Source organism: Castellaniella sp. (assembly GCF_041675725.1).
GTDB lineage: Bacteria > Pseudomonadota > Gammaproteobacteria > Burkholderiales > Burkholderiaceae_B > Castellaniella.
Genome location: NZ_JBAYTI010000020.1, coordinates 1 through 49,078, shown reverse-complemented (window position 1 = coordinate 49,078; position 49,078 = coordinate 1). Strand labels below are relative to the sequence as shown.

At 65.2% G+C, this 49,078-nt stretch carries 48 protein-coding genes, 3 tRNA genes and 1 pseudogene; 38 read left to right on the top strand and 14 right to left on the bottom strand.

Going from position 1 to position 49,078, the window contains the following annotated elements:
* Together WCZ84_RS06075 and WCZ84_RS06070 are read right to left on the bottom strand one after the other, a co-directional pair.
* Nucleotides 1-314: Rrf2 family transcriptional regulator (locus tag WCZ84_RS06075; RefSeq protein ID WP_372685361.1), on the bottom strand; the 314-nt coding region annotated here is incomplete at its 3' end.
* 23 nt (nucleotides 315-337) lie between these two features.
* Entirely contained in the window at nucleotides 338-1,663 is a 1,326-nt protein-coding gene (locus tag WCZ84_RS06070) for an NnrS family protein (protein ID WP_372685360.1), read from the bottom strand.
* Between the two features lie 118 nt (nucleotides 1,664-1,781).
* On the opposite strand from WCZ84_RS06070, the gene WCZ84_RS06065 reads away from it, so the two are divergent.
* Both WCZ84_RS06065 and WCZ84_RS06060 read left to right on the top strand, forming a co-directional pair.
* Nucleotides 1,782-2,903: a glycosyltransferase family 2 protein gene (locus WCZ84_RS06065; protein ID WP_372685359.1), complete on the top strand. Its 1,122-nt coding sequence runs from the start codon at nucleotides 1,782-1,784 to the stop codon at nucleotides 2,901-2,903.
* Nucleotides 2,900-4,546 (top strand): ArnT family glycosyltransferase, encoded by a 1,647-nt coding sequence (locus WCZ84_RS06060; RefSeq protein ID WP_372685358.1) that lies wholly within the window; start codon nucleotides 2,900-2,902, stop codon nucleotides 4,544-4,546. Before WCZ84_RS06065 ends, WCZ84_RS06060 begins: the two co-directional genes overlap by 4 nt.
* On the opposite strand, the gene WCZ84_RS06055 is transcribed toward WCZ84_RS06060, so the two are convergent.
* On the bottom strand, nucleotides 4,506-4,898 hold the full coding sequence (locus tag WCZ84_RS06055; RefSeq protein WP_372685357.1) for a GtrA family protein: 393 nt from the start codon (nucleotides 4,896-4,898) through the stop codon (nucleotides 4,506-4,508). The genes WCZ84_RS06060 and WCZ84_RS06055 overlap by 41 nt on opposite strands.
* On the opposite strand from WCZ84_RS06055, the gene WCZ84_RS06050 reads away from it, so the two are divergent.
* The 5 genes from WCZ84_RS06050 to WCZ84_RS06030 all read left to right on the top strand — a co-directional run bounded on the left by WCZ84_RS06050 (nucleotide 4,897) and on the right by WCZ84_RS06030 (nucleotide 8,416).
* Complete coding sequence (locus tag WCZ84_RS06050) at nucleotides 4,897-5,757, top strand: ChbG/HpnK family deacetylase (protein ID WP_372685356.1); 861 nt, start codon at nucleotides 4,897-4,899, stop codon at nucleotides 5,755-5,757. The two genes, WCZ84_RS06055 and WCZ84_RS06050, sit on opposite strands and share 2 nt — an antisense overlap.
* The gene (locus WCZ84_RS06045; RefSeq protein ID WP_372685355.1) at nucleotides 5,747-6,091 is read left to right on the top strand and encodes a TIGR01244 family sulfur transferase; all 345 of its coding nucleotides are present in this window, start codon (nucleotides 5,747-5,749) and stop codon (nucleotides 6,089-6,091) included. Before WCZ84_RS06050 ends, WCZ84_RS06045 begins: the two co-directional genes overlap by 11 nt.
* 165 nt (nucleotides 6,092-6,256) lie before the next feature.
* On the top strand, nucleotides 6,257-6,718 hold the full coding sequence (locus WCZ84_RS06040) for a universal stress protein (protein WP_372685367.1): 462 nt from the start codon (nucleotides 6,257-6,259) through the stop codon (nucleotides 6,716-6,718).
* 5 nt (nucleotides 6,719-6,723) lie between these two features.
* Nucleotides 6,724-7,806 (top strand): GTP 3',8-cyclase MoaA, encoded by a 1,083-nt coding sequence (gene moaA / locus WCZ84_RS06035; protein ID WP_372685354.1) that lies wholly within the window; start codon nucleotides 6,724-6,726, stop codon nucleotides 7,804-7,806.
* 16 nt (nucleotides 7,807-7,822) lie between these two features.
* Nucleotides 7,823-8,416 carry a molybdenum cofactor guanylyltransferase gene (locus WCZ84_RS06030; RefSeq protein WP_372685353.1) on the top strand — a complete coding sequence of 198 codons (594 nt, stop codon included), beginning with the start codon at nucleotides 7,823-7,825 and terminating at the stop codon, nucleotides 8,414-8,416.
* Between the two features lie 14 nt (nucleotides 8,417-8,430).
* Here WCZ84_RS06030 and glp read toward each other — a convergent pair whose 3' ends face one another.
* Genes glp through moaC form a run of 4 tightly spaced genes read right to left on the bottom strand, consistent with a single transcriptional unit; the run spans nucleotide 8,431 to nucleotide 10,891 of the window.
* Nucleotides 8,431-9,642: a gephyrin-like molybdotransferase Glp gene (glp, locus tag WCZ84_RS06025; protein WP_372685366.1), complete on the bottom strand. Its 1,212-nt coding sequence runs from the start codon at nucleotides 9,640-9,642 to the stop codon at nucleotides 8,431-8,433.
* Nucleotides 9,635-10,162 carry a molybdenum cofactor biosynthesis protein MoaE gene (locus WCZ84_RS06020; RefSeq protein ID WP_372685365.1) on the bottom strand — a complete coding sequence of 176 codons (528 nt, stop codon included), beginning with the start codon at nucleotides 10,160-10,162 and terminating at the stop codon, nucleotides 9,635-9,637. Before WCZ84_RS06020 ends, glp begins: the two co-directional genes overlap by 8 nt.
* Nucleotides 10,159-10,353 carry a MoaD/ThiS family protein gene (locus WCZ84_RS06015; protein ID WP_372685364.1) on the bottom strand — a complete coding sequence of 65 codons (195 nt, stop codon included), beginning with the start codon at nucleotides 10,351-10,353 and terminating at the stop codon, nucleotides 10,159-10,161. The genes WCZ84_RS06020 and WCZ84_RS06015 overlap by 4 nt, the downstream gene beginning before the upstream one ends.
* Nucleotides 10,354-10,390: 37 nt before the next feature.
* A complete protein-coding gene (moaC, locus tag WCZ84_RS06010; RefSeq protein ID WP_372685352.1) occupies nucleotides 10,391-10,891 on the bottom strand; it encodes a cyclic pyranopterin monophosphate synthase MoaC in 501 nt (166 codons plus the stop codon).
* Between the two features lie 106 nt (nucleotides 10,892-10,997).
* Between moaC and WCZ84_RS06005 the strand changes: the two genes are divergently transcribed.
* The gene (locus tag WCZ84_RS06005; protein WP_372685351.1) at nucleotides 10,998-12,419 is read left to right on the top strand and encodes an MFS transporter; all 1,422 of its coding nucleotides are present in this window, start codon (nucleotides 10,998-11,000) and stop codon (nucleotides 12,417-12,419) included.
* On the opposite strand, the gene WCZ84_RS06000 is transcribed toward WCZ84_RS06005, so the two are convergent.
* Nucleotides 12,309-13,256: an EamA/RhaT family transporter gene (locus WCZ84_RS06000; RefSeq protein ID WP_372685350.1), complete on the bottom strand. Its 948-nt coding sequence runs from the start codon at nucleotides 13,254-13,256 to the stop codon at nucleotides 12,309-12,311. The genes WCZ84_RS06005 and WCZ84_RS06000 overlap by 111 nt on opposite strands.
* Before the next feature lie 357 nt (nucleotides 13,257-13,613).
* Here WCZ84_RS06000 and WCZ84_RS05995 point away from each other — a divergent pair.
* From WCZ84_RS05995 to WCZ84_RS05985, 3 genes are all read left to right on the top strand, one after another.
* Nucleotides 13,614-13,689, top strand: a tRNA-Ala gene (locus WCZ84_RS05995).
* A gap of 17 nt (nucleotides 13,690-13,706) precedes the next feature.
* Nucleotides 13,707-13,782, top strand: a tRNA-Glu gene (locus tag WCZ84_RS05990).
* Between the two features lie 16 nt (nucleotides 13,783-13,798).
* Nucleotides 13,799-13,875, top strand: a tRNA-Asp gene (locus WCZ84_RS05985).
* 82 nt (nucleotides 13,876-13,957) lie between these two features.
* Here WCZ84_RS05985 and WCZ84_RS05980 read toward each other — a convergent pair.
* Together WCZ84_RS05980 and WCZ84_RS05975 are read right to left on the bottom strand one after the other, a co-directional pair.
* A complete protein-coding gene (locus WCZ84_RS05980; RefSeq protein ID WP_372685349.1) occupies nucleotides 13,958-14,602 on the bottom strand; it encodes a flavodoxin family protein in 645 nt (214 codons plus the stop codon).
* Between the two features lie 122 nt (nucleotides 14,603-14,724).
* Nucleotides 14,725-15,900 carry an MFS transporter gene (locus tag WCZ84_RS05975; RefSeq protein WP_372685348.1) on the bottom strand — a complete coding sequence of 392 codons (1,176 nt, stop codon included), beginning with the start codon at nucleotides 15,898-15,900 and terminating at the stop codon, nucleotides 14,725-14,727.
* 137 nt (nucleotides 15,901-16,037) lie between these two features.
* Between WCZ84_RS05975 and WCZ84_RS05970 the strand changes: the two genes are divergently transcribed.
* The 3 genes from WCZ84_RS05970 (at nucleotide 16,038) to WCZ84_RS05960 (ending at nucleotide 19,251) form a co-directional block, all read left to right on the top strand.
* Nucleotides 16,038-16,727: a hypothetical protein gene (locus WCZ84_RS05970; protein ID WP_372685347.1), complete on the top strand. Its 690-nt coding sequence runs from the start codon at nucleotides 16,038-16,040 to the stop codon at nucleotides 16,725-16,727.
* A gap of 41 nt (nucleotides 16,728-16,768) precedes the next feature.
* Nucleotides 16,769-17,704 (top strand): dTDP-4-dehydrorhamnose reductase, encoded by a 936-nt coding sequence (rfbD, locus tag WCZ84_RS05965; protein WP_372685346.1) that lies wholly within the window; start codon nucleotides 16,769-16,771, stop codon nucleotides 17,702-17,704.
* A 164-nt stretch (nucleotides 17,705-17,868) separates the two neighbouring features.
* Nucleotides 17,869-19,251, top strand: a complete 1,383-nt coding sequence (locus WCZ84_RS05960; protein ID WP_372685345.1) for an aminotransferase — start codon at nucleotides 17,869-17,871, stop codon at nucleotides 19,249-19,251.
* 52 nt (nucleotides 19,252-19,303) lie between these two features.
* Here the strand turns inward: WCZ84_RS05960 and WCZ84_RS05955 are convergent.
* Nucleotides 19,304-19,651 (bottom strand): annotated as a pseudogene (locus WCZ84_RS05955) (Lrp/AsnC family transcriptional regulator); the annotation flags it as partial.
* Nucleotides 19,652-19,923: 272 nt separating this feature from the next.
* Here WCZ84_RS05955 and WCZ84_RS05950 point away from each other — a divergent pair.
* The 16 genes from WCZ84_RS05950 (at nucleotide 19,924) to WCZ84_RS05875 (ending at nucleotide 34,781) form a co-directional block, all read left to right on the top strand.
* A complete protein-coding gene (locus WCZ84_RS05950; RefSeq protein WP_372685344.1) occupies nucleotides 19,924-20,286 on the top strand; it encodes a two pore domain potassium channel family protein in 363 nt (120 codons plus the stop codon).
* The gene (queA, locus tag WCZ84_RS05945) at nucleotides 20,286-21,329 is read left to right on the top strand and encodes a tRNA preQ1(34) S-adenosylmethionine ribosyltransferase-isomerase QueA (protein WP_372685363.1); all 1,044 of its coding nucleotides are present in this window, start codon (nucleotides 20,286-20,288) and stop codon (nucleotides 21,327-21,329) included. The genes WCZ84_RS05950 and queA overlap by 1 nt, the downstream gene beginning before the upstream one ends.
* Nucleotides 21,326-22,462: a tRNA guanosine(34) transglycosylase Tgt gene (gene tgt / locus WCZ84_RS05940; protein WP_372685343.1), complete on the top strand. Its 1,137-nt coding sequence runs from the start codon at nucleotides 21,326-21,328 to the stop codon at nucleotides 22,460-22,462. The genes queA and tgt overlap by 4 nt, the downstream gene beginning before the upstream one ends.
* Before the next feature lie 96 nt (nucleotides 22,463-22,558).
* The gene (yajC, locus tag WCZ84_RS05935) at nucleotides 22,559-22,900 is read left to right on the top strand and encodes a preprotein translocase subunit YajC (protein ID WP_372685342.1); all 342 of its coding nucleotides are present in this window, start codon (nucleotides 22,559-22,561) and stop codon (nucleotides 22,898-22,900) included.
* Between the two features lie 20 nt (nucleotides 22,901-22,920).
* The gene (gene secD / locus WCZ84_RS05930) at nucleotides 22,921-24,792 is read left to right on the top strand and encodes a protein translocase subunit SecD (RefSeq protein ID WP_372685341.1); all 1,872 of its coding nucleotides are present in this window, start codon (nucleotides 22,921-22,923) and stop codon (nucleotides 24,790-24,792) included.
* A gap of 13 nt (nucleotides 24,793-24,805) precedes the next feature.
* Nucleotides 24,806-25,741 carry a protein translocase subunit SecF gene (gene secF, locus WCZ84_RS05925; protein ID WP_372685340.1) on the top strand — a complete coding sequence of 312 codons (936 nt, stop codon included), beginning with the start codon at nucleotides 24,806-24,808 and terminating at the stop codon, nucleotides 25,739-25,741.
* A 3-nt stretch (nucleotides 25,742-25,744) separates the two neighbouring features.
* Nucleotides 25,745-27,232: a tRNA (N6-isopentenyl adenosine(37)-C2)-methylthiotransferase MiaB gene (gene miaB, locus WCZ84_RS05920; protein ID WP_372685339.1), complete on the top strand. Its 1,488-nt coding sequence runs from the start codon at nucleotides 25,745-25,747 to the stop codon at nucleotides 27,230-27,232.
* Nucleotides 27,229-28,209 (top strand): PhoH family protein, encoded by a 981-nt coding sequence (locus tag WCZ84_RS05915; protein WP_372685338.1) that lies wholly within the window; start codon nucleotides 27,229-27,231, stop codon nucleotides 28,207-28,209. The genes miaB and WCZ84_RS05915 overlap by 4 nt, the downstream gene beginning before the upstream one ends.
* A complete protein-coding gene (gene ybeY / locus WCZ84_RS05910; RefSeq protein WP_372685337.1) occupies nucleotides 28,199-28,684 on the top strand; it encodes an rRNA maturation RNase YbeY in 486 nt (161 codons plus the stop codon). The genes WCZ84_RS05915 and ybeY overlap by 11 nt, the downstream gene beginning before the upstream one ends.
* A gap of 47 nt (nucleotides 28,685-28,731) precedes the next feature.
* Nucleotides 28,732-29,613 (top strand): HlyC/CorC family transporter, encoded by an 882-nt coding sequence (locus WCZ84_RS05905; RefSeq protein ID WP_372685336.1) that lies wholly within the window; start codon nucleotides 28,732-28,734, stop codon nucleotides 29,611-29,613.
* A complete protein-coding gene (gene lnt / locus WCZ84_RS05900; protein ID WP_372685335.1) occupies nucleotides 29,603-31,339 on the top strand; it encodes an apolipoprotein N-acyltransferase in 1,737 nt (578 codons plus the stop codon). The genes WCZ84_RS05905 and lnt overlap by 11 nt, the downstream gene beginning before the upstream one ends.
* Before the next feature lie 48 nt (nucleotides 31,340-31,387).
* On the top strand, nucleotides 31,388-32,806 hold the full coding sequence (gene dacB / locus WCZ84_RS05895; protein WP_372685334.1) for a D-alanyl-D-alanine carboxypeptidase/D-alanyl-D-alanine-endopeptidase: 1,419 nt from the start codon (nucleotides 31,388-31,390) through the stop codon (nucleotides 32,804-32,806).
* Between the two features lie 125 nt (nucleotides 32,807-32,931).
* On the top strand, nucleotides 32,932-33,570 hold the full coding sequence (upp, locus tag WCZ84_RS05890) for a uracil phosphoribosyltransferase (RefSeq protein ID WP_372685333.1): 639 nt from the start codon (nucleotides 32,932-32,934) through the stop codon (nucleotides 33,568-33,570).
* An 82-nt stretch (nucleotides 33,571-33,652) separates the two neighbouring features.
* Entirely contained in the window at nucleotides 33,653-33,976 is a 324-nt protein-coding gene (locus tag WCZ84_RS05885) for a YqjD family protein (protein ID WP_372685332.1), read from the top strand.
* Between the two features lie 5 nt (nucleotides 33,977-33,981).
* Nucleotides 33,982-34,407 (top strand): phage holin family protein, encoded by a 426-nt coding sequence (locus WCZ84_RS05880; protein WP_372685331.1) that lies wholly within the window; start codon nucleotides 33,982-33,984, stop codon nucleotides 34,405-34,407.
* Nucleotides 34,404-34,781: a hypothetical protein gene (locus WCZ84_RS05875; RefSeq protein ID WP_372685330.1), complete on the top strand. Its 378-nt coding sequence runs from the start codon at nucleotides 34,404-34,406 to the stop codon at nucleotides 34,779-34,781. The genes WCZ84_RS05880 and WCZ84_RS05875 overlap by 4 nt, the downstream gene beginning before the upstream one ends.
* 31 nt (nucleotides 34,782-34,812) lie before the next feature.
* On the opposite strand, the gene WCZ84_RS05870 is transcribed toward WCZ84_RS05875, so the two are convergent.
* Entirely contained in the window at nucleotides 34,813-36,360 is a 1,548-nt protein-coding gene (locus tag WCZ84_RS05870; RefSeq protein ID WP_372685329.1) for a UbiD family decarboxylase, read from the bottom strand.
* 86 nt (nucleotides 36,361-36,446) lie between these two features.
* On the opposite strand from WCZ84_RS05870, the gene WCZ84_RS05865 reads away from it, so the two are divergent.
* On the top strand, nucleotides 36,447-37,364 hold the full coding sequence (locus WCZ84_RS05865; RefSeq protein WP_372685328.1) for a transglycosylase SLT domain-containing protein: 918 nt from the start codon (nucleotides 36,447-36,449) through the stop codon (nucleotides 37,362-37,364).
* Nucleotides 37,365-37,368: 4 nt separating this feature from the next.
* Here WCZ84_RS05865 and WCZ84_RS05860 read toward each other — a convergent pair whose 3' ends face one another.
* The gene (locus WCZ84_RS05860) at nucleotides 37,369-38,577 is read right to left on the bottom strand and encodes a pyridoxal phosphate-dependent aminotransferase (protein ID WP_372685327.1); all 1,209 of its coding nucleotides are present in this window, start codon (nucleotides 38,575-38,577) and stop codon (nucleotides 37,369-37,371) included.
* Between the two features lie 63 nt (nucleotides 38,578-38,640).
* Here WCZ84_RS05860 and WCZ84_RS05855 point away from each other — a divergent pair, with 63 nt between their 5' ends.
* The 4 genes from WCZ84_RS05855 to WCZ84_RS05840 all read left to right on the top strand — a co-directional run bounded on the left by WCZ84_RS05855 (nucleotide 38,641) and on the right by WCZ84_RS05840 (nucleotide 43,636).
* Entirely contained in the window at nucleotides 38,641-39,555 is a 915-nt protein-coding gene (locus WCZ84_RS05855) for a hypothetical protein (RefSeq protein WP_372685326.1), read from the top strand.
* Between the two features lie 124 nt (nucleotides 39,556-39,679).
* Nucleotides 39,680-41,974: an NADP-dependent malic enzyme gene (locus tag WCZ84_RS05850; protein WP_372685325.1), complete on the top strand. Its 2,295-nt coding sequence runs from the start codon at nucleotides 39,680-39,682 to the stop codon at nucleotides 41,972-41,974.
* On the top strand, nucleotides 41,949-43,181 hold the full coding sequence (locus WCZ84_RS05845; RefSeq protein WP_372685324.1) for a patatin-like phospholipase family protein: 1,233 nt from the start codon (nucleotides 41,949-41,951) through the stop codon (nucleotides 43,179-43,181). Before WCZ84_RS05850 ends, WCZ84_RS05845 begins: the two co-directional genes overlap by 26 nt.
* Nucleotides 43,182-43,207: 26 nt before the next feature.
* A complete protein-coding gene (locus WCZ84_RS05840) occupies nucleotides 43,208-43,636 on the top strand; it encodes a barstar family protein (protein ID WP_372685362.1) in 429 nt (142 codons plus the stop codon).
* A gap of 64 nt (nucleotides 43,637-43,700) precedes the next feature.
* On the opposite strand, the gene WCZ84_RS05835 is transcribed toward WCZ84_RS05840, so the two are convergent.
* Nucleotides 43,701-44,423 carry a 16S rRNA (uracil(1498)-N(3))-methyltransferase gene (locus WCZ84_RS05835; RefSeq protein ID WP_372685323.1) on the bottom strand — a complete coding sequence of 241 codons (723 nt, stop codon included), beginning with the start codon at nucleotides 44,421-44,423 and terminating at the stop codon, nucleotides 43,701-43,703.
* Nucleotides 44,424-44,545: 122 nt separating this feature from the next.
* Here WCZ84_RS05835 and tkt point away from each other — a divergent pair, with 122 nt between their 5' ends.
* From tkt to WCZ84_RS05820, 3 genes are all read left to right on the top strand, one after another.
* Nucleotides 44,546-46,606: a transketolase gene (gene tkt / locus WCZ84_RS05830; RefSeq protein ID WP_372685322.1), complete on the top strand. Its 2,061-nt coding sequence runs from the start codon at nucleotides 44,546-44,548 to the stop codon at nucleotides 46,604-46,606.
* Nucleotides 46,603-47,613, top strand: a complete 1,011-nt coding sequence (gene gap, locus WCZ84_RS05825; protein WP_372685321.1) for a type I glyceraldehyde-3-phosphate dehydrogenase — start codon at nucleotides 46,603-46,605, stop codon at nucleotides 47,611-47,613. The genes tkt and gap overlap by 4 nt, the downstream gene beginning before the upstream one ends.
* Nucleotides 47,614-47,691: 78 nt before the next feature.
* Nucleotides 47,692-48,870, top strand: a complete 1,179-nt coding sequence (locus WCZ84_RS05820; RefSeq protein WP_372685320.1) for a phosphoglycerate kinase — start codon at nucleotides 47,692-47,694, stop codon at nucleotides 48,868-48,870.
* Nucleotides 48,871-49,078: the final 208 nt, after the last annotated feature.

Sequence of the window (49,078 nt, the reverse complement as noted above, 5' to 3'; positions counted from 1 at the left end):
CCACAACGATCGCTCAGCATGCAGCGATTTTCAGGGCCCATGCATTCGACCAGCGCCCAATCGTTTTCCATGTCGCGCAATAGCGCCCCCAGGCGGATGTCCTGGGGTTCGTGGGCGAGTTCCATACCGCCATTCTTGCCGCGCACCGTGCGTATCCAGCCGTGGCGCGCCAGGCGCTGCGTGATTTTCATCAGGTGCGGTTCCGAAAGGCGGTAGGCGCCGGCGACCTCGGCGATGGTGCACAGGCGCTCGCGATGCGTGCCCAGGTAAATCAACAGGCGGACCGCGTAATCGCTCATGTGGGTCAGGCGCATGGCTGGGGGCGGGCTGTCCGCTGCTACTGAGCCTGGGCAGGCTGCTGCTGAACGTTCTTGGGCTGGACGACGGGCACCGGTTGCTTGTCCGGGCGCGGCCGGATCAGCATCGGCACGAAACGCCATAGGTACAGGCCCAGGCACAGCACCCAGGCTGCGGCGGCCAGGTCGAGCAGCGTTGCGGTCGCGGCAGATGGCCACAGCGCCGCCAGGCGCAGGGCCACCGCCAGGATCATCAGCCAGTAGCTGGCCACCATGCTGCCGTCCAGGGCCAGCGGGCGACCCAGGTGGCCCAGCGCCGTGCGCGTGATCATGCCGATGATGAGGATGCAGAAGCCCGCCATGCCGATCAGGTGCACGTGGGTGGCGCTGCGTGCCAGCAGGCCGCGCAGCAGTGCGGGATCGAACAGGCCGCTGATCTGGATGGCAGCCGCCAGCAGGCCGATGGCAATGAACGCATAGCCCAGGTACAGGATCCAGAGCATGGGTTTGTGCAGCACCGCCCGCGGCTTCCAATACCACAGCTGGCCCAGGCTGATCAGCCCGGCGATGGCCAGACTGGCGGCCATCAGCCACGCCAGGGCGGCCTGCGGCTGGCTACCGGGCGTACCGCCCGGGGTTGCCAGCACCTGCAGCAGTACGCCCAGGCTCAGCGCCAGCACGCTGAAAACCATCTGTATGTGACCCGAACGCGTCAGCATCGGGATCTGCAGGCCGGACACCATGCGCATGGAAAAAAAGGGGATCACCCGGCGGGCAATCAGCAAGGCCACGATGGCCATGCCAATCAGCCCGAGGTCGAAGCGCTGCATGAGCAGCAGGTAATTGCCGTCGCGCGCGGCCAGCAGGTAGAGCAGGTCGGCCAGGCCCAGCGCCAGCAGCAGCAGGGGCAGGCCATAGTTGCGCCGGCTGTGGCCTTTGAGCACCACGCGCGCCAGGCTGCCCGCCGCCAGCAGGAAGAACAGCATTTCGGCCAGGCTGGCGAACCAGAACCCGACGTCTCCACCCAGCAGGAAACCGATCCGTGCGATCACCCAGAACAGGCACAGCCAGCCCAGCGGACGCCCGTGCAGCGGGTTGAACCCCGTCCAGGTGGCACTGGCCGTGAGCAGGAAGCCCACGGCGATGGTGATGATGAAGCCCCACAGCATTTCGTGGGCGTGCCAGTATACGCCCGCCAGCGGGCCGTCGAGGACCTGCGGGGCGTAAATCCACAGCGCGATCGAGACCAGCGCCCAGCCGGCCCCCATGAAGTACAAGGGGCGAAATCCAAGGGCCAGGAAGGCGCCCCAGGAGGGAGAGCGGGAAGCGGGTCGGGCCGGTTCCTGAATAGAGGTCAGCGGAGGCATAAGGCAGTGGATTCCGGACGAAAGGGCAGACGGATTTTGAAGATGCATATTATAGGTATCTTTATGGGGCCGGGCAAAAAAGCCCCCTGTCGACATGTGGCTCAGTTATCATGCCTGCATGCGAGAATCCCCGACCCTGTCCTGTGTCGTCCCCTGTCTGAACGAACAGGCCAATTTGGCTATTTTGCTGCCTGAACTGCTGGCCGTGCTGGCCGCCCAGGATGGCGTATCCGAGATCATCGTGGTGGATGACGGCAGCACCGACGGCACCCCTGAACTCATGCGCCATTGGGTTTGCCTGCACCCCGAAATCGTCTATCTGCGCTTGTCGCGCAATTTTGGCAAAGAAGCGGCCCTCACGGCGGGGATCGAAGCGGCCCGGGGCGACGCCGTGATCTGCCTGGACGCCGACATGCAGCATCCGCCCGACATGATTCCAGCCATGCTGGCGCGCTGGCGCGACGGTGTGCAGATGGTCTACGCCGTGCGGGCCAGCCGTCACGACGAAACCCGGCTCAAGCGCCTCGGAACCCGTGTTTTCTACGCCCTGATGCACGGTGCGGGGGGGTTGCGGGTGCCCGCCAACGCGGGCGACTTCCGTCTGATGGACCGCGCCGTGGTCGACGCCCTCAAGCAGCTGCCCGAACGGGACCGCTTCATGAAAGGCCTGTTCGCCTGGGTGGGTTTCGAGTCGGAGGCGATCTCCTACATGCCCCCCGAGCGCCTGCATGGGGTGAGCCGGTTTCGCCCCCTCAAGCTGCTGGGCTTCGCGATCGATGGCCTGACGGCCTTCACCACCTGGCCCCTGCGGCTGATCAGCCTGGTCGGGGCCTGCCTGTCTCTGGTGGCTTTCCTGTACGGCCTGTTCATCATCATCACCCACCTTCTGTTCGGTGATCCCGTGCGCGGCTGGGCCACCCTGATCAGCGTGATCCTGTTCTTCTCGGGGGTGAATCTCATGTCGCTGGGGGTGGTGGGGGAATACGTCTCGCGCATTTTCACCGAGGTCAAGGCGCGGCCCATTTATCTGGTCCGTGAAACGGTGGGGCAGGGGTTGGCGCTTGCCGGCGGCCCGACCCGGCCTGCGGCGCCGCCCATGCCGGATGGTGTGGCCGGCCACGCGTCTGGTCCTGCGCCAAACGACGCGTCCGATCAGGGCGATGCCCACGCGCAGGCCGGCCGTCCGGCGTCGGGCGACCTCCCTGGCCACGCTCCCGGCATCGGCGGGGGGCCGCCATGAGCTACCCGCTGCCGGCCAGCCGCCTGGTCGATGGGGCCCTGCAGCTCTGGATGTGGATGCGGCCGCGGCGTCATCCAGGCTGGGTGGCTTTGTTCACCTTCATGTGGCTGGCGGCCACTACCTGGATGTATCCCCTGCTGCTGCCCGACGAGGGCCGCTACGTAGGCGTCGCCTGGGAAATGCTGCAGACTGGCGATTTCCTGGTGCCCCGCTTGGACGGCCTGCCGTTCTTTCACAAGCCGCCCTTGTTCTACTGGCTGACCGCCGCGTCGCTGGCCCTGTTCGGCGACCACGCCTGGGCCGGGCGGCTGGTGTCCGTGCTGGCCGCCACGGTGCTGGTGACCGTGCTCTACCTGTTCCTGCGCCGCTATGCCCGCAGCCGTGCGGCCGGCCAGACCGCCCTGATCCTGGCCGTTCAGCCGTTTCTGTTCGGGGCTGCCCACTATGCCAATCTGGACATGCTGGTGGCGGCGCTGATGAGCTTGACCATTCTCGCCGGGGCCGATGCGGTATTTCGCCACGAACAATTGCGCCCCGACACCTGGGCGCGCCTTGCCTTGTACGCGGCCGCGGCGGGGGGGTTCATGGCCAAGGGGCTGATCGGTGTCGTCCTGCCGGGTGGGGTGCTGTTTTTCTGGCTGGCCGGGCGACGCCGCTGGCAGGCCTTGTGGCGTCTGTTCTGGTGGCCGGGCCTCTTGCTGTTCCTGGCCCTGGTGCTGCCCTGGATGGTCGCCATGCAGCTGCACTATCCCGGGTTCTTCGACTACTACATTGTGCACCAGCATTTTCAGCGGTTTCTCGAGCCGGGTTTCAACAATCCTCAGCCTTTTTGGTTTTACGTTCCAGTGCTCCTGGTGCTCATGCTGCCCTGGTCGATTCAGCTATGGCGCTGGCTGCGCCTGCAGGGTCCCATCCAGACGGCGTTCGTGCCGCCCGCGCGGCGTGTCGAGCAAGTCGACAGAAACGTGCTGCGTGGGCTGATGTTGTCGTGGCTGCTGGTGGTGGTGCTGTTTTTTTCTATTCCGGCATCCAAGTTGGTGGGCTATGTGATTGCGGCCTTACCGCCGTTGGCCTGGTTCATCCAGGAAACCTTCGAGCAGCGCGAAGAACTGACCGACCCGGGTGTCGCGCGCAGCTTCGTGCGCCATGCGCTGGTGGCCGCGGGTCTGTGCTTGCTGGCGGTGCTGGCCGTGGTGTTGTTTCCGCCGCGCAGTACGCAGGACCTGGCCCAGGTACTGGCCCGGTCGGCCGCCCCGCAGGATCAGCTGGTGATGGTCGATCATTATGCGTACGACGTGCCGCTGTATGCAGGCTGGGGGGGGCCGGTGCGGGTGGTTGCGCAGTGGCAGGGGCCCGATGCGCTGCGCAGCGACAACTGGCGTCGCGAGCTGGCCGAGGCCGGCGGGTTCGAGCCCGAGCAGGCTGCGCTGCGCTTATGGTCGCCAGAGCGTTTCCAGGCCGAGCTGTGCAGTCCGGCGCATCCGGCCACCTGGGTGCTGGCCTGGCTGGACGAGGCGCACGCCTGGCCCGCCCTGGCCGACCGCGCCCCCATGGCACAGGCGCACAAGATGGGCCTGTGGCTGATACCGGCCATCGAGACCGTCAGCGGCTGTGCCGGAACGCCCACCAACGCCCCAGAATGAAGGTCATGCCCGCCATGCCGGCCAGCACGATGGCCAGCAGGATGTCGTAGGGCAGGGGGGTGGTATGCAGCAGCAGCGCATAGGCGGCCTCGTTCACGGCAAAGCCCAGGGCCGACACCAGAAAAAAACGGCGCGCGGCACGCCACAGCGGGGCCTGCTGGGAGCGGAACGTCAGGCCATAATGGCCTGCGAAGGACACCACGAACGCCACCAGCCAACCGACGACGTTGGCCAGCAGGGGGGCCAGGCCCGTCCAGGACACGCAGGCAATGGCCACCAGCCAGTGCGTGGCGGCCGCTGCGCAGCCTACAATGACGAACCAGCCGATCTGGGTAGCGAGCTTTCTGAACATGGATGCTAAAAGTATCGGGGTGGGGGCGCTCCCCGGGCGCATTGTAATGTGCGCCGACGACTTCGGCATGAATCCGGCCATCAATGCCGGGGTCCTGGCTCTGGCGCGCCAGGGCCGGCTGTCCGGTACCAGTGTGCTGGTCGATGGGCCGGCGCTGAATGCCGCGGATCTGGCCGCCTTGTCGCAGGCGGGGCTGCAGGTGGGCCTGCATCTCAATTTCACCGAACCCCTGGGGCAGGCGGGCTTGTGCATGCCGCTGGGGGCATTCATACGGGCCGCCTTTCTGGGCCGGCTGCCGGCCGAGCGCCTGCGCCATGGCGTACTGGCTCAGTGGCAGCGCTTCCAGGCGCTCTTTGGGCGCCTGCCCGATTACATCGATGGGCATCAGCACGTGCACCAGCTGCCCATGGTGCGGGATGCTCTGCTGCGGGTCTTGCCGCCGGCCGGGCGGGGCCGTCCCTGGATCCGCGATACGGGTCGGCCGCGCACCCGGGGGTTGCCATGGCGCAGCCAGGCCAAGGCATGGGTGATTGCGGCCCTGGGGGCGGGCGGCTTGCGCCATCGGGCCCGGCTGCTTGGCATTCAACAGAACCCGGGCTTTCTGGGGGTGTATGATTTCGACGGTGGCGTAGCGGCTTACGAACGCTGCATGGTTGCCTGGCTGGCTCAGGCTCAGGATGGCGACGTCCTCATGTGCCATCCGGCGCTGGGCGATCACCCGGGCGATGGCCTGTCGGCCCAGCGCCAGGCCGAGTATCAGGTCCTGTCGGGCGCGGGCATGCAGCACTGGCTCGATACGCACCAATTGATGATTGATCGGGCTGTGTCCCGTACCCCGGAGCATCCGCATGAACCCTGAATACCACCGCATCACCCCTGAATTCTCCGTGGCGCCCCAGTTGGGCCCCGACGACATGCCAGCCCTGGCCCGGGCGGGTTTCAAGTCGGTCATCATCAATCGTCCGGATGGCGAGGGCGGCGCCGCGCAGCCCCGTTCTGACGACGTGATCGCCGCCGCCGTGGCGGCCGGTCTGAAGGTCCACTACCAGCCCGTCGACGGCCGCGCCATCACGCCTGAAAACGTGGCCGAATTCGCTCGGCTGCTGCAGGAATTGCCGGGCCCTGTGCTGGCCTACTGCCGTTCCGGTGCCCGTTGCACGAAATTGTACGAACGCGCGCATCGGGGCGGGTGACCCGAACGCGGCGGCGCCTTGGCCGAATGCCGCGCCACCGCGTCGAAACAAGCACTTACCGATGCGTTTTCTGTGATAGATCAAATCAGGGCCAGATCGGATTGTGTTTTTTCTTGTATACCGGGTATGCTCGAAGTTCCCATCACGTATTCGGACGAGTTGCACATGTTCAAGAAAATCCTGATCCCCACTGATGGTTCCAAGCTGTCCTCGCAAGCCGCCAACAAAGGCGTATGCTTTGCCCGGTCCATTGGCGCAGAGATCGTGGCTCTGCATGTCACCCAGCCCTTTGCGGCCACCGTGGGTTTCGATGGCATGGCCGCCGCGTATGCCATCACAGACGAAGACTACGACCGCACGGCCGCCGAGCAGGCCAAGAAATACCTGCAGGCTGTGCTCGATCGCGCGGCCACGGCGGGCGTGAAGGCCTCGTCGCTGGCCGTATCCAATTTCAACGTGGCCGACGGCATCGTCCAGGCGGCCCAGTCAGAAGGCTGCGATCTCATCTTCATCGGCAGTCATGGGCGCAGCGGCCTGTCACGCCTGCTCCTGGGCAGCGTCACGGTCAAGGTACTGGGTCTGGCCAAGGTGGCCACTCTGGTCTACCGGGTCAAGGAAAACGACTGACTCCAATGCCTCGTGTCATTCCCCGCGGGCCTGCTGGCGCGCCCATGGCACCTGCCATGGGCACCCCCGCCGGTACCTTGCTCGATACGCTGGGGCGTCCGCTGCGCGATTTGCGGATCTCAGTCACAGATCGTTGCAATTTTCGCTGCACCTACTGCATGCCGCGTGAGCTCTTCGGGGCAGACCACGCATTTTTGCCGCAAAGCGCGCTGCTCACCTTCGAAGAAATCACCCGCCTGGCCCGCATTGCCGTCGCCCAGGGCGTGCGCAAGATCCGTCTGACGGGTGGCGAACCGCTGTTGCGCAAGCAGATCGAGCGGCTGGTCGGCATGCTGGCCGAACTGCGCATGCCCGATGGCCAGGCCCCCGAAATCACCCTGACCACCAACGGCACGTTGCTTGCGCGCAAGGCCAGAGCCCTGGCGCAGGCGGGGCTGAGCCGTGTGACGGTCAGCCTCGATGCGCTGGATGATGTCCTGTTCCAGCGCATGAGCGACAGCGGCGTGCCGGTGGCGACCATTTTGTCCGGCATCGAAGCCGCCGCCGCGGCGGGTCTGGCACCGGTCAAGGTCAACATGGTGGTGCGCCGGGGCATGAACGATGCCCAGATCCTGCCCATGGCGCGGCATTTCCGCCATACGGGCCACATCCTGCGCTATATCGAGTACATGGACGTGGGCAACACCAATGGCTGGCGCATGGAAGAAGTCGTCACTGGCGCCGAAGTCGTGCAACGCATTGCGGCCGAATTCCCGCTGGAGCCCGTACAGCCACGTTATCGGGGCGAGGTCGCCGCCCGTTGGGCCTATGCCGATAGCGGCGGAGAAATCGGCCTCATCACCAGCGTGTCACAGCCATTTTGCGGCGATTGCACACGCCTGCGGCTGTCGCCGGAAGGTCGGCTGTTCACCTGCCTGTTCGCCGAACAGGGCCACGACATGCGGGGTCTGCTGCGCATGGGCGCCGATGACCATGCGCTGGCCATGCGTCTGGCAGGCGTCTGGCAGACCCGGGCAGACCGTTATTCCGAAATCCGCGGCGAGGCCCATCGCGAACACAAGATCGAGATGAGCTACATCGGGGGCTGAATCGGTGGCGGCAGGTGTGGCCGGGTCGTATGTCCCTGTAGCCCGGGTGCAGGGCCTCATTCTCGCGGGTGGCCAGTCCACACGCATGCGCAGTGTCCAGCGGCCTGGGGCCGACAAAGGCCTCATGATCTGGCAGGGCCGTCCACTGGTCGCGCAGGCAGGGGGCTACATGCGCTCGCAAGGGGTGTCCAGCCTGTTCATCAGCGCCAACCGGCATCTGCTCGATTACGCCCGGCACGGCCCGGTGCTGACCGACCCTTCGGGCCTGCTCGGCAGCGGGCCGCTGGCAGGCGTCCTGGCGGGTCTGCTGCACGCCCCCGCGGATTGGCTGTTCGTCGTACCGGTCGACGTCCCCGGCCTGCCAGGTGATTTGCTGCAACGTCTGGCCGCACGGGCCAGCCCGCAGCATCCTGCCCATGCCCGCACCCCCGCAGGCCCGCATCCCTTGTGTCTGCTGGTGCATGCCAGCCAGGCCCCGGCCCTGGAGGCTTTCCTGCGTACCGGCCAGCGGCGGGTACAGGCCTGGTTGGGTCATGTACAGGCCCGGGCAGTGGATTTTCAGCCTGAATCGGAATGGCGCAACCTGAATGCGCCGGCTGATTGGCGGTAGGCGTCTTTGGGCGATCAGGCCAGCCAGTCTGAAAACGCGTACCAGTCGACCTCGGCGCCCGACTGCAGCCGGGCGCCGGCCGGGATGCGTGCCAGCCCGTGGGCCCAGGCCAGACTCGCCTGGGCGCCCGAACTCTGCTGCGGGTGGGGCTCCAGTTGGGGTACCCCCTGCGCCTGCGGGTGGGCCTGCACGCGCAGGAAGTCGTCGCGTTCCCCCCCCAGCGTGCCCGCCTGTGCGATCATGCCCCGGCGCGTTGGCGGGTACACCGTATGGCGCCCCTGCATGCCACGAATCAGCGGGCTGACCAGCAGGGTGAAGACCACGAACGCCGAGACCGGATTGCCCGGCAGGCCCACCAGGGGCTTGCCCTGAAGGTGGGCCAGCGCCACGGGCTTGCCGGGCTTCATGCGGACACGCCAGAGATCGAGCGCCCCCCCCATGGATTCGATGACGGGCTTGATCAGGTCTTTTTCGCCGACCGACACCCCGCCGACACTGAGCACCAGATCGCAGGCGCTGCAAAGCGCTTCGAGGGCGCTGGCGATTGCCCCGGTATCGTCGGGCGCGTGGCACAGCAAGGTGGGTTCGGCGCCCAGGCGGCGGCACAGCGCGGCCAGCATGGGTGTATTCGAGTTGTAGATGCCAGCCGGCGGCAGAGGCTGACCCGGCGCCACGAGCTCGTCTCCGGTGCTGAGCACGCCCACCCGCACGCGGGGCGTGACGGCGGCCTGGGTAAAACCCTGGGCGGCCAGCATGGCAATGGCGCCTGCTTCGACCAGGCTGCCGCGTGCCAGGATGACGCGACCTTTTTGCATGTCTTCGCCCTGGCGGCGGATATGCGTACCCGCGGCCTTGGGGATCCGCAGAAAGGTGACGCCGCGTTCGTCTTCGTGCGTGTCTTCCTGCATGATCACGGTGTCGGCGCCGTCTGGAATCAGGCTGCCGGTGAACAGGCGGATGGCCTGGCCGGGTTGCAACGGTTCGGGTGCATGGCCGGCAAAGCAGCGCTGTTGGATGGGCAGCGGGGTGTCGCTGCCCGGGATGTCGGCGCGTCGCACCGCATAACCGTCCATGGCGCTGTTGTCTGCGGGGGGAAGGTCGCGCGCGGCAATGATGTCGCGAGCCAGCACGCGCCCGGCGAGTTGATCGAGCGGCAGGGTGTCGTGGGCCGCGGGGCGTGGTGCACAGGCTGCCAGGCGTGCCTGGGCGGTGTCGAAATCAAGCAGGCTCATCGTTTTCTGCGTCGTTGTTTGCTGTGCCGAGCGCACCATGGTGGATGGGTTCGAGACCCCATTGTGCCGTTTTTTCGGCATCGGACTGGCGCTGGGCCACCCAGAATGCCCGACCGTCGTCGAGTGTCTCGCGCTTCCAGAAGGGCGCGCGGGTCTTGAGGGCGTCGATCAGGAATTCACACGCTCGGAAGGCCATGCCACGGTGCCGGCTGGCCACGCCGACGAATACGATCGGCTCCGTGAGCGGCAGCTCGCCGACCCGATGCACCACCAGGCTGTCGAGAATGTCCCAGCGGGCGTGGGCTTGCTGGCACAGCTGACGAATTTCGCGTTCGCACATGCCTGGATAGTGCTCGAGATACAGGCTGCGCGATGCCTGATCCGGGCTGTAGTCACGCACCATGCCCAGAAAATGCACGATGGCCCCGGCTTGACCTGCCGTACGCCGCTGCAGCTCGCCCGCCAGCTGCGCGGCGTCGAAAGGGTGCGTCTGGATGCGCACGTCCATGGTCAGCCTCCGGTGACGGGGTCGAAGACAGCGATTTCGTCGCCCGGGCGGATTAGATCGCTGGCCCGTGCGTGTTCCTGATTGATCGCCAGCTTCAGGTGGCTGGCAGGCGCGAGGGTGGGAAACCGCTCGACCAGCGCCTGCAGCCATTCGCCGGCCGGCGTGGGCGCGGCCAGCGGCACGGTTTCGCGACGCATGCCCGTGTGTTCGGCGACGCGGGCAAAATACAGGACTTCAATCAGCGTGCCAGTCTCCACTTTTGCCTCCGGATTTGTGCAACAGGCGCACCTGCTCGATGACCAGGCCCTTGTCGGCCGCCTTGCACATGTCGTACACCGTGAGGGCGGCGACGGAACACGCTGTCAGGGCTTCCATTTCGACCCCCGTGGTGTGCTCGCTGCGGCACGTGCTGCGAATGGTCAGGGTGTGGCTGGTTTCATCGGCGGTGAATTCGACCCCCACGAAACTGAGTGGCAGACTGTGGCACAAGGGAATGAGGCTGTCGCAGCGTTTGGCGGCCAATATGCCGGCGATGCGCGCCGTATTGAGCACTTCGCCCTTGGCGTTGGCCTGGGCCGAGAGCAAACCCCAGGCCTTGGGGCCGATGCGTATGCGGGCCTCGGCCATCGCGCTGCGGTGGGTGCGGGCCTTGTGGCCGACATCGACCATGCGCACACGGCCGTCCTCATCCAGGTGACTGAGGCGCGCTTGCGGTTCTGAGGGAGTCATCGCCACATCATAATCAAAAAAGTTGACTCGTTCGAATCAGGAAGGGGCTGCTATCATACTGCTTTGACGCCACAGGGTCGTGGGCGTCCGTCCCCTCCCTCCTGTGCACGGCATGGCCAAAACGATAGGCGCCTTCTTCTCCCTGTACCTGGCAACGCTTATCCTGCTGCTCAGTTCGGGCCTCTTCAATACCTATCTGGGCTTGCGTCTCACGGCCGCCTCCGAGTCCGAAGTCTGGGTGGGCGCCATCATTGCCGCCTACTATGTCGGGTTGGTGCTGGGGGCGCGGGTAGGCCATTATCTCATCATTCAGGTGGGGCACATCCGGGCCTATGCGGCGTGTGCCGCCGTGGTCACGGCGGATTTCCTAGTGATGGCGCTGTTTTACGACCTCTGGTTCTGGCTCGTGCTGCGCTTCATTGCAGGGGTCGCCATGGTCTGCCTGTTCATCGCCATCGAGAGCTGGTTGCATGAACAGACGGAAAACGCCGTCCGCGGCACGGTGTTTGCCTTCTATATGGTGGCCTCCAGCCTGGGCACGGTGCTCGGGCAGCTGTCGTTGGGGCTGTTTCCCGATCTGGGCAACCGGCCGCTGATCTTCGTGGCGATCTGCAGCGTCCTCAGCCTGGTCCCGATCGCACTGACGCGCCGCGTGCATCCCGCCCTGCAAGTGCCGGCGCCGCTGGCGCTGCGCTATTACCTGTCCCGGGTGCCGCTCTCGCTGACGACTCTGCTGATTGCGGGCATACTGGGCGGGGCGTTTTATGGCCTGGCGCCCGTCTATGGCTTGCAGCAGCATATGGACCACGACCAGGTCGGGGTGTTCCTGGCGGTATCGGTGGCTGCCGGCCTGATCGTCCAGTGGCCATTGGGCTGGCTGGCAGATCGCATCAGCCGGGTCCGCCTGATCCGGGCCGGCGCCGTGTTGCTGTTTTTGCTGGGGGTACCGCTGTGGGGCTGGCTGCAGTTCCCCTATTGGGCGCTGGTGGGCTTCTCAGCCGTACTGGGGATCGTGCAGTTCACCCTGTATCCGGTCGGTGCCGCCTTTGCCAACGACAATGTCGATCCCGAGCGCCGCGTGGGCCTGAGCGCGCTGTTGTACATGGTATACGGGCTGGGGGCCTGCATGGGCCCGCTGGTGGCCGGCGTGCTGATGCGGATGTTCGGGCCGGATGTCTATTTCATGTTCGTTTCGGTGTGTGCCGTGCTGCTGTTGGGCCTGGTACGCGAGAAGCGTGTCAAGGGTACGCACGTGAGTGAAGACGCGCCCACCCAGTTCGTACCAATGTCCGATACCCTGCAAAGCTCGCACGTCATGGCGGTGCTCGACCCGCGGGTCGACATACAGCGCGATATCTCGCACGATCCGGTGATCGACGATCCGCTGGTGGACGGTATCCACGCGGATCCGGCCACCGAAACGTCAGCGGGGCAGCAACAGGAAGACGGCGATCAGGGCCAGGGCGATGCCCAGCAGGTTCAGGCGACTGGGCCGTTCGCCAAACAACCCGGCGCCGACCAGGGTGCCCACTGAGATGACGCCGATGTTCATGGCGGCAAACACCAGGGTGGGGTTTTCGGGAAAGCTCTGGTGCGCGCGGATGTAGAAATAAATGTTGGAAAAGTTCATCGCGCCCAGCAACAAGCCGCTGGCCAGGCTGCGGGCGTGCCAGCGGGTGCGGCGCAGAAAAAGCCAGGCGAAGATCAGCAGGGCTGCCAGGGTGAAGCTGAGCAGAAGACTGCTGGTGAACTGGCTGCCCAGGCGGGCCATCTGCTTGAACAGCACGTCGATGGTGCCATAACCCGCCCAGACCCCGAGCAGAATCCAGGCGCCGTGCCGATGGCCATGGGTGGCCGTGTTTCCGGGGCGGTGTGGATCGCGGTGTGGATCGTTTAAGGCGTGGATCTCGGAGGCGTGGATCTCGGAGGCGTGGATCTCGGAGCCGGCGGGGGCGAGGGCGGCTTTGCGCCAGACCAGGCACACCAGCGCACCGAAGGCGACGAGAATGCCGGTTGCCTTGGCGCCCGAGAGACTTTCGCCAAACATCAGGAAGGCCGCAAGAATGGGTACCAGCAGCGAGAGGCGCTGCGCGGTGTCGCTGAGCACGATGCCGACCTGCCGCACGGCGGCCGCCATCACCAGGAAGATGCTGGGCAGCAGAATGCCCAGCAGGATCAGAATCGCCCAGCTGCCGGCCGGTTGATCGAACAGGCTGCCCAGCGGCGGACGCAGGAGCCACAGGCAGAGCCCGATGGCCATGAGATAGTTCACGGCCACGGCCTGGTCTACGCGGATAGCGTGGCGCTTGGCCAGTTTCAGGAAAATCGAGACGGCGACGCTGAAAGAAATACTCAGAATCAGGGTATGCATGAAATACGATCCTGTCGATGTGGGCACGCCGCTGGACCGGCACGGAGCAGATCGGCCGTTCGTGATGGCCCAGGCGCAAAAAACAGTGTGGATCGTAGAGAGCCCGGCGTGGGTTGGCAAGCCTCGAAAAACTGCATCTGACTGTTAAATCACGCTATGTTCTTCTATCTATAGTTTAATTTGTCGCATTCATGCTACTTCATGTCCATGCCGACGGCATGGGTGCTGCAAGAAAAACATGGTAAGCAAATATTTCTAATGCGGGCATTGCAGCGGCCTGTAGGGGGGTCTTGGCGTACTTGCACCACTACGGGAATTCGTGCATAATCTCGTTTCTTCGCAAACGAAGGTTTGTTTGGGGGTATAGCTCAGCTGGGAGAGCGCTTGCATGGCATGCAAGAGGTCAGCGGTTCGATCCCGCTTACCTCCACCAAACGTGTTGAATGTCCTGTCCCCTTCGTCTAGAGGCCTAGGACACCACCCTTTCACGGTGGGTACAGGGGTTCGAATCCCCTAGGGGACGCCAGGGCTTTCAGCATTCCGGAGCGGTAGTTCAGTTGGTTAGAATACCGGCCTGTCACGCCGGGGGTCGCGGGTTCGAGCCCCGTCCGCTCCGCCAACATTCCAAAAGCCCGATGATCAAACCCATCATCGGGCTTTTTCAATACCTGTTTCAGCCGGTTGCGTATCCTGCGATGCCTTCAGGCCGACCACACCCCCGCACTGCGCTCGGTATCGATGCAGTAGTCTGAGTACTTGCGCAGGAAAAATTCCTGCCCCAGCCGCTCGGCCGCTTGTACCGGCTCGTTGGGATCCTGGCGAACCTCGCCGTGCCGGTTGCCAAACCCGCGCACGACGCCGACCAGCTCTGAGCGCGTATAGCGCGCGTATTCCTGGATTTCCTGGATCACGCCCAGCCCCGCGCTGGGGTACGTTTCTTCGGAGGCGATGACGAGGCCGAGGCGCTTGTGCGACATGCGCTGGATCGTTTGGGCGTGGTCGGGGCTGGAGGCTGACTGGTAACAGAACATGCGATCAAAGAACGCTTTCGTCTGCGCCGATACGCCATACCAATAGAGGGGGGTGCAGAACACCACCCCGCTGGCTGGCAGGAAATCATCGACGAACAGCGTTCTGAATTGATCTGGAATGGCGCACGAGCCGTCTTCCTGCCGGCATGTTCGGCAGTTGCGCAGGAACCCGCTGACGTAGTCGTCGATGAAACGAACGACGGCACGATGCCCTGCTGCGGCGGCGCCGCGGCGAACCCCTTCTGCCAGCGTGGCCGTGTTGCCCGTGCGTCGTGGGCTGCCGACCAGGATCAACAATGTCTGGGAGTGCTCCATGGCTGGAAATTCCGTGAAAATGTTTCAAAACGCATTGATCCTGCATCATGAAATCGTTTTTGTCCATCCCCGCACGGTTTGTACAGCAGGCTCGATGCGCGCCTTTTTGCGGCCCATGCCGGTCATGGCCGGGTCAGGGCCTGGCCATTTTGCCGCCACAGCCACAGCAGCGCCACCATCACCAGCACCAGCGCGGGCAGTGAGCCGACGTTCAGCCAGGCCCAGCCCCCCGTGGTGGCCACCGCGCCCGAGGTAAACGAGGTGATTGCCATGGTTACGAATACCCAGAAATTGATGGCGGCCTGGGCGCGGTCTTTTTCTTCGGGCCGGTAGGCGCCCAGCGCCAACGTAGTACTGCCCGTAAACAGGAAGTTCCAGCCCACCCCCAGGAAAGTCAGGGCAATCAGGAAATCGGTGAAGCCGGTCCCCGACAAGGCAATGAGCGCACACAATACGAGCAGCACGGTCCCGATGCCCATGATCTGCAGCACGCCGAAGCGCCGGATCAAGTGTCCAGTGATGAAGCCTGGCGCATACATGCCGATCACGTGCCATTGCAGGACCATGGCGATGTCCGCGAACTCAAACCGGTGCATGTCCATCACCAAAGGGGTGGCGGCCATCAGCAGGTTCATGACGCCATAGCTGATGGCCGCACTGAACGTGGCCACGAAAAACACCGGCTGACGCATGATCTCTGCGACGGGGCGTCCTTGTGGGGCATCGGCATGGCGCGGTGCTTCGGGCGGGAAATGGATCAGCGCCATCAGCCCCATGGCCACTACGGCGACCACGGCCAGAGCCAGGTAGGCGCCGACGAACGGGACTGGCAGGATGACACGCGTCCAGCCGGCCAGGCTGGGGCCGATCACGGCGCCGAGCAGACCGCCGGCCAACACCAGCGAGACCGCTTTTTCGTGCCAGGCGGGGTGGGTGAGTTCTGCCGCGGCAAAACGGTACAGCTGCCCGTTGGCGTTGTAGTAGCCAGCGATGACGGTCGCCAGCAGCAGGAGCCAGAACAACTGGAACTGGGCGGCCACTGCCGCCAGCAGCGCCGAACCCAAAGCGACGAGCAGACCTGTCTGGAAGGAGCCTCGCCGCCCGTGGCGTTCCTGGGTGCGGGCCACCAGCGGCGCGGCCAGCGCGCCGCCCACCACATAGCCCATGATGGGCAAGGTCGCCATCCAGGGGTAGGGGGCCAGGTCCAGCCCCACCAGCCCGTTGATCGTGATGAACGTGATGTTGTTCACCAGAAACAGGCCCTGGCAGATGGTGAGCAGAAAAAGGTTCCGGTTCATCCCGTACCAAGCCGTGGCGCCACGGCCGCCCCTGGTTGTTTGCAAGCCTGGATTTTACACGGTGGCACGAAGGCCCTGCCATGCAGGGACCACTCTGGTACCATTTCGCGATGTGCAATCATGCGAGAGGCCATACCATGTCCGTGCTGCGAAAACCGTTTCTTTACCTGGGCGCCCTGTGGATCGCGCTGGTTCCGTTGGCGGCCGTGGCGGCCGGAACGGCCACCGTGGTGGATCGTACATCGGGCTCGGGCGAAACCATGAAGCTGGCCTGGCAGGATGATGGCAGTCTGCGTATCAATGTCGATGCCGAGAATCCGGATGAGTTCATGTTGATCCGTGATGGCAAGGTCTATGCCGTTGCATTCGAGGACGGCGCGCCGTTGGTGATGGAGGTCAGCGGCATGCTCAAGGCCATGGGGGGCATGCTCCAGAACGGCCTGGGCGCCGATCAGCCCTTGCCGGCCGATATCGCGTCGGTCGAGCCCACCGGCCAGACGGAAACCGTGGCCGGCCTGCCGGGGCGTGTGTACCGGATCACCGCGGTGGATGCCGATGGTGAGCGCACGTCGGTCGAGGCCGTTCTCACCGATGACGCGCGGGCCGCCGAAATGACCCGGGTGTTCATGACCGGGATTCTGTCTTTGTTCGGGCAGGGCCAGGCCGACGACTTCCTGGCCGCTTTGCCGGCCGATGGCAAGGGCATGCTGCGCTATGGCAGCGATTACGCCCTGGGGTCCATTTCCGGGCAGGCCCCGCATGCGGATCAGTTCGAATTGCCTGCGCCGCCCGTCGATCTGGCCGAGATGCTCAAGCGCGCGCAGTAGGTCGATCGAGCCGCTTGCCTGATGGGCGCCCGGAGCATCCTGTGAGGTTTCTGCTGTTGGGCAAGGATGGGCAGGTCGGCCGTGCGCTGCAAGAGACATTGCCCCCTCTGGGGGCGGTGCATGCAGTCGGGCGCGCACAGCTGGATCTGGCCGCCGGCCTGGCGTCGGCGGCAGCGGAGCCGCCCGAAGGCGGGCTGGGCGGTCTCGAGCGCCTGCTGCAGCAGGTCCGGCCGCAGGTCATCGTCAACGCCGCCGCCTATACCGCAGTGGATGAAGCGCAACGCGACCGGGATCGGGCCTGGCAGGTCAACGCGCGGGCGCCGGCCCTCATGGCGGCCTGGGCGCGGCAGGCGGGTGCGCTTCTGGTGCATTACTCCAGCGATTATGTATTCGATGGCCGGAAGGCGCTGCCCTATCTGGAAGCGGACGCGACCGCGCCGCTGAACGTCTATGGGCAGACTAAGCAGGCCGCCGAGCGGGCCATTCTGGGCAGTGGCTGCCAGTGCCTGATCTTCAGGACCAGCTGGGTATTTTCGGCACATCCTGGAAATTTCGTGCATACCCTGGTCATGCGCGCGCTGACGTGTGATGCCCTGTCGGTCGTTGCCGATCAGGTGGGGGCGCCCACGTCTGCACGCCTGCTCGCGCAGGTGACGGCCCGGGCCATCGAGGCGTGCAGCCGTGGAGGGCTGGCGCCCGGCCTGTATCATCTGACCGCGGCCGGTGCGGTGAGCCGTTACGCGCTGGCCTGCCATATCGTGCGGCATATCCAGGCGCTTGGGTTTGCCACGCGATTGCAGCCCGAGCGCATCCACGCCGTTGCCAGTGTGGATTACCCGGCCCAGGCCGTCCGGCCGGCCAATTCTCGTCTGGATAGCGGTGCCTTGCAGCAGGCGCTTGCGTTGGCCTTGCCGCATTGGTCCGGGCCAGTCGACCAGGCGGTTGGTCAGATTCTTCGAAATCATCAAATTGCCTGAATACTGCGTGCAATTCAGATGAAAACACATCCATCTGCGTCTGAAAACGGATATTTGACGTCAGTGGCGCTTCTACAATAATGGTCGATGGCGGCCATGGCCGCCGTCGACCCCTGCGTGCCTGGCCTGGTCGAGCAGGGGGCCCATGATTCAAGGAGCTGCCAATGAAGAAATCCGCTGAAGAATTGCTGGAGATCGATCGCAAGTATTTCATGCATCCCTCCACCCATGCGCATGATCATGAAACCGGCGCACTGCCTGGGCGCCTCGTCACCGGGGCGCAGGGCATACGCATACAGGATCATCGGGGAGAGACTTTCATCGATGGTTTCGCAGGCCTGTATTGCGTGAATATCGGGTATGGCCGAATCGAAGTGGCTGAAGCCATGTACGAGCAAGCCAAACGTTTAGCGTACTACCATACTTATGTCGGGCATTCGACCGACGTGGTGGCCGAGCTGTCGGCACGTATCATCGATTGGGCGCCCGAGGGCATGAAAAAGGTGTATTACGGGCTGTCAGGTTCGGATGCCAATGAAACCCAGATCAAGATCGTCTGGTATTACAACAATATTCTAGGGCGCAAGCACAAGAAAAAAATCATCTCCAGAGTCGGTGGTTACCATGGCTCCAGCATCGCATCGGGCAGCCTGACCGGGCTGACTTCGTTTCACCGCCACTTCGATCTGCCGCTCGAACGTATGAAACATACCGTGCGCCCTCATTGGTACCGCAATGCACCGGATGGCATGGATGAAGCGGCGTTCAGCCGCTACTGTGCCGAACAGCTCGAAGCGTTGATTTTGGCCGAGGGGTCCGAGACGATTGCCGCTTTCATTGGTGAGCCGGTTCTGGGCACGGGGGGGATCGTACCGCCCCCAGCGGGTTATTGGCAGGCTATCCAGGACGTGCTGGCCAAGTATGACATCTTGCTGATTGCCGATGAGGTCGTCTGTGGCTTCGGCCGTCTGGGCACACCGATGGGGTCGCAAAAATATGGCATCCGTCCCGACCTGATCACGATTGCCAAAGGGCTGACTAGCGCCTATGCGCCCCTGTCTGGGGTCATCGTGGGCGAGAAAGTATGGGACGTCATCGTCAGTGGTTCGCGCAAAGACGGGGCCATGGGCCATGGCTGGACCTATTCAGGGCATCCGGTCAGTGCTGCCGCAGCATTGGCGAATCTGGGCATTCTCGAGACGGAAAACATTACGGCCCGGGCGGCCGATGTGGGCGCTTACCTGCAGGCTTCGCTGAAGGCGGCTTTTGCCGATCATCCCCTGGTGGGCGAGGTGCGTGGCGTGGGTATGCTGGCCGCCCTCGAGTTCATGGCCGATCCCGCTGCCCGCGTGCCATTCGACAAGAGCCAGCAAGTCGGGCCACGCATCGCCGCGGCCTGCATGCAGCGTCACTTGATTGCCCGGGCCATGCCCGACTACGACGTGCTCGGCTTCGCGCCGCCATTGGTCACGACCCGCGAGGATGTTGACGAGATCGTGCGTATTGCGCGCGATGCGGTCGATGCGGTGGCTGCCGAGATCAGCTAGATGAACAGGGCCTTCAGAGATGAACGCGTCAGGGATGGGGCTTTCGGGGAAGGTCGATGTCGCGTGCCCATACCTGCAGGATGTAGTCCACGCCACCCCCTGTGGCGTGGCATTGCACGACTTCCGGTATCTCGAGCATGCGTTGTTCGAAGCGTTGCATGTCGTGAGCGGTATGGCGATCGAGGCTGACCTCGACCATGACGGTGCAGCCCCCGAAGATTTTGTCCCAATCAATGTCGGCCTGATAGCCACGAATCAGCCCCTGATCTTCGAGCCGCTTGATTCGCTCCCAGGTCGGCGAGGCGGACAGGCACACTTGCCGGGCGAGCTCGGATTTCGTGATGCGTCCATGCTTGGACAGGATGTTGAGGATGCTCAGGTCGTATCGGTCCAGTTTGATCATGGGCGAGCGGTTCGGTGGGGGCGGTGGTTTTTATGATGTCTGGGCAATGACTGCCATGCGGACAACGGCCGCCAGCGTGTCCGCCGCCTTGGGCAGGCCCGGGAAGCGGCAGGCGCCAGCATGCCGTCGCGCCTCGCATGGGCGCCAAGGCATCCTAGCACCTTTCATGGGCATGCCGGCAGCCGGGGCGATCCCCCGCATCGGTGGAACTTGGGTAACATGGCGGTATCGAGTTGCCACCCGAAGCCCTGTTCTGAAGCCCCGCCGCCATGTACGAGTCCCGCAATGCGCCTTTACTGCATCCGCGCCATTTTCGGCGCCGCCTGCTGCTGCACTGCCTGTATGCCATATTGCTGATCCTGGCGACCCTGTTGCTGGGGGTTTTTGGCCTGTGGCTGCTCAATGACTTCACCTGGCACGATGCCTTCATGAACGCGGTTTTCATCGTCGGCGGGATCGGCACCTACATGATGCCCACCACGACCCTGGGCCGGCTGTTCTTTGCCGCCTACGGGTTTTTCGTGGCGCTGGTCGTCATGGCCACGCTGGGGGTCATATTGGCGCCGCTGGCCCATCGCATCATGCACAAATTTCATCTGGATGACGTCGATACCGGCGAAGACGCATCGTGATGGATCCAAACCTGACGTTGGATCTGTTCGATTACGACCTGCCGGCTGAACTGATCGCCCAGCGCCCATCTGCGCGGCGCGATGCCAGCCGCCTGCTGCATCTGGACGCGGGCGGTGCCGTGCACGATCGCCAATTCACAGACCTGCCCGGCCTGCTGCGTGCCGGCGACCTGCTCGTTTTCAACGATACGCGCGTGATCAAGGCGCGCCTGCGGGGGCACAAAGCCACGGGTGGCCAGGTCGAGGTGCTGGTCGAGCGCCTTCTCGAACCCCGGCGGGCGCTGGCCCACGTGCGCGCGAGCAAGGTGCCCCGGCCGGGCGGGCGCTTGCTGCTGGGCGGCGGCGCCCTCGAGGTGACGGTACTGGGTCGGCAGGGCGAGTGTTTCGAGCTCCAGTTTCCCGCCCCGGTGCTCGACGCGCTGGAACAATACGGCCGTGTGCCGCTGCCGCCCTACATCACCCACGCGGCCGACGCCCAGGATGAAGCCCGTTATCAGACCGTCTATGCGCGCCAGCCAGGTGCTGTGGCGGCGCCCACGGCCGGCCTGCATTTCGACCAGCCCATGCTTGATCGGCTCCAGGCGATGGGGGTCGGGCAGGCCTTCGTGACGCTGCATGTGGGCGCAGGCACATTCCAGCCCGTGCGTACACCGCACCTGGCTGAACACGTCATGCACGCCGAACGCTATGTCGTGCCGGCCGAGACGCAGCAGAAGATTCGTGCCGCGCGGGCGCGGGGCGGCCGGGTCGTGGCGGTGGGGACCACCAGCGTGCGCTCGCTCGAGGCTGCTGCACTCGAGGGCGATGGCGAACACGCGTGCGAAGGCGATACCCGGCTGTTCATCACGCCCGGGTTCCAGTTCAGGCAGGTCGATGCCCTAGTGACCAATTTTCATCTGCCGCGCTCGACGCTGATGATGCTGGTAGCCGCATTGGCGGGCCTGGAGCCGGTGCGCCGGGCCTACGCCCACGCCGTACAATCCCGCTATCGTTTCTTCAGCTATGGGGATGCCATGTTCATCGAGGCAGCCCGCACACCATGACGCGACTGCAATTCGAATGCCTGCACACGCAGGGCCAGGCCCGCCGTGGGCGTCTGCGCCTGAATCATGGGGTCGTCGAGACGCCCATGTTCATGCCGGTCGGCACGTACGGCAGCGTCAAGGCCATGTTGCCCCACGAGCTCGACGACATCGGGGCGCGCATCGTGCTGGGCAACACGTTTCACCTGTGGCTGCGCCCGGGCACCGACATCATCGACCGGCACGGCGGGCTGCACGGCTTCATGCAATGGCAGGGGCCTATCCTGACGGATTCGGGCGGCTTCCAGGTGTTCAGTCTCGATGGCATGCGCAAAATCACCGAAGAAGGGGTGCGTTTCGCTTCGCCCATCGATGGGGCGAGGCTGTTTCTGTCGCCTGAAGAGTCCATGCGCATCCAGCGCAGCCTGAATTCCGACATCGTCATGGTGCTCGATGAATGCACCCCGTACCGGATCGAGGGCCGGCCGGCCACGCACGAAGAGGCGGCTGCTTCGATGCGCATGTCGCTGCGCTGGGCGCGCCGTTCGCGCGCGGCATTCGATGCGCTGGCCAATCCGAATGCCCTGTTTGGCATCGTGCAGGGCGGCATGTATGAAGACCTGCGCGACGAATCGCTCGCCGGGCTGATCGACGTCGGTTTCGAAGGCTATGCGATCGGCGGCCTGTCGGTGGGTGAACCCAAGCCCGACATGTTGCGCGTTCTGGCCCACGTGGCACCTCGCATGCCGGCGGGTGCGCCGCGCTACCTGATGGGCGTGGGCACGCCCGAGGATCTGGTCGAAGGGGTGCGCTGCGGCGTGGATCTCTTCGATTGCGTCATGCCAACGCGCAACGCCCGCAATGGCTGGCTGTTCACGCGCCATGGCGATGTCAAGATCCGCAATGCCCGTTATCGTGACGACGTCGGGCCCTTGGATCCCACTTGCAGTTGCCACACCTGCCGCCATTTTTCGCGCGCCTACCTGCATCACCTGCAGCGCTGCGGGGAAATCACCGGGGCACGCCTGAATACCTTGCACAACCTGCATTTCTATCTTCAGCTCATGGCCGAGATGCGCGCCGCAATCGAAGAGGGCCGTTTCGAGACCTGGCGTACGGATTTTCTTTACGCCCGGGCGCAGGGCGTCCAGTAGGGCGTATTTGGCGATCATGCGTCATATACCGCTACAATCAAGAGTTATTTTCTGCAACCCAACCGATAGGGGCGTGACCCCGTCTCAGGAGCTTTCATGTCTTTCGTCGACACCCTGACCCTGATCCCGGCCCAGGCCGCCGGCGAGCCGAATGCGCTGATGAGCATGTTGCCCATCATCCTGATGTTCGTCATCCTGTACTTTCTCATGATCCGGCCGCAGATGAAGCGTCAGAAGGATCACAAAAAGATGGTCCAGGCGCTGGCCAAGGGCGATGAAGTCATTCTGTCGGGCGGCTTGCTGGGCAAGATCATCAAGGTCAGCGACAGCTACCTGACGCTCGAGATCGCCCAGCTGGCCGACAAACCCGTCGAGACCATCGTGCAGCGCAGCGCCGTCACGGCCGTCTTGCCCAAGGGCACCATCAAGTCGCTCTGACACCTTCAGGCTGTTCGACCATGAACCGATACCCCCTCTGGAAATACCTCATCGTACTGGCGGCCGTGATCATCGGCGTGCTGTACACCTTGCCGAATTTCTATGGCGAATCACCCGCCGTGCAGATCGCAGGGGCAAAGACATCGGTCAAGGTCGAGCATGACACCCTGCTGCGCGCCGAGCAGGTGCTCGAGCAGAACGGCATTCAGCCGATGGCGGGTACGTTCGAAATGAACGGCCCGGTCGGGGCCGTACGCTTGCGGTTCGAAAGCACCGATATCCAGCTTGCCGCCAAGGACCTGCTCGAAAAAGCACTCAACCCCGACCCGGCGAACCCCGACTACACGGTGGCGCTGAACCTAATGTCGGCGACGCCAGGCTGGCTGACGGCGCTCGGGGCGCACCCCATGTACCTGGGGCTGGACTTGCGGGGCGGGGTGCATTTCCTGCTGCAGGTCGACATGCAGGGCGCACTGGTCAGCCGCTACGATTCGGTGGCCAGTGAAACCCGCAGCACCCTGCGCGATGCCAAGATCAAGTTCGACGACGTCGAGCGGGCCGGCCAGGCTGTGCGCGCAAGCTTCGTGACCGAGGCCGAGCGCGATGCGGCAGCGGATCTCCTGCGCCGCATGATGCCCGAAATGCAGTTCGTGACGGCGCGCTCGGGCGACCAGTGGCAACTGACCGGCACACTGACGCCTTCGGCCATCACGCAAGTGCAGGACAACGCGCTCAAGCAGAACATCCAGACGCTGCACAATCGCATCAACGAGCTCGGGGTGGCCGAGCCCATCATCCAGCAGCAGGGTGGGGATCGTATCGTGGTGCAGCTGCCGGGGGTCCAGGACGTCGCCAAGGCGAAGGAAATCCTGGGCCGTACGGCCACCCTCGAAATCCACATGGTCGACGAGTCGCCCGCGGCGCAGGCGGCCTTGGCATCCGGCAAGGTGCCCTTCGGGCTGGTGCGCTACAACGACCGCGAGGGGCGTCCGCTGCTGTTGCGCCGCCAGGTCATCCTGACCGGCGAGAACCTCCAGGATGCCCAGCCGGGGCGTGATCAGCAGACTCAGCAACCGACGGTCAACCTGACGCTGGATGCCAAGGGTTCGCGCATTTTCCGCGACGTCACCCGCGACAACATCGGCCGGCGCATGGCCATCGTGCTGTTCGAGAACAACCAGGGCGAGATCGTGACCGCGCCGGTGATCCGCTCTGAAATCCCCGGCGGGCACGTGCAGATCTCCGGCAGCATGACTGCCCAGGAAGCAGCCGACGTCTCCCTGCTGCTGCGCGCCGGGTCGCTGGCGGCGCCCATGCAGATCATCGAAGAACGCACCATCGGGCCCAGCCTGGGGGCGGCCAACATCAAGCAGGGTTTCGACTCCACCTTGTGGGGCTTCACCGCCATTGCCATCTTCATCATTGCGTACTACCACCTGTTCGGGCTGTTCTCCACGCTGGGGCTGAGCTTCAACGTGCTGCTGCTGCTGGCGGTGCTCTCTATGCTGCAGGCCACGCTCACTCTGCCCGGTATCGCGGCCATTGCGCTGACGCTGGGCATGGCCATCGATGCCAACGTACTCATCAACGAGCGCATCCGCGAAGAACTGCGGGCAGGCCTGCCACCTCAGCAGGCCATCCATCTGGGGTTCGACCGGGCCTGGGCCACCATCTTCGACTCCAACCTCACCAGCCTCATCGTGGGGATTGCGCTACTGGCGTTTGGCACGGGCCCGGTACGCGGGTTTGCAGTGGTCCACTGCATCGGCATACTCACCTCCATGTTCTCTTCGGTGGTGGGGGTGCGGGCGCTGGCCAATCTCTGGTATGGGCGCAAGCGCAAGCTCAAGTCCATATCGATTGGGCAGGTCTGGAAACCCAAGCAAGACTGAACAGAGGCACGCCATGGAATTCTTCCGTATCCACCGCACCATTCCGTTCATGCGGCATGCGTTGATCCTGAACATCATCAGCCTGGTCACGTTTCTGCTCGCTGTCCTGTTCATCGCCACGCGGGGCTTTCACCTGTCCATCGAATTCACGGGCGGCACCGTGATGGAGGTGCACTACAGCCAATCGGCACCCGTGGGGGAAATCCGCCAGGCCATCGACGCGCTGGGCTATACCGATTTCCAGGTGCAGAATTTCGGCACGTCGCAAGATGTGATGATCCGCCTGCCCGTGCGTCCGGGCGAAGACACGGCCACCCAGAGCCGGACGGTGCTCTCCGCCCTGCAGGTGCAGAGCCCCGACGTGCAGCTGCGCCGGGTCGAGTTCGTGGGCCCGCAAGTGGGCCAGGAACTGCTCCATAACGGGCTCATGGCGCTGCTGTTCGTGGTGGTCGGCATCATGATCTACCTGGCCATCCGCTTCGAGTGGAAGCTGGCCGCGTCGTGTGCCATCGCGAACCTGCACGACGTGGTCATCATTCTGGGCTTTTTCGCATTCTTTCAATGGGAGTTCTCGCTCTCGGTGTTGGCCGGGGTATTGGCCGTGTTGGGCTATTCGGTCAACGAGTCCGTCGTGGTGATGGACCGGATCCGAGAGAACTTCCGCAAGCAGCGCAAGGCATCGGTGCGCGAGATCATCAATGCCTCGATCACGCAGAACATCTCGCGTACGGTCATCACCCATGGTTCCACCCAGATGATGGTGCTCTCGATGTTCTTCTTTGGCGGGCCGACCTTGCACAATTTCTCGCTGGCCCTCACCATAGGGATCTGGTTCGGGATCTACTCGTCTGTGTTCGTGGCCGCCGCCCTGGCCATGTGGATGGGCATCAAGCGTGAAGACCTGGTGCGGCCCATCAAAAAAGACGGCCCCGAAGTCGAATTGGGTTAGCGCATGCAAGAATCCTCCGTACGCCGCCCGGGCGTCGTGCCCCGCAAGACCGGCAGCGGCCCGACGGGGCCCCGGGGCACCGACCACGACGCCATCCGCGCCCTGGTCGAGCAGCTGCCGCCGTCCCAGCCCGGCGCCCGGGCCCGCAAGTTGTACATCCGTACATTTGGCTGCCAGATGAACGAGTACGATTCCGAGAAAATGGCCGACGTTCTTCGGGCCACGCGCGGGGTCGAGCTCACGCAAACGCCCGAAGACGCCGACATCATTCTCTTCAATACGTGTTCGGTGCGTGAAAAAGCCCAGGAAAAGGTGTTTTCCGATCTGGGCCGGGTGCAGCCGCTGAAGCAGAAAAATCCAGACTTGATCATCGGGGTGGGGGGATGCGTGGCCAGCCAGGAAGGCGCGGCCATCGTCGAGCGCGCACCGTACGTCGACCTGGTCTTTGGCCCGCAGACCCTGCATCGTCTGCCGCAGATGATCGACCAGCGCCGGGCATCGGGGCGCGCGCAGGTCGACATCTCGTTTCCGCTCATCGAAAAATTCGACGCGCTGCCGCCGGCGCGGGTCGAGGGCCCCAGCGCCTTCGTTTCTGTCATGGAAGGCTGCAGCAAGTATTGCAGCTTCTGCGTCGTGCCGTACACGCGCGGCCCCGAGGTCTCCCGCCCATTCGATGACGTGCTCGTCGAGATCGCCGGGCTGGCCGACCAGGGGGTGCGCGAAGTCACCTTGCTCGGGCAGAATGTCAATGCCTACCGCGGTCCCGTGGGGCCATCCGGCGAGGTCGCCGATTTCGCCATGTTGCTCGAATACGTGCACGACATCCCGGGCATCGAGCGCATCCGGTATGTCACGTCGCACCCCAAAGAAATGACGGCGCGGCTCATCCAGGCCCATGGCGCACTGCCCAAGCTGGTGCCGTTCCTGCACCTGCCGGTGCAGTCGGGCAGCGACCGGGTGCTGGCCGCCATGAAGCGCGGCTACTCCGTGCTCGAGTACCGCGCCATTATCCGGCGGCTGCGCAAGGTCCGGCCCGACATGACGCTGTCGTCGGATTTCATCGTCGGCTTCCCTGGCGAGACAGAAGCCGATTTCCAGGGGACACTCGATCTCGCGCGCGACATCGGCTTTGACCAGTCATTTTCGTTCGTCTATTCAAAACGCCCCGGCACCCCCGCCGCCGATCTGGCCGATGACACGCCCCATGACGTCAAGCTCGAACGGCTCCATCGCCTGCAAGCCCTGATCAACGAGCAGGCGCAGGCGTATGCGCAAGCCATGGTGGGCACCGTGCAGCGCCTGCTGGTCGAAGGTCATTCGCGCAAGGACGCCGCCGATCTCAAGGGCCGGACGGAAAACAACCGCATCGTCAATTTTCCCGGGCCGCCGCGCCTGATCGGGCAGATGGTCGACGTCCGCATCACGCAGAGCCTGGCCAACACCCTGCGCGGCGTCATCCAGGGCACCGATTCCCAACGGGTAGGCCAGTGAGCGAGCGCCCCCTGGTTCTCGATCTGGAGGGCGACAATGCCCGCTTGGCTCAGCTGTGCGGACCGCTCGACCGTAATCTGCAGCAGATCGCGCAGGCCTACGGGGTCGAGATCCGGCGCCGTGGCAGCCGCTTCACAGTGCGCGGCGCCCAGGCCCGGCAGGCCGCCAAGGCGCTGCGCTGGTTCCACGAACACACGCCCGAGGGCGGCTTGACGCTCGAGGCGCTGCAATTGGGGCTGGTCGAGCTCGGTGCCCGCTCCGATCCGGCCACGGCCGGTGCGCTGCCCGATCTGCCGCCGGTAGACGACGGCAGCCTGGATCTGCGCACGCGCAAATCCGACCTGCGTCCGCGCACGCCGCGCCAGCGCGATTACCTCAATGCCATTCTCAAGCACGACGTCACCTTTGGCGTCGGGCCGGCGGGCACCGGCAAGACCTGGCTCGCAGTGGCCTGTGCGATCGACGCGCTCGAGCGCGAGTCGGTGGCGCGGCTGGTGCTGACCCGGCCGGCCGTCGAGGCTGGCGAGCGCCTGGGTTTCCTGCCAGGCGATCTGGTGCAGAAGGTGGACCCCTACCTGCGGCCGCTGTACGACGCCCTTTATGACCTGCTGGGCTTCGAGCGCACGCAGAAGCTGTTCGAGAAGCAGACCATAGAAATCGCGCCGCTGGCCTATATGCGCGGGCGTACGCTGAACCATGCCTTCGTGATCCTCGATGAGGCCCAGAACACCACGCCGGAACAGATGAAGATGTTCCTGACCCGCATCGGGTTTGGCAGCAAGGCGGTGATCAATGGGGATCCGACCCAGGTCGACCTGCCCAAGGGGCAACGCAGCGGTCTGCTGCATGCGCTCGAGGTGCTCGAAGCGGTGCCCGGCATCGCCCATACGCGCTTCACCAGCCGCGACGTCGTGAGGCATCCGCTGGTGGCACGCATCGTCGACGCCTACGAGCGCGCAGGCGATCATGTATCCTGAGTTCAGCCTCAGCGTGCAGTATGCGGTCCAGGCCCCCGAGCTGCCGCGCTGGCGCTTGCGGCGCTGGGTCGGGCGGGCTCTGCAGGCGGCGCTGGCCCCCGAGGCCGATGCGCCGCCCCAGCCGGTGGCCCTGACCCTGCGCATCGTCGATGAGCCCGAAGGCCGCCGCTTGAACTCGGCCTGGCGCCGGCGCGATGCCGCCACCAATGTGCTGACGTTCGAATATGGCTGCGGGCCCGATGGCTGCCTGCGGGCCGACATCGTGCTGTGCCTGCCGGTCATGGCGCGCGAGGCCGCCAGCCAGGGCAAGCCGTTGCAGCAGCACGCGGCGCACCTGGTCACCCACGGCGTGCTGCATGCGCTGGGCTACGACCACGTGCAGGATGACGAAGCCCGCGCGATGGAAGCCCTGGAAACCCGCATTCTGGCCGCTCAGGGCATACCCGACCCCTACAAGATCGAGGCCGACGGCTAAGATCCTTATCGGTTATCCTACAGTTTCCGTCACTCGTCCTACGGACAATGTCAGACCCTTTACCACCTGATCCCGAACCCCGACCTGCGCGCAGTGCGCCCGGTTCCTTCTTCTCTCGTCTCAGGGCTTTGTTGCGGCCTGCCCCCCCGACCGACCGAAACGACATCCGGGCCGTACTCGAAGCCGCCCATGATCATTCGGTGCTGGATGGCGAGTCATACGCCATGATCTCCGGGGCCCTCGAAGTCGCCGACATGACGGTCGCCGACATCATGGTGTCGCGCTCGCGCATGGACATGCTGGACATCCGCAGCCCGCTGTCCGAGCTTCTGCCCATGATCACCGAAACGGGGCACTCCCGCTTTCCGGTCTTCGAGGGCGATCGCGAAAACATCATTGGCGTACTGCTCGCCAAAGACCTGCTGCTGACGTGGTCCGATCAGACCCTGGATCTGCGGGCGCTGGTGCGGCCGCCGGTATTCATCCCCGAAACCAAGCCACTGAACGAACTGCTCCAGGAATTCCGGGCCAGCCGCAATCATCTGGCCATCGTCATCGACGAACACGGCGGCGTCTCGGGCCTGGTCACCATGGAAGACGTGCTCGAGCAGATCGTGGGTGAAATCGAAGACGAATTCGACGAGGCCGCCGAAAAAACCATTTTCCGCACGGGCGAAAACAGCTGGCGGGCCATGGGCACGACGGAAATCGAGGATTTCAATCACATGTTCCACGTGCAGCTGCCCGATGATGAATGCGATACGCTGAATGGCTGGCTGGCAGCCGAGCTGGGTCACATCCCGCGGCGGGGCGAACGCTTCGAGTCCCAGGGCCTGGTCTTCACGGTGGTCGGGGCGGACGGCAAGCGGGCGCATTGGCTGCACGTGCAAAGAGCCGAGCCAGAACCCACGCCGGAACATGCAGCCTGACGGCGCATCACCGGGTGCGGTGTCAGGGGCGGGGGATCCTGCCGGGTCGACCGGGGAACCCGGCCTGCAGGCCAAGATGCGGGGCGCGGGGCGCAGTGGGCTGCTGTTGCTGGCGGGCCTGCTCCAGGCCCTGAGCTTTGCGCCGGGGCCTCTGCCGGGATGGAGCCTGCCTTTCGTGCAGATCCTTTCACTGGCGGTGCTGGCGTCTGCCACGCTGCGGGCGACCACGCCGCGCCAGGCGGCCTGGCGCGCATGGCTGTTCGGTCTGGCGCAATTTTCCGTCGGCGTCTATTGGCTGGTCATCAGCATGCACCGCTACGGCGGCTTGCCCTGGATCCTGTCGGTCGGGGCGCTGCTCATTTTCGCGGCGGCGATGGCGTTGTATGGGGCGCTCGCCTGTGGCCTGTCCGCAGCCCTGTTGGCCGGGCGCGCGCATCCCCGTCAGCGCGCGTGGGCCCAGTGCCTGATCGCGACGACCTGGGCGTCGGCCTGGACGCTGGGTGAATGGCTGCGCGGCACGTTGTTCACCGGCTTCACTTGGCTGCAGGGCGGCTATGCCCATGCCGACGGGATGTTCGCCGCTTGGACCCCACTGCTGGGCGTCTATGGCGCGAGCTGGCTGGCGGCCTTTGCCGCCGTGGCCGTCGTGCTGATGGTGCGCGCCAGGAACCTGCCGCCCTGGGATCGCAGTGCGGCGGCCGTGCTGGGTGCGGCGTTGGCCACAGGGCTGGCCGGCATCGCCCTGGGCTACATCCAGTGGGGCGCGCCCCGTGGGGCGCCGGTCTTGCTGAGGCTCGTGCAACCGGCCACGCCGCAGTCCGAGAAATTTGATCCCTCACGGTTTCTCGATGAGCAGGTGCGCCTGCAGGATCTGGCGGCGCTGGCGCCCAAGTCGGACGACGACCGTCCGGCGCTGGTCTTGCTGCCGGAGACCTCCATTCCGATTTTCCAGGATCGCGTGCCCCTGGAGGTTTGGGACGGTTGGGAACACGCCGCGCGCAGCGGGCAGGCCCCGATCGTGCTGGGGGTGCCATTGCATCGGCCAGCCGGGGGCGACGGCCAGCGGGATGCGGCGCCGGGCGCGCGCGGCGCGCGTCACACCAACGCCGCCCTGGCACTCGACGCCCAGGGGCGGGTCATGGAACAAGGGGGGCGTGCCTGGCACTACGACAAACGTCATCTGGTCCCTTTTGGCGAATTCATTCCGTTCGGTTTTCACTGGTTCGTGCGGGCCATGCGCATTCCGTTGGGGGATTTCGACCGCGGCGCCGATGACCAGCCGGTTTTGCGCCTGGGAGACCAGACCCTGGCGTTCAACATTTGCTACGAAGACACGTTCAGCGAAGAAATCGCGGCGGGCGTCGCGCCGTCGGCAGCGAATCCCGAGGGGGCCAGCATCCTCGTCAACCTGGGCAACCTGGCTTGGTTCGGCGACAGTTGGGCCTTGCGCCAACACCTGCAGATGGCGCGTCTGCGCACCCTGGAGACGGCGCGGCCCATGGTACGTGCCACCAATACCGGCCTGACGGCCGCGATCGGTCCGCGGGGTCAGGTGTACGCGCGGCTGGATACCGGCCGTCCCGGGGTGCTCGACGTCGAGATCCAGGGCTGGCAAGGCCTGACGCCGTACGTGCGCTGGCGCAATCTGCCGGTGCTGGCCTGGTCCGTGTGGATGCTGGGGCTGGCTGTTGTGATAAAAAGACGCAGCAAGCGTGCGGCTTCCTGAGGGCCGCTCGGGGTCATGCGGCCCGAATCACCCGCTGGGGGAATACGAATGAACATGCTGTGGCGTTGTGCAGCGGCCTGGTTGCTGGCGGGTTTCGTTTCGGCCAGCCAGGCCCAGGGATTGCCGCCCGAACTGCAGTCGGCCTGGAAGGCGACCCGGCTCCCCGATGCCGCCCTGTCGCTCGAGATCCGCGAGGCGGGCGGGCCGGTGGTCGCCAGCCTGCACAGCCAGGTGCCGCGCAACCCGGCCTCGGTGATGAAGCTGGTCACCACTTGGGCGGCCTTGTCGACACTGGGGCCGGATTTCGTCTGGCGCACCCGCTTTCTGGCCGACGCGAAGGCCCGGCTGGATGCGCAGGGGACCTTGTCCGGGCCGCTGTACATACAGGCGGCCGGCGACCCCTGGTTCACGTTGGAAGATCTCTGGCACACCCTGCGCGAGCTGCGCGTGCGGGGCGTGAAGAACGTGTCCGAAGTCGTCGTGGATCGTCGGCTGTTCGGCGATGTGGCCATCGATCCGGGCGAGTTCGACGCCCAGCCGGATCGGGCCTACAACGCCAGCCCGGATGCGCTGCTGGTCGGTTTTGGGGCGACCCGCGTGTTGTTCTATCCGGATCGCACGGCCCGCCAGTGGATCCCCATCCTGGATCCACCGTTGCGAGGGGTACAGGTACAGGGCCGTGTCGAATGGCTGAACGGCGCCTGCAAGGCGCGGCCCGTGGTCACGGCCCAGGTGATGCCCCAGGCCGGCCGGGCCGTGGTGCAAGTGTCGGGCAAGGCCAGCGGCGAGTGTGGCGAGTTCAGCCTTTACCGGCTGGTCGGCACGCCCGTGGCGCACTTCGAGTCCCTGTTCCGCCTGCTCTGGAAGGAGCTCGGCGGTACGCTGGCACGCGGCATCCGATCCGGCGCCGTGCCGGGCGATGCGCGCGAGCTCGTCGGCCATGATTCGCCTACGCTGGCAAGCACGATTGGCCAGATCAACAAGTACAGCAACAATGTCATGGCCCGCATGACCTTGCTGACCCTCGGCACCGAGCTCGACGGCCCGGGCGCTACGGCCACCGGCAGCGCCCGGGCCGTGGGGCAGGTATTGGCGGGGCAGGGGGTGGATACGGCTGGATGGGTGCTGGATAACGGCTCGGGCCTGTCGCGCGAGGCGCGCGTCACGGCGCGGGGCCTGGCCCAGATGCTCGATGTGGCCTGGCGCTCGCCGTTGATGCCCGAGTACGTGGCCTCGCTGGCGATCTCGGGGGTGGACGGCACCGTGCGCAGGCGGCTGAAAGACGCACAGACTCGCGGCCAGGCGCACCTGAAGACAGGTACCTTGCGCGATGCGCGCGCGTTGGCGGGCTATGTGCGCGGTGCCAGTGGCAAATACTATATCCTGGTCAGCATGGTCAATGATGGCCAGGCCGCCCAGGTGCGCGCCTTCGACGATGCCGTGGTGCGCTGGCTCGCGGCGCGCTGATCGGGGGCTGGGCGCCCGGCTGCGGCCAGAGCCCAGGGCGGCTGTCCGCCTGCAGTCGGGTCGGGTAAAATCAAAAGTGATCCTGCGCCGGCCTGGGCCGGCTGCGCCCTTGCCAGCCTGCTGCCATGCCCATACACGAAATCAAACATCCCTTGATCCGACACAAGCTTGGCCTCATGCGGCGCGCCGACCTGAGCACCAAGAATTTCCGCGAAATGGCACAGGAAATCGCGGCCTTGCTCACCTATGAAGCCACCAAAGACCTGCCGCTCGAACCGGTCCGCATCCAGGGCTGGGCGGGCGCGCTCGACGTCGAAAAGCTGGCTGGCAAAAAGGTCACGGTGGTGCCGATCCTGCGCGCCGGCATCGGTATGCTCGACGGGGTGCTGATGCTGGTCCCCGGGGCCAAGGTCAGTGCCGTGGGCATCGCCCGCAACGAAGAAACCCTGCAGGCGCAGACCTATCTCGAAAAACTCGTGGGTCAGCTGGACCAGCGGCTGGCGCTCATCGTCGACCCGATGCTGGCCACGGGCGGTTCGATGGTGGCCACCATCGACATGCTCAAGCAGGCCGGCAGCCGCAATATCCGTGCCCTGGTGCTGGTGGCGGCACCCGAAGGCATCGCAGCGGTGCAGCAGGCGCACCCCGACGTCCATATCTACACCGCGTCGATCGACAGCCACCTGAACGAGCACGGCTACATCATTCCCGGCCTGGGCGATGCGGGTGATCGTATTTTTGGCACGGGTCAGAAAACCGACTGAATCCCTCGGATGTAAAGGGTGCAGCCCATGCAGACCCGTACAATAGAGGCAGGATGAACCATTCCGTTCACAGGAGAACTTCATGGCCAAACGTAAAAGTCTTGCTACCCAGTCCACATCGGATGCCCTGATCGAAGATCTGAAGGCCAGCCTCGATCATGCCGAAGATCTGCTGCGCCAGGCAGCCGATGCCACCGGCGAAAAAGCCGCCGATCTGCGCACCCGGGCGCTCGAAGCCCTGGACCAGGGCCGCGAGAAGCTGCGTGAAACCCAGGCAGATCTCGTCGAACAGGGTCGCAAAGTGGTGCACGACACCGACCAGTACGTACAAGACAACCCCTGGAAAGCGGTCGGTATCGCGGGCGTGGCTGGGCTGCTGTTGGGTGCTTTGTTGTCGCGGCGCTGAATACGGTGGGGTCCATCACTCGCGCCTTCGTCGATGTGGCCCACCATGTGGCCGCATTGGCGGGTACAAGGCTCGAACTCTTCGGCCTCGAAGCACTCGAGGCGCGTGACCGCCTGCTGCAGCGGTTGGCCGTGCTGCTGGCAGCGGCCCTGTGCCTGTTCCTGGCGCTGCTGGTGGTGACGCTCACCGTGGCGCTGCTGTTCTGGCCCACCCCCTGGCGGTTTTGGGCGCTGGGCCTCATGGCGCTGGCCTACGCGTTGGCCGGCCTGGCATTGGCATGGTGGCTGGTGCACAAGGTGCGCCATGATCCACCCCCTTTTGCCACCACGGCGGCGGTACTGGGCGAGGACACCCGCGCACTGGTCGGGCTGCACGCCCGCCGCGCCGCGCCTGGGCAGGCGGCCGATGACCCCGAGGATCCACCTGTATGAGCCACACTACTGCATCTGTGTCATCGTCTGCCGATCGGAAAGTGCGTATCCAGGTTCTGCGCCTGCAGGCCGGCTACGAACGCATCGCCCTGCAGCACAGCCTGTGCACTCTGGCAAACGGGCTCCAGCCCGGCGCGCTGGCAGCCATGGTGCGCGACCATATCGGTGGCGCGACCTCGGGCTGGCTGGCCACCGGTTGGCGCTTCGTGCGGCGCTATCCCGTGTCGCTGTCGGTCATGGGCTCGCTGTTTTCCACCGCCACGCGGCGGCGCCTGGTCCTGAAGTCTGCGCTCATTGCCGGCCTGGTCTGGCTGGCGCGGCGCGATCAGGCCGAACGGGCCCGTACCGTCCAGGGTCCAGAGTCCGGGGCCTGACCAGGCCCTGGCCGGGTCCTGGCTGGGTACGCTACAGGCCCAGGGCGCCCCACATCGCATCGACGCGCTGTTTGACGTCGGCCGTCATCTGGATGGGTTTACCCCATTCGCGCTGCGTTTCACCAGGCCACTTATGGGTGGCGTCCAGCCCCATTTTCCCGCCCAGGCCGGATATTGGCGAAGCGAAATCCAGATAGTCGATCGGGGTGTGATCGACCAGGACCGTATCGCGCACGGGATCCATGCGGGTGGTGATGGCCCAGACCACTTCGGGCCATTGGCGGATGTCGATGTCGTCGTCCACCACGATGATGAACTTGGTGTACATGAATTGCCGCAACACGCTCCAGAGGCCAAACAGGATGCGCTTGGCGTGTCCCGGGTACTGCTTGCGCATGGATACGACAGCCAGGCGGTAGCTGCAGCCTTCGGGCGGAAGGTAGAAGTCGATGATTTCAGGAAACTGCCGCTGCAGCAGCGGCACGAACACTTCGTTCAGGGCCACCCCCAGGATCGCGGGTTCATCGGGCGGTTTTCCGGTGTACGTGCTGTGATAAATGGGCGCCTGGCGGTGGGTGATGCGCTCGACCGTGAAGACCGGAAACCAGTCTTGCTCGTTGTAATAGCCGGTGTGGTCGCCAAACGGCCCTTCGAGGGCCATTTCGTATCCTGATGCGGGCGGCGGGGTCTCGCCGGCCGCAGCCGGCGCCGGCCCGGCGCGTGGGTCATCCGCGGGCAGGATATGGCCTTCGAGGATGATCTCGGCGTGTGCCGGCACCGACAAGCGGTCGTCGACCAGCGCGGGGGCCAGCTCGGTGCGCGAGCCGCGCAGCAGGCCGGCGAATTGGTATTCAGACAGGCTGTCGGGGATGGGTGTGACGGCGGCAAGCAGCGTGGCCGGGTCCGTGCCCAGCGCGACGGCCACGGGAAACGGCGTTCCGGGGTGGGCCAGGGCATGGTCGCGGAAATCCAGTGCGCCGCCCCGGTGCGGCAGCCAGCGCATGATCAGCTTGTTGCGCCCGAGCAGCTGCTGGCGATAAATACCCAGGTTCTGCCGGCGTGCGCGCGGCCCGCGGGTGATGACCAGGCCCCAGGTGAGCAAAGGTGCTGCGTCGCCGGGCCAACAATGCTGCAGGGGCCACTGGTGCAGATCGACCGCCGGGCCTTCGAGGACCACTTCACGACAGGGGGGGTGGCGCAGCGTGCGCGGGTTCATGTCCCAGAGCGCCGCCTTGAGCAGGCCGACCTTGCCCAGGGCTTCGCGCATGCCATGGGGCGGCGCCGGCTCCCGCAGTTCGGCCAGCAATTCCCCGGTGGTGCGCAGGGCGTCCACCGATTCGGCGCCCATGCCCCAGGCCACCCGCTGGGGGGTGCCAAACAGGTTGGCGAGGACCGGTATGCCGCATGCCTGACCGCCATGCTGCACGTTTTCGAACAACAGGGCGGGCCCGCCGGCGTGCAACACGCGGTCGGCGATTTCGGTCATCTCCAGGTGGGTGGAGACGCCCGCCCCGATACGCTTGAGTTCGCCGCGCTGCTCGAGCAGCGCGATGTAGTCACGTAGGTCACGATATTTCACAGAAGAGACCAATCAGGTTACAGTGCATGGTCAGCAAGATTACCACTCCCCTTATTGAAGCGGGGTTTAAACGGAGCCCTCTCACCATGCCGGCCGCGGCCCGACGACTGCGACGCGGGGCGAGCCAGGCGTTATTGATCCTGGGCGAGTGCATTCACGTCAGCGCCATCTATCTGGGGCTGGCGGTGCTCACCACCCTGGGCCTGAGCCTGGCGCTGCCCTCCATGCGCGAACAATCCCAGCAATTGCACGAAGCTGTGCTGGCCATGTTCCAGAACCAGCCTGCCACCGACGTATTGGAACAGGCCGACGTACCCGAATGGGCGCAGTTCACGCGTCCGGATTTCGACGACGTGGCCAGCAGCCTGGCCGATGCCTTCAATCAACAAGGCCATGCGGACGACCCTGATTCCGCGGCGGCCGACCGCGCGGCCCAGCTGGACAGCCTTGCATCCGAGGGCCAGACCCGGTTCGCCCAGGCCCTGGCGGATAGCCTGGCCGATCAGCCGGTATCCGGCATCAGTGCGGCCCAACGCCATGGGCTGGGCAGCTATTTGGCGCGCAAATATCAGATCTCCCGCAGCGTGGCCGATGCCTTGTTGCGTACGGCCTTTACGCTGGGGGCCGAGCTGGGCTTGGATCCGCAGTTGATTCTTGCGGTGGTGGCCATTGAATCCCGCTACAACCCGTTTGCCGAGAGCCCCGTAGGGGCCCAGGGCCTGATGCAGGTCATGACGCGGGTGCACCGCGACAAGCTCCAGGCCGAGGGCGGGGTCGTCAGCGTTTTTGATCCGGGGGTGAACATGCGGGTGGGGGGCCGGATCCTGGCGGATTGCATCCGCCGCAGGGGGTCGGTGGCGGGCGGCCTGGCCTGCTATGTGGGCGCGACAGGCCCGGGCGATGGCGGCTATGGCGCCAAGGTGCTGGCCGAGCGGCGGCGCATGGCGCTGGCCTCGGGGCTGGCCCCGGTCGACCGGATTCCGGGCAAGGGCGCGGCCGGGTGACGGATCAGCCGGGCAGGGGCTCGGCCGATGCGGGGCTTGGCGGCTGGAGGTGGTACCGGGCCAGCAGCGGGGCCATCCGGTCGACCGCCTGGCGCAGGCGGTCCAGCCCGGTGGCATACGAAAAACGCACCGTATGGGCTGCGTGGGCCTGGCCGAAGTCCATGCCGGGCACGGCCGCCACGCCCGCTTCGTGCAGCAGCTGCCGGTAGAACGTGCTGCTGTCCAGGCCCAGGCGGCGAATGTCGGCAAAAATGTAAAAGGCGCCATCTGGCCGGGCGAGCACGTCCAGCCCCAGGGTATCGAAGGCGGGCAGCAGGAAGTCGCGCCGCTGCTGGAAGGCTTGCCGGCGCTGTTCGTAGATTTGCAGGGTGTCGGGCGTGAAACAGGCCAGGGCGGCGTGCTGGGCCAGCGACGGGGCGCAGATGGCCAGGCTGGCACCCAGCCGCTCGAGTGCCGGTATCAGGGCCGGCGGCGCGATCAGCCACCCGAGGCGCCAGCCGGTCATATGGAAGTATTTGGAAAAACTGTTGATCACCACGATGTCGTCATCGAGCGTGAGGGCGCTGGCGGGTGCGTGATCATAGGCCAGACCCAGATAGATTTCGTCCATGATGATCCAGCCGCCCCGTTCGCGCACGGCGGCGATCAGGGCCTGCAGGGCGGCGCGGTTCATCGAGGTCCCCGTCGGGTTGCCTGGCGAGGCGATCAGCACGCCCCGCGTGCGCGGCCCCCAGTGGGTATGGATGTCATCGGCGCACAGGTGGTAGTTCTGTGTCGCCTGGGTGGGCACGAGCCGGGTCTGGCCGCCTGCGGCAAGAATGAAATTGCGGTTTGCCGGATAAGAGGGATCCGGCATCAGGACTTCGTCGCCCGGGTTGATCAGGGCCATGGTCGCCAGCAACAGCGCCCCTGAAGCGCCTGACGTCACCATCACACGGGACGCGTCGAGCGCCGTACCGAAGTGCTGGTTGTAGTACCCGGCCAGGGTGTCGCGCAGGGCGGGCAGGCCCAGGGCCTCGACATAGCCGCCCAGCCCGGCGTCCGTGGCCTGGTTCAGGGCGTCCAGGACCGCCTGCGGGGCCCGGAAATCAGGTTCGCCCACGCCCAGGCTGATGATGTCCTTGCCCTGGGCGGCAAGCACCTGGGCCTGTTTCAGAACTTCCATCGCATAAAATGGCACTGTGTGCCGGGTCCTGTCGGCGGGCCTGACCATGGTTGCACCCCGAGAAATCTTTCAACGTCACATTGTAGCGGTTGCCTTCCGGAGGCCTTTGCCATGCAGTTCACGTCGCGACGCGCCTTTCTGACCGGACGGCGGTCACAGCGCACGCCCTGGGAACATTTTCTGGCGCGCCTGAGGCGGGTCGTAGAGGGCTCCGTGTTCGATTTCGGCACGCAGGCCGATGGGGCCCGCATGGTGCCTGCCGGCATGCAGGATGTCTTTCACGCCCGGGGCCTGTGTCATCAGTTCGGCGTCATGCTGGCGCTCGATGGCATGCCGTTCAGTGCCCGGCTAGCCGGTGAGCCAGTGCTCTGGGTCGAACCGGGGGCCGCGATGGCGCGCTGCGAACGCCTGGGCGAGTCGGATCCCCGCTGGTTCGTGCAACCCGGTTGCCTGCTGGGGACGCTCGAAGCCGTTGGGCTGCACCAGTTTCGCGATCAGCCGGCGCATCTCACGGTGGCGGCCTGGCTGGCCGATCGCCGCTCATGCGACTGGGATGCCGGGCACACGGCCGACAGTGGCCTGGTGCATGCACAAGTCCTGCTCGGCGACGGCACGCGGGCCAACCTGGGCGCGTTCGGGGTCGACAACCAGAAACCGCTGGACAATCTCCGGGTGCAGTCCATGGTGCCCCGTTTGTTCGAGCTGGCGGCCTCGGTCTCCCAGGCATCCGCCGCCAGCCCTTTCTGGGAGGGCGGCTACCGTCTCGATGCGCTGCGACCGGCCGATGGCTGCAGCATCAATCTGGCGCAACTGTTGCTTGGGCACGCGGGCGAACTGGGCTGGGTCGAATGGCTGGTGTTCGACGAACGCCTGGGGCAGCCTTTGGGGCGGCCCTACGGTGAGCGTTATGGTCAGCGCCCAGAGGCGGCTGCCGCGTGGCGCGAGGTCGACGACGTCGTCAAGCAGCTGTTCGACCCGGATGGCCTGTTTCCGCGGCCAGGCCAGCGCTTTGCGCGCCCGTCCTGAATCCCGGCCGCCACAACGCGCGGCCGGCGTGGTCGTAGCGCCTGCGAGCGGCTAGAATGAAACATCCTCCACTGTCATGCTCGGGCTTTGCCCGGGCATGCTCACTTTAAAAAGGCATGCTTTCATGGATGAATCTCTGCGTGCTGCGGCGCTCGAATATCACGAGCACGGCCGCCCCGGGAAAATCTCGGTGATTCCCACTAAACAGCTGTCCAACCAGCGCGACCTGGCGCTGGCGTACTCTCCGGGCGTGGCCGCCGCCTGCGACGAAATCGTGGCCGATCCGCACAATGCATTTCGCTATACCGGGCGTGGCAACCTGGTGGGGGTGATCACCAACGGCACCGCCGTGCTGGGCCTGGGCAATATCGGTGCCCTCGCCGCCAAGCCCGTCATGGAAGGCAAGGCCGTCCTCTTCAAGCGGTTTTCGGGCCTGGATGTCTTCGACATCGAAATCAGCGAGCAGGACCCCGACCGCCTGGTAGACATCATTGCCGGGCTGGAGCCCACCTTTGGCGGCATCAACCTCGAAGACATCAAGGCGCCCGAGTGCTTCTACATCGAGAAGAAATTGCGCGAGCGCATGAACATTCCGGTGTTCCACGACGATCAGCATGGCACGGCCATCTGCGTCACGGCGGCCTTCATCAACGGTCTGCAGGTCGTCGGCAAGGACATTGCCCAGGTCAAGGTGGTGGTCTCGGGGGCGGGCGCGGCGGCGCTGGCCTGTCTCGACCTGATGGTAGACATGGGCCTGCCCCTGGCGCACATCTGGGTGTCCGACATCGAGGGCGTCGTCTACCAGGGGCGGCGCGAGTTGATGGACGAAAAAAAATCCCGCTTTGCCCAGAAGACGGATGCCCGCACGCTGGATGACCTCATTGGCGGGGCCGACGTTTTCCTCGGCCTGTCCGCCGGGGGGGTGCTCAAGCCGGCCATGGTCGAAAAAATGGCCGAGCGGCCATTGATCCTGGCGCTGGCCAATCCGAACCCGGAAATCCTGCCTGCCGATGCACTGGCGGTTCGTCCGGATGCGGTGCTGGCCACCGGACGCTCCGATTTCCCCAACCAAGTCAACAACGTACTGTGTTTCCCCTACATCTTCCGTGGTGCGCTCGATGTCGGCGCCACCACGATCACGCGGGGCATGGAAAGGGCGGCGGTACAGGCTATCTGCGGCCTGGCCCGCGAAGAGCAGAATGAAGTCGTGGCCGCAGCCTACGGCCTGAGCGACGTCTCCTTCGGGCCCGAATACTTCATTCCCAAGCCATTCGATTCGCGCCTCATCACCCGCATCTCGCCGGCGGTGGCCAAGGCGGCCATGGACGAAGGCGTCGCCACGCGCCCCATTCTCGACTTCGAAAACTATACGGGCCAGCTCGAGCAGTTCGTTTATCACTCGGGTGCGTTCATGAAGCCGCTGTTCTCGGCCGCCCGGTCGATGGTCCGCGAAGGGGGGCGGTCCCGCATCGCCTTTGCCGAGGGCGAAGACGAACGGGTGCTGCGTGCGGTACAGATCGTGGTCGATGAACGGCTGGCCCGGCCCATACTGATCGGCCGGCCTTCGGTTCTCGCCACGCGTATCGAACGCCTGGGCCTGCGCATTCGGCTGGGTGTGGACGTCGACGTCACCAATCCAGAGCACGATGAGCGTTTCCATCAGTACTGGACCACCTACTGGGAACTCATGTGCCGGCGCGGCATCACCCGCGAAATGGCGCGGGTCGAGATGCGCCGCCGGCTGACCCTGATCGGCGCAATGATGGTGCGCCTGGGCGATGCCGATGGCCTGATCTGCGGTACCGTGGGCTCGTACGGCAATCATCTGCGGTTCATCGACGAAGTGCTGGGCCTGCAGCCTGGTGCGTGCTCCTATGGGGCGATGAATATTCTGCTGCTCGAAGAGCGCACGCTTGCGCTGGCCGATACCCATGTCAACGACAATCCCGACGCCGAACAGCTCGCCGAGATCACGCTGATGGCAGCCGAGGAGTTGCGTCGGCTGAACATGGAACCCAAGGTGGCGTTGTTGTCCCGTTCGAATTTCGGCACGGGCAGTTCGTCTTCGGGCGAAAAGATGAAGGCGGCGCTGGCGTTGATCCGGGCGCGCGATCCCGAGCTGGAGATCGATGGCGAGATGCATGGCGATTGCGCCCTCGACCCCGAGCTGCGCAGCCGCATCCTGCCCAGCACGACGCTCAAGGGCGAGGCCAACCTGCTGATCTGCCCCAGTGTGGATGCCGGCAATATCGCCTACAACCTGCTCAAGACGGCCGCCGGCGGCAACGTGGCCGTAGGCCCGTTCCTGTTGGGGGCGAATGCGCCGGCGCATATTCTCACATCCAGCTCCACCGTGCGCCGTATCGTCAACATGACCGCACTGACCGTGGTCGATGCCAACAAGCCACGACACCCCTGATCCGGGCGGATCCGTGCGCCGCAATGGCACCACCGGCCTGGTGCTCACGGGCGGGGGCGCCCGGGCGGCCTATCAGGCCGGCGTGCTGTCCGGGGTCATGCAACTGCTTGATCCGGAACGCCGGCCCGATGCCGTCAACCCATTCGACATCATCTGCGGCACCTCGGCAGGCGCCATCAATGCGGCTGCTCTGGCCTGCCGGGCCCACGAGCCCCACCAGGCCGTCGATCATCTGGTCGCCCTGTGGCAATCCCTGCATACGGGCGACATTTATTACGCCGACATCCCGCGCCTGTCGCATACCGGGCTGCAATGGCTGGGCATGTTCGCTCTGGGGTGGATCCGCCCGCAGCTGTCCCACAGGGCGCCGCATTCCCTGCTGAACAACCAGCCGCTGGCAGACCTGCTGGCCCGCACGCTCAACTTCTCGCGCCTCAAGGGCAACCTGGCCAGCCGGCACCTGGCCGCGCTGGCCATCACCGCTACCGACTACACCTCCGGCGAGCACCTGACCTTCTACCAGTCGCGTCGGGCCATTCAGCCCTGGACGCGTACGTTGCGACGGGCCGTGGCCTGTTCCATCGGGGTGGACCACCTGCTGGCGTCCAGCGCCATCCCCTTCGTATTCCCGGCCCGGGCCTTGCTGACCCAAGGCCGCACCCTGTGGTGTGGTGATGGCTCCATGCGCCAGCTGGCACCGATCAGCCCTGCGATCCACCTGGGTGCCGAGCGGGTCTTCGTCATAGGCACCAACGACCAGGGCCGCGCAGGCCCCGAGAACCACGAACTCGATCCGTCCTATCCAAGTTTTGCGCAGATTGCCGGCCATACGCTGTCGAACATTTTCCTCGACGGGGTCGCATTGGACATGGAGCGCATGCAGCGAATCAATGGGCTGCTTGCACGAATCCCCGCAAATGGATTAAAAAGCCAGACATTGCGTCCCATCCATACCCTGATGATCGCACCCAGTCGCTCTCTCGACGAGATCGCGCTGGAGCACCTCGACGAACTGCCGCGGGCCGTGCGTACCTTGTTTCGGGTGCTGGGTGTTTCGCCGCGCAAGCTGGAGTCAGGGGGAGGGGCCTTGGTATCCTACCTGTTGTTCGAGCCCGGCTACACACGCAGCCTGATCGAACTGGGCAGGTCCGACAGCATGAATCACGCTGAAGAAGTGATCGCTTTTTTCAAGGAGTGGTCCGCATGAGTCCGGCCCAGACAAAAAATGCACCCATGCAAGGCAGGGTCGACGCTGAGTCCATCAGCGAAAATGCTGCGCTGGCCGCCGCAGCCGAATCCGGTCTGACTGCACTGGTCGTCGATTGCGACCGGGCCCGCAATCGCTCGGCCGTGTTGCGGGCGGTCGTCAAGGCAATCGACTATCCCGAGTTCTTCGGCGGGGATCTCGATGCTTTTTACGATGGCCTGTGCGATACCTTGCTCGACCAGAAAGAAGGGCTGTTCCTTTGGTTTCGGCATCTGCATTCGGGGGATCCCGCCCTGGCCGAAGACGCGCAGGCCATCCAGAGCGTCTGCGATGACGTGGTCGAATTCGCTGCCAACAACGAACGCCGCTTTGCCTATGCCATCCAGCATGCGGGGGCGCACCCGGAACCCGAACCAGGGGTCGACCCGACGCCTTACTCGGGGCGCGGCGACTGACATCGCCCACCGGTGGGCCAGGCCGCGCCGCGGCAAGGCCTGGCGTGGGGCCTGGCCCGCTGATTCACCAGCCCAGCAGGGTAGTGCACGCGACGACCAGCGCCAGCCCTGCGGTTTCTGTGCGCAGGATGCGCGGCCCGAACTGCGCCGCGTGCGAGCCGTGCTGCCGCGCCAGGGCCTGTTCTTGGGTCGACCAGCCGCCTTCGGGGCCCACCAGCAGATTCAGGCGCGCGCCCGCGCCGCACAGCGCCTCGGGGAGCTTCGGCCCCGCTTCTGGATGGCAGAACAGTGTATGCCCGTGCAGCAGCGGCAGTGCGGCCGCCAGGCGGGCAGGGCGGTGTACCCGCATCAAGCGATTGCGCCCGCATTGCTCGCTGGCTGATTGCACGATGGCTTGCCAGCGGGCCATGCGCTTGTCCAGGCGCCCGCCTTCCAGGCGCAGGACGCTGCGTTCGGCGGCAATGGGCTGCAGCTCGCTCACGCCGAGTTCCACCGCCTTTTCGAGGATCCAGTCCATCTTGTCGCCGCTGGCCAGGCCCTGCAGCAGCACCAGATGCCCGGCGAGCTCGCGCTCGGTGGGCTCGTGGGCGCCCAGCTGTACGCTTGGCCGGGCTGCCGGGCCGCGCAGGACCCCCGGGTATTCGCCCCCCAGGCCGTCGAACAGGACCACGTGCTGGCCCGGTTCGAGCCGCAGCACGCGCTGCGCGTGGTGCGCCAGGGCCTGCGGCAGGGCCAAGTGCGTCTGGCCCGCCAGCGGGGCAGGGTAGAAGAATCGCGGCGTGCTCATGGGGATCCGAAGTTCAGGACGCCCATATTAAATCACCGGCGCCAAACTGTTAAAATAAGGGGATTTGCCACTTGAAAACTGCCTGGCCATGCCCTCGTGGGCTGGCGGGTCATCGAGCCCTCATGAGCGTTTTGTCTGCCCCTGATCCTTCCATGGCGCATGCCATTCGTATCCTGGCCATGGATGCCGTCCAGCAAGCCAACTCCGGACACCCGGGGGCCCCGATGGGCATGGCCGACATCGCCCACGTGCTGTTCACCAGGCACCTGAGCCACAATCCGTCGGACCCCGCCTGGGTGAACCGCGACCGTTTCGTGCTCTCGAACGGCCATGGCTCGATGCTGTTGTATGCCTTGCTGCACCTGACAGGATACAACCTGTCCATGTCCGAGCTGCGCAATTTCCGCCAATTGAATTCCCGCACCCCGGGGCACCCCGAAGTCGGGATCACGCCCGGTGTCGAGACCACGACCGGCCCATTGGGCCAGGGGCTGGCCAATGCGGTCGGCATGGCGCTCGCCGAAGCGCTGTTGGCCCGGGAATTCAATCGTCCGGGGCACGCCATCATCGATCACCTGACCTGGGCCTTCGTGGGTGACGGCTGTCTCATGGAAGGCATCTCCCACGAGGCCTGTTCGCTGGCGGGCACTCTGGGGTTGTCGCGCCTCATCGTCTTCTACGACGACAACGGCATCTCCATCGATGGGCAGGTTCAGTCCTGGTTTGCCGACAACACGCCGGATCGTTTCGAAGCCTATGGCTGGAATGTGCTGCGGGATGTCGACGGGCATGACATGGCCGCCATTGAAGCCGCCATCACCCAGGCGCGTGTACACGCCGAGGCCGACCGCGGCCCCACGCTGATCTGCTGCCGGACCGTGATCGGCAAAGGCGCGCCCAACAAGGCGGGGTCCGAAAAAATCCATGGGGCGCCGCTGGGGGCGGAAGAAATCATGGCGGCCCGCAAGGCCCTGGGCTGGACGCTGCCGCCCTTCGAGATGCCCCGGGAAGTCTACGAATATTGGGATGGCCGGCGCCGGGGCGCCGAGCTGCAGTCCGAGTGGCAGGCGCGCTTCGACCAATATGCCGCCGACCATCCGCGTCTGGCCGCCGAGCTGTGTCGGCGCATGGCCGGCGAATTGCCCACCGATTTCGAACGGCGGGCCGCCGATTGGATACGCACCACGCAGGATCGGGCCGAATCCATCGCCAGCCGCAAGGCCTCGCAGCAATCGATTGCCGCGTTTGCCGACATCCTGCCGGAACTCCTGGGCGGTTCGGCCGACCTGACAGGATCCAATTTCACCGACTGGCCGGGGGTGGTGCCACTGCGACGCACGCCGACCGGCCTGCAGGCGGGGCGGCACATCAATTACGGGGTGCGTGAATTCGGCATGGCGGCCATCATGAACGGCATCGCCCTGCATGGTGGCTTTTTGCCTTTTGGCGGCACTTTCCTCACCTTTTCCGACTATTCCCGCAACGCGCTGCGCATGGCGGCCCTCATGAGGCAGCGGGTGGTGCATGTGTTTACCCACGACTCCATTGGCGTGGGCGAAGATGGCCCGACCCATCAGCCGGTCGAACAGGCGGCCAGCCTGCGCCTGATCCCCAACCTGCATGTCTGGCGCCCTTGCGACACCACGGAAACGGCCGTGGCCTGGCGCTGCGCGCTGGCTCGTCCAGCCAGCCTCGGCCTGGCCGTGCACGATGGCGGCCCCACCGCCTTGTTGCTGTCGCGCCAGAATTTGCCCTTCGTCGCGCGCGACGCCGACACCACCCAGGCCATCGCGCGCGGTGGCTACGTGCTGCGCGACATGGCAGGCGCGCGCGCCGTGCTGATCGCGACGGGATCCGAGGTCGAACTCGCCCTGCAGGCCCAGGATCTGCTGGCGCAGCGGGGTACGGCCACACGCGTGGTGTCCATCCCCTGCACCCAGGTATTCGATGCGCAGCCTGCCAGCTGGCGCACGGCCGTGCTGCCCGCCCACCTGCCGCGCGTGGCCATAGAGGCCGGTGTGACGGCAGGCTGGTACAAGTATGTCGGGGCCCACGGCGCCGTGGTGGGCCTGGACACGTTTGGCGAGTCCGCGCCTGCGGGGCAATTGTTCAAACATTTCGGGCTGACGGCCGAACACGTGGCCGCCACCGCCGAACAGCTTTTACAAGGAGATTTCTCATGACGATACGCGTTGCCATCAATGGCTACGGCCGCATAGGCCGCAACATCCTGCGGGCGCACTACGAAGACGGCAAGCAGCACGACATCCAGATCGTGGCGATCAATGACCTGGGCAATCCCGACACCAACGCCCATCTGACACGCCACGATACGGCGCATGGCCGCTTCCCGGGTACGGTCGAGGTCGATGGCGACTTCATGGTGGTCAATGGGGATCGCATTCGCGTCCTGGCCGAGCGCAACCCAGCCGAGCTGCCCTGGGGCGAGCTCGGTGTGGATGTCGTGCTCGAATGCACGGGTCTGTTCGCATCCAAGGAAAAAGCCTCGGCCCACCTGAAAGGCGGGGCGAAAAAGGTGATCATCTCGGCGCCTGGCGGCAAAGACGTCGATGCCACGATCGTGTACGGGGTCAACCATCAGGTGCTCAAGGCCTCCGATACGGTGATTTCGAATGCATCCTGCACCACCAACTGCCTGGCCCCGCTGGTGTACCCGCTGCATCAGCAGTTGGGCGTGGTCACCGGGCTGATGACCACGGTGCACGCCTATACCAACGATCAGGTGCTCACCGACGTCTATCATTCAGACTTGCGGCGGGCGCGTTCGGCCACGCAGAGCATGATTCCCACGAAAACCGGGGCCGCCTCGGCGGTTGGCCTGGTCCTGCCCGAACTCAATGGCAAGCTCGACGGGTATGCCATCCGGGTGCCCACCATCAACGTCTCCATTGTCGATCTGACGTTCGTGGCCAGTCGTGAAACATCCGTCGAAGAAGTCAACGGCATCCTCGAGGCGGCGGCCCAAGGCCCGCTCAAGGGGATTCTGGCCTATACCACCGAACCCCTGGTGTCGATCGACTTCAATCACGATCCGGCCTCCAGCACGGTGGATGCCGCGCTCACGAAGGTGTCCGGCTCGTTGGTCAAGGTGTCTTCCTGGTATGACAATGAATGGGGCTTCTCGAACCGCATGCTGGATACCACGGTGGCCCTGATGGCCGCCCAGTAAGACATTCCGTCACTGTCGCCAGCCGTTTGTACGGGCGGGGCAACCCGCCCTTGTTTCGTGTCACCAGGAGGCGCTCGCATGGCCATTGCCCTGTTATCCGATCTGGCGCGCAGCACGGCCTTGCAGGGCCAGCGCGTTTTCATCCGCTCCGATCTCAACGTACCGCTGGATGGTGGGCAGATCCGCGACGATACGCGCGTGCGCGCGTCCGTGCCGGCGATCCGGCTCGCCCTGCAGGCGGGGGCCGCCGTCATGGTGACGTCGCACCTGGGGCGCCCCAAAGAAGGGCAGGTCCGTCCGGAAGACAGCTTGTTGCCGGTCGCCCAGCGGCTTGCCGAGCTGCTTGCCCAGCCGGTGCGCCTGGTCGCCGATTGGGTGGATGGGGTGCAGGTCGCGCCGGGTGAAGTCGTGCTTCTCGAGAACTGCCGCAGCAACCGGGGCGAGAAGAGCAACGACCCCGAACTCGTACGGCGCATGGCCGCCCTGTGCGATGTGTACGTGAATGATGCCTTCGGCACGGCGCATCGTTCCGAGGCCACCACCGACGGCCTGGCGCGCATGGCGCCCGTGGCCTGTGCGGGGCCTTTGCTGGCCGCCGAGCTCGATGCGCTGGGGCGTGCCCTGGACGATCCGCGCCGGCCCTTGATTGCCATTGTGGGCGGCTCCAAAGTGTCCACCAAGTTGTCCATCCTGCAGTCGTTCGCGGCCCGGGTCGATCAGCTGATCGTCGGCGGGGGCATCGCCAACACCTTCATGCTGGCGGCTGGTTTGCCGATTGGTCGCTCTTTGGCCGAACCCGATCAGGTCGAACAGGCGCGCGCCGTCATGAACGCCATGCAGGCGCGCGGGGTGCAGGTGCCGATTCCGGACGACGTCGTCGTGGCGCCTGCGTTTGCGGCCGATGCGCCCGCCACGGTGAAGGCTGCTGCCGAGGTGGCCCCCGAGGACATGATTCTCGATATCGGCCCGCGCACCGCGGCCAAGCTGGCCCGCCTGTTGCATGCGGCGGGCACCATCGTCTGGAATGGCCCGGTCGGCGTCTTCGAGTTCGAGGCATTTTCCAACGGTACCCGGGTGCTGGCGCAGGCGATTGCCGAAGCCGATGCCTTTTCCATTGCCGGTGGCGGCGATACCCTGGCCGCCATCGCGCATTTTGGCATCACGCCGCGCATCAGCTATATTTCCACCGGCGGTGGGGCGTTTCTGGAGTTCCTCGAAGGCCGGACCCTGCCGGCTGTGGCCGCGCTCGAGCGCTGATGCCGTCGGGCAGGCCGCGTGGCCGTGGCCACGGCCGGTCCGTTGGCGGCTCAGGCCGTGCGCGGGGTGCGCAGTAGGCGCAAGCCGTTGGCGACCACCAGCAGGCTGGCGCCGACGTCGGCGAATACCGCCATCCACATGGTGCCCAGGCCGACCACCGTCAGCACCAGGAACACCAGCTTGATGCCCAGCGCCAGGGCAATGTTCT

Coding starts and splice junctions, on each gene's coding strand:
- moaA (WP_372685354.1), top strand. CDS start 6,724: ATGCCTCGTGTCATTCCCCGCGGGCCTGCTGGCGCGCCCATGGCACCT.
- WCZ84_RS05865 (WP_372685328.1), top strand. CDS start 36,447: ATGCCGGCCGCGGCCCGACGACTGCGACGCGGGGCGAGCCAGGCGTTA.
- WCZ84_RS05970 (WP_372685347.1), top strand. CDS start 16,038: ATGTCCGTGCTGCGAAAACCGTTTCTTTACCTGGGCGCCCTGTGGATC.
- WCZ84_RS05845 (WP_372685324.1), top strand. CDS start 41,949: ATGCCAACAAGCCACGACACCCCTGATCCGGGCGGATCCGTGCGCCGC.
- WCZ84_RS05885 (WP_372685332.1), top strand. CDS start 33,653: ATGGCCAAACGTAAAAGTCTTGCTACCCAGTCCACATCGGATGCCCTG.
- WCZ84_RS05875 (WP_372685330.1), top strand. CDS start 34,404: ATGAGCCACACTACTGCATCTGTGTCATCGTCTGCCGATCGGAAAGTG.
- yajC (WP_372685342.1), top strand. CDS start 22,559: ATGTCTTTCGTCGACACCCTGACCCTGATCCCGGCCCAGGCCGCCGGC.
- WCZ84_RS06045 (WP_372685355.1), top strand. CDS start 5,747: ATGAACCCTGAATACCACCGCATCACCCCTGAATTCTCCGTGGCGCCC.
- WCZ84_RS05960 (WP_372685345.1), top strand. CDS start 17,869: ATGAAGAAATCCGCTGAAGAATTGCTGGAGATCGATCGCAAGTATTTC.
- tkt (WP_372685322.1), top strand. CDS start 44,546: ATGAGCGTTTTGTCTGCCCCTGATCCTTCCATGGCGCATGCCATTCGT.
- WCZ84_RS05820 (WP_372685320.1), top strand. CDS start 47,692: ATGGCCATTGCCCTGTTATCCGATCTGGCGCGCAGCACGGCCTTGCAG.
- WCZ84_RS05835 (WP_372685323.1), bottom strand. CDS start 44,423: ATGAGCACGCCGCGATTCTTCTACCCTGCCCCGCTGGCGGGCCAGACG.
- WCZ84_RS05950 (WP_372685344.1), top strand. CDS start 19,924: ATGTACGAGTCCCGCAATGCGCCTTTACTGCATCCGCGCCATTTTCGG.
- dacB (WP_372685334.1), top strand. CDS start 31,388: ATGAACATGCTGTGGCGTTGTGCAGCGGCCTGGTTGCTGGCGGGTTTC.
- WCZ84_RS05840 (WP_372685362.1), top strand. CDS start 43,208: ATGCAAGGCAGGGTCGACGCTGAGTCCATCAGCGAAAATGCTGCGCTG.
- lnt (WP_372685335.1), top strand. CDS start 29,603: ATGCAGCCTGACGGCGCATCACCGGGTGCGGTGTCAGGGGCGGGGGAT.
- secD (WP_372685341.1), top strand. CDS start 22,921: ATGAACCGATACCCCCTCTGGAAATACCTCATCGTACTGGCGGCCGTG.
- WCZ84_RS06055 (WP_372685357.1), bottom strand. CDS start 4,898: ATGTTCAGAAAGCTCGCTACCCAGATCGGCTGGTTCGTCATTGTAGGC.
- WCZ84_RS06060 (WP_372685358.1), top strand. CDS start 2,900: ATGAGCTACCCGCTGCCGGCCAGCCGCCTGGTCGATGGGGCCCTGCAG.
- WCZ84_RS06040 (WP_372685367.1), top strand. CDS start 6,257: ATGTTCAAGAAAATCCTGATCCCCACTGATGGTTCCAAGCTGTCCTCG.
- secF (WP_372685340.1), top strand. CDS start 24,806: ATGGAATTCTTCCGTATCCACCGCACCATTCCGTTCATGCGGCATGCG.
- upp (WP_372685333.1), top strand. CDS start 32,932: ATGCCCATACACGAAATCAAACATCCCTTGATCCGACACAAGCTTGGC.
- WCZ84_RS05980 (WP_372685349.1), bottom strand. CDS start 14,602: ATGGAGCACTCCCAGACATTGTTGATCCTGGTCGGCAGCCCACGACGC.
- WCZ84_RS05850 (WP_372685325.1), top strand. CDS start 39,680: ATGGATGAATCTCTGCGTGCTGCGGCGCTCGAATATCACGAGCACGGC.
- ybeY (WP_372685337.1), top strand. CDS start 28,199: ATGTATCCTGAGTTCAGCCTCAGCGTGCAGTATGCGGTCCAGGCCCCC.
- WCZ84_RS06050 (WP_372685356.1), top strand. CDS start 4,897: ATGGATGCTAAAAGTATCGGGGTGGGGGCGCTCCCCGGGCGCATTGTA.
- tgt (WP_372685343.1), top strand. CDS start 21,326: ATGACGCGACTGCAATTCGAATGCCTGCACACGCAGGGCCAGGCCCGC.
- gap (WP_372685321.1), top strand. CDS start 46,603: ATGACGATACGCGTTGCCATCAATGGCTACGGCCGCATAGGCCGCAAC.
- WCZ84_RS05975 (WP_372685348.1), bottom strand. CDS start 15,900: ATGAACCGGAACCTTTTTCTGCTCACCATCTGCCAGGGCCTGTTTCTG.
- WCZ84_RS06005 (WP_372685351.1), top strand. CDS start 10,998: ATGGCCAAAACGATAGGCGCCTTCTTCTCCCTGTACCTGGCAACGCTT.
- WCZ84_RS06065 (WP_372685359.1), top strand. CDS start 1,782: ATGCGAGAATCCCCGACCCTGTCCTGTGTCGTCCCCTGTCTGAACGAA.
- WCZ84_RS06000 (WP_372685350.1), bottom strand. CDS start 13,256: ATGCATACCCTGATTCTGAGTATTTCTTTCAGCGTCGCCGTCTCGATT.
- miaB (WP_372685339.1), top strand. CDS start 25,745: ATGCAAGAATCCTCCGTACGCCGCCCGGGCGTCGTGCCCCGCAAGACC.
- WCZ84_RS06015 (WP_372685364.1), bottom strand. CDS start 10,353: ATGCGTCGCGAAACCGTGCCGCTGGCCGCGCCCACGCCGGCCGGCGAA.
- WCZ84_RS06070 (WP_372685360.1), bottom strand. CDS start 1,663: ATGCCTCCGCTGACCTCTATTCAGGAACCGGCCCGACCCGCTTCCCGC.
- WCZ84_RS05860 (WP_372685327.1), bottom strand. CDS start 38,577: ATGGTCAGGCCCGCCGACAGGACCCGGCACACAGTGCCATTTTATGCG.
- WCZ84_RS05855 (WP_372685326.1), top strand. CDS start 38,641: ATGCAGTTCACGTCGCGACGCGCCTTTCTGACCGGACGGCGGTCACAG.
- WCZ84_RS05905 (WP_372685336.1), top strand. CDS start 28,732: ATGTCAGACCCTTTACCACCTGATCCCGAACCCCGACCTGCGCGCAGT.
- queA (WP_372685363.1), top strand. CDS start 20,286: ATGGATCCAAACCTGACGTTGGATCTGTTCGATTACGACCTGCCGGCT.